Origin of the sequence: Bradyrhizobium sp. NP1 (genome assembly GCF_030378205.1) — a bacterium.
Taxonomy (GTDB): Bacteria; Pseudomonadota; Alphaproteobacteria; order Rhizobiales; family Xanthobacteraceae; genus Bradyrhizobium.
Map to the genome: position 1 here is coordinate 5,723,243 of NZ_CP127385.1, position 55,891 is coordinate 5,779,133.

Below are 55,891 nucleotides of genomic sequence, written 5' to 3' on the forward strand. Positions count from 1 at the left end.
GCAACGCAACAGATTTGCGACAGCCGAGGTCGCGACCGTCCAGGAAATTGCCGTTTCTGTCACACCCCTGTCGCGCGAACCACGCAAGGAAGCCCCATTGGCGCGTCGCTGCATGCGGCACTGCGGGAGCCCAAAGGGGAAATCGTGAGCGCATGGGTTGCACTGCTGGGAGCGGGCCTGCTCGAAATCGGCTGGGCGCTGGGCCTGAAATACTCTGACGGGCTCACCCGATTCTGGCCGACGCTTGCGACCGTGGCCGCTATTGCACTCAGCTTCGGATTGATGGCGATCGCACTACGCTCGTTACCGTTCGGCACCGCTTATGCCGTCTGGACAGGTATCGGCGCCGCCGGGTCCATTCTTGTCGGCATTATTCTCTACAGCGAGCCTGCCGATCCCGTTCGCATTTTTTGCCTGACGCTGATTGTCGCAGGGATGATCGGATTGAAACTCACGTCGCCTGTTTGACATCGCCCCGGCAGAAAATCGTCCTCGATACGAGGATGTGAACGTTGCGTTACGATCGCGCCTGTTTCCACATTTGATTGATCTCAAAAAAGCGTGCTTCGCCACCGAAATCCTGACTCATTATGGTCGCACCGTCTTCATGCGGCGTCTGTAAGAAACGCCCGAAAAGTTCACGACGGATTCGAAACTGCATGAGCGCTGAATTCGACTACGACCTCACCCCGGATCAATGGGAAGCACTGAAGGCGCTGCGCGCGCCGCAGCCTGCGGGTCGAGCCGCGATCCGGCAGCTCGTGTCCCTCAAGCTCGCCACCGTGATCGATGAGCGCCCGGTCATCACCGCGACGGGACGCAAGGTTCTCGTCCGGGGTTCCTCGAAGCTTCTTGACCTCGTGGCTTGAGCATCTTCCACGAACGCTGACCGCGCACGATATCGTCGAACGTCACCAACAAGCAGCCGTTGACGTCGCCTACCACATGGTCTGGCGGGCACGCTCCGGCCACTCGCGATCATATTCGTCGCCACCCACGCGGTTGTCGCTCATCTCCGCAAGGATCTGGCCGGGCGTCGGCAAGGTCATTGGATCTGCGCGCTTGTCGGGATTCCACAGATCGGAGCGCACGATCGCGCGGGCACATTGGAAATAGATCTCATCGATCGCGATGATGATCGCCGTCCGCGGCGCCTTGCCTTGCATGGCGAGCGACGCCAGCAATTGCGGATCGACCGATACCTGAGCCCGGCCGTTGACGCGCAGCGTATTGCCGGACCCGGGGATCAGGAACAGCAGCGCCACCCGCGGATCGCGCACGATGTTGCGCAGGGAATCGATACGGTTGTTGCCGCGGCGATCGGGCATGATCAGCGTCTTCTCATCGTGGATGCGGACGAACCCAGGCAGGTCGCCGCGCGGCGAGCAGTCGAGCCCCTCCGGCCCTGACGTGGCCAGCGCCGCAAACGGCGACTTCTCGATCATGGTGCGGTAGGAAGGCGTGATCCGGTCGGCGACCTTGACGGTCGAGCTTTCTCCCGGATGTCCGTAGATCGCCTCAAGCTGATCGATCGTCGCGATCACAGACATTGCGCTTCTCCCTGCATCCCGCCACCCATTCTCCCCTGATCGCCCGCAAGAGCTGACGCGCATGATAGTCGGCGCTGCTGATATTGAGGATGGTGACATCCGGCTCCGATGGGTGGTCGACCGAGCGCCCGAGCCGCTGCTCGATCCTTCCGTCGCTGCTGCGCCCGCGCGCGGCGAGCCGCTCCGCCAGGACGGCCGGCGGCGCGGTGATCGAAACAACCGTGACGCTGGCGTAGGCGCTCCGCATCGCCTCGATCACGGTGCGCGATACATTGGCGACAACCGTGCGGCCGGCCCGGATGTCATCGTCGATCGAACGAGGCAGGCCATAGCAGTGGCCATGCGCCTCCCAGTGAACGGCAAACTCTTCGCGGCCGGACGCCTCGCGGAACGCATCGATGCTTGCCTGATCATTATCCTCGGATGAGGACGCTTCGCGCGTGATCACGCGGCGCGGGAAGACGATGCCGGCATCGTCGGCGCAGGCGGCCTTCGCGAGGCCGAGCAGCGTATCCTTGCCGGCGCCGCTGGGACCGACCACCAGGACCAGGCGACCCGGCCCGATCGCGGTGGTGTTGGTAACTGCTACCGTCGGTGCTTCGCTCATGCCACCCGCTGCCCTTCCCGCCAGACGCTGCGAACGACCGGGATTCCGCCGGCGACATGGACGCGGATCAAGTCGGCACGCTTGCCGGGGGCGATCTCGCCGCGATCGGCAAGGCCAACGGCTTCCGCCGGCGTCTTGGTGACCGTTCGCACTGCCGACGCCAGATCGATGGCTGGAACGCGTTCCGGCAGTTGCAGCGCGCCCATCAGGAGGCTCGACGGCACATAGTCGGAGGAAAGGATGTCGAGCAGGCCCTCACGCGCGAGGTCGACGGCTGCGATGTTGCCGGAATGCGAGCCGCCGCGCACCACGTTCGGTGCGCCCATCAGGATGTCGATACCGGCCCGGTGCAGCCCGCGCGCGGCCTCCATCGTGGTCGGAAATTCGGCGACCGACACCCGATCGCGGACCGCATCGGCGACGTTTTCGTCGGTCGTGTCATCGTGGCTCGCGAGCGGGATGTCGTGCTGGTGCGCCAGCGCCACGATGGCCCGCATGTTGTCCGCGGCATAGGTCCGCTGGTAGGCGAAGCGCCGCGCGAACAGCACGTCGAGCTCGGCGTCGGTCATGCCGGCGCCCTTGCCGCGGTAATAGTCACGGAGCTTGGCTTCGTCGCGGAACTGCCGCTGGCCCGGTGTGTGATCCATCAGCGACATCAGCCGGACATCCGGACGCGCGACCAATTCGCTGGCTTCCGCGACCACATCCGGCATCGGGATTTCGCAACGCAGGTGCAGGAAGTGATCGGCGCGCAGCAGGCTTGCCTCGCGCGCGGCGGTGATCGCCGCCGCCAGGATGCCGGCGCGGCCATCGACGTCCTCGGCGCCGTCCTCGCGCCAGACCCTCAGCGAATCCAGCACGGTCGTGATGCCTGATGTCGCGAGCTGTCCGTCGTATGAGATCACCGCAGCGGTTGGATCCCAGAATACTTTCGGGCGCGGCACGTAATGCGCTTCGAGGTGATCGGTATGCAGCTCGACCAGCCCCGGCATGAAAAGATCGCCGGCCGCATCGATGTGAGCCCCCGGCGCCCGCCCCTCGGCGATCTCGGCGACGCGCCCGTCGGCAAAGGCGATCCAGCCGCACTCGATCACACGATCGGCCAGCACGATCCTGGCATTGCCGATGACGGTATCGGACGAAATCGCACTCATGGCCTCGACTTTCTTCATGCGGCGGCTGCAAACGAGGTCACGTCGACCACCCGGTCCGCGATGCGGCTTCGAATCTCGTCGTCATGGACGATCGCGACAACAGCAACGCCCGCATGCTTCTTCTCGTCGATCAGGTCGACCACCACTTCGCGATTGGCTGCATCGAGCGACGCCGTCGGCTCATCCAGCAGCAGGATCGGAAGCTCGCAGATGAAGCCGCGCGCGATGTTGACGCGCTGCTGCTCGCCGCCGGAGAACGTCGACGGCGGCAGCGACCACAGCCGCTCGTGGATGTTGAGGCGCCGCAGCAGGTTGCCTGCCTGATCGCGCGCTTCCGCACGCGCCGTGCCGGCAGCGACCAGTGGCTCGGCGACCACATCCAGCGTGGCAACGCGCGGTACGGCGCGCAGGAACTGGCTGACATAGCCGATCGTGCTGCGCCGGACGTTCAGGATCTGCCGCGGCTCGGCCGAGGCGAGGTCGACAATGTTGCCCTGGTGGCGGACACCGATGCGGCCGCGGTCGCAGCGGTAGTTTCCGAACATCATCTTGAGAATTGACGACTTGCCGGTGCCCGACGGCCCGGACAGCACGACACACTCCCCGGTCCCGACATGGAAGGAGACATTCCGCAGCACGGGCAACTGCACCCCGCCCTGCAGATGCATGGTGAAGGTCTTTTCGGCGTTCTGGATCTCGATCATCAGGGTCATCGGCATGGGCTCATGGCGGCAGGATCGACGAAACGAGGAGCTGGGTGTAGGGCTCCCTGGGATCATCCAGCACCTGGTCCGTCAGGCCGGTTTCGATCACCTCGCCGCCCTTCATCACCATCACCCGGTGCGACAAGAGCCGCGCGACCGCGAGGTCGTGCGTCACGACAACAGCCGCCAGATTCAGTTCGCCGACAAGGCCACGCATCAGGTCGAGCAGGCGCGCCTGCACCGAGACGTCGAGGCCGCCGGTCGGCTCGTCCATGAAGACAAGGCGCGGCTCGGTGACGAGATTGCGCGCGATCTGCAGGCGCTGGCGCATGCCGCCAGAATAGGTGCGCGGTGCGTCGTCGATGCGGCGGACGTCGATCTCCACCCGATCGAGCCAGGAGGATGCGGTCTGGCGAATGCGGCCGTAGTGATTCCAGCCGACCGCCATCAAGCGCTCGCCGACATTGGCGCCGGCCGACACCGCCATGCGCAGGCCCTGCGCGGGGTCCTGATGCACATAGCCCCAGTCGGTGCGGAACAGCAAACGCCGCTCGGCCTCGCCAAGGCTCGCGAGATCGCGCAGCACCCCGTCGCGCATGCGGTAGGAGACCCGCCCCGCGCTCGGCGCAAGCTGCGCCGAGAGCAATTGCAGCAGCGTCGATTTGCCCGAGCCGGATTCGCCGACGACGGCCAGCACTTCGCCTGGATAGAGCGCAAAGGACACATCGCGGCAGGCCGCCAGCCGGCCGTAATTCCTGCCGAGCTTTTCCGCGACCAGCAGCGGCTGGTCATCGTCAGTCGCACGATGCGGCTCAGCCATGCGCCCTCTCCTTGTGGGGTGCGGCGTGCTCAGTGCCACGGTGACCCGCGGCCTGCCGGCCCTCGCAGTAATCGGTATCGGAACAGACGAACATCCGCCCGCCTCTGTCGTCGATGACGATCTCGTCGAGATAGGAATCCTCCGCCCCGCACAGCGCGCAGGGCGCGTCGAACCGGTAGCGCGAGAACGGGTGATCCTCGAAGTCGAGCGACACCACCTTGGTGTGCGGCGGAATCGCATAGATGCGCTTCTCGCGGCCGGCGCCGAACAGTTGCAGCGCCGGGCAATCGTCCATCTTCGGGTTGTCGAATTTGGGCGTCGGCGAGGGGTCCATCACGTAGCGCTCGTTCACCTTCACCGGGTAGGCATAGGCGGTCGCGATATGGCCGAACCGCGCGATGTCTTCATAGAGCTTGACATGCATCAGGCCGTACTCGGCAAGCGCATGCATGCGGCGCGTCTCGGTCTCGCGCGGCTCGAGGAAGCGCAGCGGCTCGGGGATCGGCACCTGATAGACCAGCACCTGTCCCGCATGCAGCGGCGCTTCCGGGATCCGGTGACGGGTCTGGATCACGGTCGCGTCGCTCGTCGACGTCGTGGTCTCAACGCCGGCCGTCTTGGCAAAGAATTTCCTGATCGAGATCGCATTGGTGGTGTCGTCGGAGCCCTGGTCGATCACCTTGAGAACGTCGTCGGGTCCGAGGATTGCCGCGGTCACCTGCACGCCGCCGGTTCCCCAGCCATAGGGCATGGGCATTTCGCGACTCGCGAACGGCACCTGATAGCCGGGAATGGCGATCGCCTTCAGGATCGCGCGGCGGATCATCCGCTTGGTCTGCTCGTCGAGATAGGCGAAATTGTAGGCCGGCGCATTCATTCCGCGGCCTCCCGCATCGGCAGTCCGTCCGCGGCTTCGGCAAACTCCTTGCGCAATTTGCGCAGCAGGCCAAGCTCGGACTGGAAGTCGACATAATGCGGCAGCTTCAGGTGCTCCACGAAGCCGGTCGCCTGCACATTGTCGGAATGCGACATCACGAACTCTTCGTCCTGCGCCGGCGCCAGCACCTCTTCGCCGAGCTCGCGGGCGCGCAGGCTGCGATCGACCAGCGCCATCGACATCGCCTTGCGCTCGCTCTGCCCGAAGGCGAGCCCATAGCCGCGGGTGAAGCACGGGGCTTCCGTTGCCGAGCCCTTGAACTGGTTGACCATCTGGCACTCGGTCACGCTGATCGAGCCGAGCGGCACGGCGAAACCGGCATCCTCGGCGAAGAACTCCACCTCGACCTCGCCGAAGCGAATTTCGCCCGCGAAAGGATGGTTGCGGCCATAGCCGCGCTGCGTCGAATAGCCGAGCGCCAGCAGGAAGCCTTCGTCGGCGCGCGCCAGATTTTGCAGGCGCAGGTCGCGATCGGCGGGAAAGGCCAGCGGCTCGCGCGTGAGGTCGCCGACCGGGGCCCCCTCTTCCGCTTCCGGCGAGGGTTCGATCAGGCCGTCGCGACCGAGAATATCGGTGACGCGCGGCGTCGCGACCTCGGTTGTTTCGCCGGTCACCGGTTGATCCGGGACAAAGCCGTCAGCAAGCTGGGGGTCGAGCAGCCGGTGCGTATAGTCGAAGGTGGGACCGAGGATCTGGCCGCCGGGGATATCCTTGAAAGTCGAGGAAATCCGCCGTCTCACCTGCATACTGCCCGTGTCGACCGGCTCGCTGGCACCGAAACGCGGCAGGGTCGCGCGGAAAGCGCGCACCAGGAAGATCGCCTCGATCAGGTCGCCCCGCGCCTGCTTGATCGCAAGGGCCGCAAGCTCGCGGTCGTACAGCGAGCCCTCGGCCATGACGCGATCGACCCCGAGCGCGAGCTGCTCGGAAATCTGCGCCAGCGTCACCTCCGCAACGTCGCGGTCGCCGCGGCGCTCATGCGCGAGCAGCCGGTGCGCGTTCTCGATGGCGCGTTCGCCTCCCTTGACGGCGACATACATGGATCAGGCTCCGTAAGCGGCAATCCGGGTGGTACGGGGAAGCGCGACAACCAGGTCATCGCACACGAGGAGAACATCGATACCGCGCGGGAACAGCGCGGCGTTGACAGCAAGCCGCTCGAACATATCCGGCGGACGGACGGTCGCCTGCAGGATCGTCGCATCCTCGATTCCGGGACCACGCAACCGGTAGGCAGGCCCCTGAGCCAGGCTTTCGACCTGGATGACCAGCGTGGTCGAACGATCCGGATATTCGTTTGTGCCGAATGAAAATCGATCGAGACCGGGCAGCGCGCCCGCATCAGCGATCAGCGCGAAACTCGCGATCGACGAATCGACGACGACAGGCGCACTGGTGTGGAATTTGAGCCACCGCGTGATCTCCGAAGTCTGCGCCAGCATCGGATCAAGCCAGATCGGCGTATCGTGGTCGAACAGCGTCAGCGCGATGGCAGCCGTGCCCCGCGCTACACCGGTCGGCGTACCGACGCTTGCCGCGACGCGCTGCACCGTGCCCGGACGCGCCATCGCCTCCATCACCGAGCGGAAGGTCGACTGCGCCGACAGCACCTTGTCGGCAAATCCCGGAGGCAGTTCCGCAATCGTCGTCATGGCTCATCCCTCGCCGCGCACCAGCGTGTAGAAATCGACCCGCGTCGCCGCCGCCTCGGCGGCCTTGCGGTTTTGCCGCGACAGCATCATGGCGCTGAGCGGCGCAAGCACCCTGGCTTCGACGACGCCGGCAAACTCCTTCGATTGGGTCAGCGCGTCGCACAGCGCGATCATCCGCGCCTTTTCCTTGTCCCGCCCGAGCGCATAGCCAAAGCCGGTTTCGCCGGTCGCAAGCCGCACTGCCGCGCGCGATACCGTCGCCTCACCGAGATTGAACGGCGCGCCGTCGCCGCCGATCCGGCCTCGCAGCATGACAAGGCCGTTCTCGGCCTCGCGCAGGTCTTCGTGCACCGGCAATTCGATACCCTCGAGATGGCGCACGATCTCGGCGGTGGAAGCCTGCGCCAGCATCGCCATTGCCGCCTTGCGCTTCGCCTCTCCGCCGCTGTCCGTGATCGCCGCCATGGCCGGCCCTTGCCCGATTCAAGTTGTCTATGATACTAGACAACTTGATATTCAAACGCCATGACTGTTTCATGACACGCGCATGATTTTCGCGGTTCCCCGTTCGGACCATTTCATCCCATGAGCATGCAGGATCTGAGCACCGGCGTGGCGTTGTGGCGGCAGGTCGCCGACGGCATCGAGCGCGGCATCGCTGAAGGCCGGTTTCCCGCCGGCACGAAGCTGCCGGGCGAGACCGAGATTGCCGAGCTCTATCGCGTCAACCGTCACACGGTGCGCCGCGCGCTGGCGATGCTGGCCGAGCGCGGCCTGGTGCGCGCCGAACGCGGCAGCGGCACCTATGTCGAGGCGCAGCGGCTCGCCTACCCGCTGCGCTCGCGCACGCGATTTTCGGAGATCGTCGGTGCCGGCGGGCGCGAGCCGCGCGGGCAACTGATCGAGGCCGGCGAGGAGCCCGCGACGCGCGAGGTCGCCCGGCTGCTCGGCCTGAAGACCGGCGCGCCGCTGGCGCGGATCGAGGCACTGCGTTTTGCCGACCGCGTGCCGATCTGCATTTCCACGAGCTGGCTATCCGCCGAGCGCTTTCCGGGAGCGGGCCACGTCTTTGCCACCGCCCGCTCGATGACCAAGCTGCTGGAGCATTATGGCGTGCGCGATTACCGCCGCGGGTCGACCCGGATCACCGCAGCCATTGCCGAGGCATCCGACGCGGCGAGACTCGACCTTACGCTCGGCCGGCCCGTCCTGGTCGTCGACAGCACCGACCTCGATGCGGACGGCACCCCGCTGGTGACCAAGCGCTCGCGCTTTGCCGCCGAACGTGTTGCGTTCGTGGTTGATGGCGGCTAGGCGACCGCGCGCCGGCCGATGATCGCAAAGCGGAGCTTTCCGGAGATCCAGTCGATCGCGGCGACCGCGATCAGGATCATCAGGACCAGGAATGACACCTTCTGCCATTCCAGCACCCGGATCTGCTCGGCGAGCTGAAGGCCGATGCCGCCCGCACCGACGATGCCAATGATCGTCGCCGAGCGCGTGTTCGATTCGATGAAATAGAGCACCTGTCCCGCGATCACTGGCAGCACCTGCGGCATCAGTCCAAAGCGGATTTCGTGCAGCGCACTGCCGCCGGATGCCCTGACCCCCTCAACCTGCCTGCGGTCGGCGGCCTCGATCGCTTCGGAAAACAGCTTGCCGAACGCGCCGAAATCCGAAACCGCGATCGCGAGCACGCCGGCGAACGGACCGAGACCGACGACGTTGATCCACACCAGCGCCCAGATCAGCGTGTCGACGCCGCGGATCGAATCGAGAAAGCGCCGTACCGGAAATCTCACGACATTCGAGCGCACGACATTCTTCGCCGCGAACAGGCTGATCGGCAGCGCCATGAGCGCGGCAAGCGTGGTGCCCAGCAGCGCGATCGACAGCGTCTCGCCCAGCGCCTTCAGATAGAGCGGCAAGGACGAGCCGGGATCCGGCGGGATCATCATCAGCGTGATCCAGCCGAGCTGACGAAGGCCGGAAAGCAATCTGGCCGGCGAAAAGTCGAGGTCGACGAGCCCGAACACGAAAATTCCGAAGGCGCAGGCCGCCACCAGCGGCGTCGCCAGCCGCGCGGCTGCCGGCCGCGCGAAAATATCGGGATGTCGCGCGCGGAGTTGTTCGAGATCCGGGGGCTGGACTGGATTCACGGCCGCGATTCCTTACCCAACAGCCGGCCGCGCAGCCATCCGGTGGCGATGTCGATGATAAAGACGGTCACGATGATGGTCACGAGGATGGCGCTGACGTCCGAATAATAGAATTTCCGGATCGCGACCACGAGTTCCTGGCCGATGCCGCCCGCGCCGACGAAACCCATGACCGAGGCCTCACGGACATTGATTTCGAAACGCAGCAGCGTGTAACTCGCGTAACCCGCGATCACCTGGGGCAGCACCGCAAAGCGCATGCAGGCAATCCACCCGGCGCCGGTCGAACGCACGCCTTCAACCGGTCTCATGTCCGCATTCTCGACGATTTCCGAAAACAGCTTGCCGAGCGCACCGGTGGAGTGGATCGCCACCGCCAGCACGCCCGCCATCGGCCCAAGGCCAAAGGCAATGACGAAGATGAGCGCAAAGACGATGCCGGGAACGGTGCGGGCGAACTCAAGCAGCCTGCGCATCGCAAAGCGCAGCCACGGTGCCGGCGAGGTATTTTCGGCGGCGAAGAAGTTGAGCACGAAGGCGAGTATCGCGCCGATCAGCGTGCCGACATAGCTGATCAGGATGGTCTCGCCGAGCAGCCGAAGCCATTTGTGCCAGCCCCAGAACCACTCGGCAGGATCGGTCCAGACCCAGGCGCCGTTATCGAGGCTCAGGATGCGGCCGAAATAGCTGACGAAGTTGCTGAAATGGGTGAAAAACGTACGCAGGTTCACTTCCGCGCCGACAGCTGCCACGACCAGGGCAGCGAAAAACAATACCAGCGCGATCGTGAAGCGAAGGCGCCGCCGCGCCGCGGCCTTACGATAGGCCAGGTTCAAGGCCGCAAGCTGCTGGCTCGGCAGGATCGATACGGCCGTTGTCATTTTTTCATGCCGCGCTGGAGAAAAGGCCGGGTCCGTTCGACCCGGCCTTCCCGACAAATCGTCAGGATCCCTTCTTGCGCAGATTGTCGACGAACTTGATCAGTTCGATGGTCTTGTCGTAGTCCGCGTTGCTCACCGGCTGCCACGGCCGGTTCTTGCCGTCGGAGAGCTTCTTGAAAGCTTCCGCGTCCTTCTGCGGCGCGTCGAGGAACGCCTGCTTGATCGCCGCCTTCATGTCGTCGGGCAAGCTGTTGAGATAGGCGTAGGGCGAGTTGATGATGAGGTCGGACTTCACGATGATGCGGAAATCCTCCTTCTTCATCGGCGTGCCGTCGGCCGCCTTCACCATGCCCTTGGCCAGCATGCGCGTCAGGTTGGAGTCATCCTCGGCATTCCACCAGTTGGCGGCGACGTCGACCGTGCCTTGCGCCAGCGCCAGCACCGCATTCTCGTGGCTGCCCGTGAAGATGACCTTGGAGAAATAGGCGTCAGGGTCGATGCCCATCTGGTTCAGCTTGAATCGCGGCATGTTGTTGCCGGAGGTCGAATTCGGGTCGACCAGGCCGAGGTTCTTGCCCTTGAGATCCTCGACTTTCTGGTAGGGGCTCTTGGCGAGCACATAGAACACCGAATAGTAGCCCTTCGAGCCGTCGGAATTGACGTCGATGACAAAGGCATCGGTCTTCACCCCGGTCAGGCGTGCCCGGGAAAACGAGGCCGGCCCGTAATAGCCGATATGGATATTGCCTGCGCGCTGGCCTTCGATCACGGCTGCGTAGTCGTTGGCGACACGCAGGTTGACCTTGATGCCGAGTTCCTTCGACAAATAGTTCACGAACGGCGTGTAGCGCTCGAGCACGCCGGAACCGTTCTCGGCCGGGATCACGGCGAAGGTGATTTCGGGATATTTGGCTTTCCAGTCCTCGGCGGATGCCGAGCCTGCGAAGGCAAGCGCGGCCGCGCCCGCCAGAACGATTCTGCGGTTGATCATGATACGTCCCTCTCCGTGTGGGTTGATTCAGATTGACTGAAAGTGTCGTGGCGCGCCGCGGCGAAGGTCACGCCGCCGCAGCCGTGCCGAGTGCGGGAACTGGCGCGACCGCGGCTTCCTCCGCCGGAGCCGTGCCCAAGACCTCGCTCGCCTCGAGGTCATAAAGTTCGCGCGCAACGCGATCGGTGAGCGAGGCCGGCACGCCGTCGAATACAACGCGGCCCGCCGCCATCCCGATCAGCCGATCGCAATAGCTGCGCGCGAGATCGAGCGAATGCAGGTTGCAGATGACGGTGATGCCGAAATGCTTGTTGATACGGAGCAGCGCATCCATCACGATCTTGGTGTTGCGCGGATCGAGCGAGGCGATCGGCTCGTCGGCAAGGATGATGTCGGGCTGCTGCACCAGGGCGCGGGCGATCGCGACGCGCTGCTGCTGGCCGCCGGATAGCTGGTCGGCTCGCTGCGCCGCAAGCTGCCCCATGTCGAATTGCTCCAGCGCCGACATCGCAATCGCCACGTCTTCTTCCGGCCAGAACTGGGCGAGCGAGCGCCATGACGGGATTTCGGAAAGCCGCCCCATCAGGACATTGGTCAGAACATCGAGCCGGCCGACCAGATTGAATTGCTGGAAGATCATCGCAGCGCGGGCACGCCACTGCCGCAACGCTGCGCCGCTCAGCGCCGTCACATCAACCCCGTCATGAAGGATGCGACCGCTGGTCGCGGGCGTCAGGCGGTTGATTGCCCGCAGCAAGGTCGACTTGCCCGCCCCCGATCGGCCGATCACGCCGACGAAGCCGCCGGGGGCAATGGAGAATGATGCGTTATCTACAGCGGCTTTTGTGCCGAAACGGCACGTCAAACCTTCGATTGCCAGCATGCCATGCTCCAGATGCGGGGGCGCCCACCACCGCTATCGTCCGTATTCAACAGTTATGTGACAGCGCGGCTGCGCTGCGATGTTGATCCACATCGCCGTCGATCGTCACGCAACTGTCACGCTGGCGTCACGAAGCCCGTCAATGACGGGCGCGCGACAACTCGGGTCATGCGCACGGAGGTTCAGTTGGCCGGAAAGATACTTTCCCTCGAGCCCACGATCGATCCGAGCGCCAAGGTGCAGCACGCAAGGATCGGCGCCTACTGTGAGGTTGGCGCCCGCACCATCCTGCTCGAGGTCGAGATGGGCGACTATTCCTATGTCGTCAACGACGCACAGATCACTTACACAGCAATCGGAAAATTCTGCTCGATCGCCGCAATGACGCGCATCAATCCCGGCAATCATCCGATGCACCGGGCCTCACAGGCCCACTTCACCTATCGCGCCAGCGCCTATTTTCCCGGCGAGCCCGACGAAGCTGAATTCTTCGACTGGCGGCGCAGCCATTCGGTCCAGATCGGCCACGATGTCTGGGTCGGGCATGGTGCGATTGTGCTGCCCGGACGCAACGTCGGCACCGGCGCGGTGGTCGCGGCCGGCGCCATCGTCACCAGGGACGTTCCCGCATATACGATCGTCGCAGGAAATCCGGCACGAGCGATCAAGCGCCGTTTCCCGGAAGCCGTCGCAGACCGGTTGATGGATCTGGCCTGGTCGGACTGGGATCACGCGAAGTTGCGCACAGCCCTCCCCGACTTCCGCAAGCTCGCAATCGAGGACTTCCTCGCCAAGTATGAAGCGGGCGCCACGCGTTCCCTCAAACAACGAAGTGCAATATCGTGAACGACATCCTCATCGAAGGCGGCCGAACGCTGCTCGGCCAGGACATTCTCGAAACCTCGCTGCAACTGTCGGGCCTGGAGATCCACGCCGTGGGCGCAAACCGCTCCCGCGCACCGCTCGAGCTCGACGCACGTGGCTTGCTGGTGTTGCCGGGCATCGTCGATTTGCATGGCGACGCATTCGAACGGCAGATGATGCCGCGTCCCGGCGTCGACTTTCCCATCGACGTGGCGCTCGTCGACAGCGACCGTCAGGCCATCGGCAACGGGATCACTACCGTATTTCATGCGACGACCTGGTCCTGGGAACCGGGCCTGCGCAGCGCCGACAATGCCCGGGAGCTGCTCGAGGCGATCGAGAGCTTGAGGCCGCGCCTTGCAGCCGACACGCGCTTTCACCTCCGCCACGAAACCTACAATCTCGACGCCGAGGACGAGATCGGCCAATGGCTGTCGGAAGGTCGCATCGATCTGCTCGCATTCAACGACCATATGGACTCGACGGTGGCAAGTCTCGACAAGCCGGCGAAGCGCAGCCGCATGGTCGAGCGCACCGGACTGTCGAACGATGCCTTCGATCGGCTGGTCGAGCGCGTCCTCGCGCGCGCGGACGCCGTGCCGGCGTCGATCAAACGGCTGGCCGGCCGGGCGCGAGACGCCGGGGTTCGCATGTTGTCGCATGACGACGACACGCCCGCGATGCGGCAGGCATTCCGTGCCCAGGGCGTGACCATCGCCGAATTTCCGGTCAACGAGGAAACCGCCCGGGCAGCCGCGGCCGGAGGAGATTTCACCGTGTTCGGCGCGCCCAATGTTGTGCGCGGCGGCAGCCATACCGGCTGGACCAGGGCCTCCGACATGATCGAGAAGGGCCTCTGCTCGGTGCTGGCGTCCGACTATTACTACCCGGCGCCGCTTCTGGCGGCATTCCGGCTCGCCGCCGACGGCATCCTGCCGCTGGCACGGGCCTGGAATTTGATCTCGGCGGCGCCAGCACAAGCCTGCGGGCTGGCGGATCGCGGCAGCATCGCCGAGCGATGCCGCGCCGACATCATCCTGGTCGACGATCGGTTGCCGACGCGCCCGCGCGTCGTCGCCGTGGTTGCGGCCGGCCGGCTCGTGTACCTGGCTGATCCCGACCGTCTGGTCCGCCATTCGAGCGCGCAACGCGAGGCAATTGCCGCCGCGTGAGGTGCGACGCTATGCTGCCGGCAATGACCGCTTTTCCCCGCTACGCCATTTATTTCACCGCCGCCCGCGGCAGCGAGCTCGATCGCTTCGGCGCGAACCTGCTTGGCCATGACCCCTGGAGCGGCACCGAACTGCCCTTCCCCGAAGACGTGGTGCGGCGCTTTCCCGACTGGCGCGAGCTGACGCTGGAGCCGAGAAAATACGGCTTCCATGCCACGCTGAAGGCGCCGATGCCACTTGCGGACGGAAAGGCCGAAGACGGGTTGCGCGCCGCCTGCGCGTCTTTTGCCGAAACGCCGCGGACGATTCCGCTCGTCCGCCCAGTCGTCGATTCCATCAGCGGCTTTATCGCCGTCGTGCCGGCCGAGCCTTCGGCCGAGCTCGAACGGCTGGCCGCCGATTGTGTCCGCGTCTTCGATTGCTTTCGCGCACCGCTCACGCCTGGCGATCGCGCGCGACGGCGCCCGGAGCAGTTGACGCCGCGGCAGCGCGATTATCTCGACCGCTGGGGTTACCCTTACGTGATGGAGGAGTTTCGCTTTCACATGACGCTGACGGGCCGGCTTCCGGCAGAACGCCGCGAGCCAGTGATCGCGATGCTGCGACAGCGCTTTGCGGCCACAGGCCTGTCCAAGCTCGCGATCGATCGCATCGCGCTGTTCCGCCAGACCGACGCAACCGCGCCGTTCCACGTCATCGCTGACTGGGATCTTCAGCGCCGGCCCTGACCGCACTGGCCGATCGCGGCACCGTGCCCGTCAGCGGCGCCTGCATCCCCGCAGGAACAGCGCAGCACAGGCCTGTGCATGCCGTTCGAGCTCGTCGCCTGTCGGCAGCGCCTGATGACCGAACATCGCCGCGCGCTGCGGCTGGTATGCGAGCATGCCGAGCAGCATGCCGGCTGCGATCTCGGCGTCATCGACTTCGATGAGCCCGCGCATCGCTTGCGCCCGCAGCCATTCGGCGAGCACGGCGATCGTACGCCGCATCGCCTTGCTGTAGAACATCTCCGCGATCTCGGGAAAACGGTCACTCTCGGCGAGCATCGTGCGCTGAAGCGCGACGACCTCTTCGTTGAGCACAAGCTCGGCGCAGATCAGCAGCGCCTTCACCAACAAGGCCTCGATATCCTTGCCTTCACAGCTGCGCAGGCTGAAGGCAGATGCAAACCGGTCGATGCGATCTGTCACCATCGCCTCAAACAAACCGGCCTTGTCCGGAAACAGGCGATAAACCGTCTTGGTGGACACGCCGGCCTGTCGCGCCACGGCCTCCATATTGGTTGCCGCAAAGCCGCTCGCAAAAAATTCCTGCCGCGCAGCCTCGATGATGAGCGCTCGCGTCTCCTCGTCGGATCGCAACGGCGGTCTCCCCCGCGTGCGCCGCGGTTCATCCGCTTCATTGCGTTCGGTCAGGGTGGCCTTGCCGGTCGCCATTCGAGCCATGCTTTTAGATGATGCCTGTCATTCCATTGACTCTCCGAATATGAGGTCTATTTTGGAAAACGTCAAGTTTCCTAATTAGAGAACATGAGGTTTTGAAAATTACATCATGTTTTCAAAGGGATGGATGCGAGGAGACCCGTCATGAGCCGTCATTCCACAACCTTTCCGGTCGAGAGCCAGGTCCCTGCCGATGCCGCGCAGGAGCTCCTGACGGCTTCAACGAGCAACGAGGCACCGGCCGCGCCCGCGCCTGCGCTCACCGTGAAACAAGGGCGCCTCCGCCGCGTCCTGACGGCAAGCACCGCCATCGCACTTATCGCCGGCGCCGCCTGGTTCGGCTGGGACTACTGGACCGTCGGCCGCTTTCAGGTTTCGACCGACGACGCCTATATAAAGGCTGACAACACCACCATCGCGCCAAAGGTTTCCGGCTATCTGAGCGACGTGCTCGTCGGCGACAACGAACACGTCACGGCCGGCCAGGTGCTCGCGCGGATCGACGACCGCGATTTCAGGGTCGCGCTCGACCAGGCCAAGGCTGATGTGGCGGCGGCGCAGGCCGCGCTGGCGAGCAAGCAGGCGCAACTCGACGTCCAGCAGGCCGTGATCGAAGCGGCCAGGGCAACGATCGAGGTCGATACCGCGACCGAGACGTTCGCATTGCAGGAAAACAAGCGCTACACCGACCTCGCCACCAGCGGCTACGGCAGCGTGCAGAATGCGCAGCTCGCGCAATCGCGTAACGCCGGCGCCCACGCCGCGATCCTGCGCGATACCGCAAACCTCGCTTCCGCCGTCAAGCAGGTGTCGTTGCTCAAGGCCGAGATCGCGCAAGCAACCGCGTCCGCGGCGCGAGCGGCCGCCCTGCAGCGTCAGGCCGAGCTCAACCTGAGCTACACCACGATCGTCGCGCCGATCGACGGCACTGTCGGCAACCGCACGCTGCGCACCGGCCAGTTCGTCCAGGCCGGCACGCAATTGATGTCGCTGGTGCCAGCCAGTGGCGCCTATGTGATCGCGAACTACAAGGAGACCCAGCTCACCGATGTGAGCAGCGGCCAGGCTGTCGACATCAAGGTCGACATGTTCCCGGGCAAGATCGTGCACGGCCATGTGGATTCGCTGGCGCCTGCGAGCGGACAGGAATTCGCGCTGCTGCCGCCCGACAACGCCACCGGCAACTTCACCAAGGTGGTGCAGCGCATTCCGGTGAAGATCGTGCTCGACGATACCCAGATCGACCTGCGGCCGGGCATGTCGGTGATCCCCAGCATTGAGACGCGATCACGCGCAGCCCAGCGCCCCGAACGGAACGGAACCGCGAAGGTCGCGTACGCCAATTCGAACAGGTGATGCGATGTCAGCCCTCACCCTCTCCGCCACGCCATCAACGCCCCGCGCGGTCGCGCTTGCACCCATCAATCCGGAGCGGGCCAGCGCCATAACCTGGATCGCTGTATCGGCCGCCATGATCGGCGCCTTCATGGCGATCCTGAACATCCAGATCACCAACGCCTCGCTGCTCGACATCGAAGGCGGCATCGGCACCGGCGTGGACAACGGCTCCTGGATCTCGACCTCCTATCTGATTGGCGAGATCATCGTCATTCCGCTCACGGACTATCTGAGCCGGGTGTTCTCGTTCCGCAACGTCATCCTCGTTCATGCCACGCTGTTTGCGATCTTCTCGGTGGCCTGCGCCTTCACCAGCGACCTGCCATCGATGATCGCGATGCGCGGCCTGCAGGGTTTCTTCGGCGGCGTGCTGATCCCGATGGCCTTCACGCTCGTCTTCACCAAGCTGCCGAAGGCCCAGCAACCGATCGGCCTTGCCATGTTCTCGCTTGCCGTGACGTTCGCGCCGGCGATCGGACCGACCATCGGCGGCTATCTCACCGAGAACTACGGCTGGCAGACCATCTTCTTCGTCAACGTGCTGCCGACCGCTGTGATGGTGACATTGCTCTATTTCACCCTCGACCGCCAGCCGATGCAGTTGAAGCTGTTGCGCGAGGGCGACTGGCTGGGCATCGCCACCATGGCGATCGGCCTGTCGGCACTGCAATCCGTGCTCGAAGAGGGCAACAAGGACGACTGGTTCGGGTCCCCCTTCATCGTGCGGCTCGCTATCATCGCCGCGATCAGCCTGTCGCTGTTCGTCGGGATCGAGCTGACCGTCGAGAAGCCACTGCTCAAATTGCGGCTGCTCACCCAACGCAATTTCGGTATCGGCACCGTCGCCGCGGTCTTCATCGGCTTTGCGCTGTTCGGCTCGGTCTATCTGCTGCCGGCCTATCTCGGCCAGGTGCAGCGCTACAACGCCGAGCAGATCGGCGCCGTGCTGGCATGGACCGGGCTGCCGCAGCTTCTGTTGATCCCGCTCGTGCCCAAGCTGATGCAGCGGTTCGATGCCCGCCTCATCGCCGTCACCGGCGCGCTGCTCTTTGCCCTGAGCGCGTTCATGAACACGACCATGTCGCTCGACTATGCCGGTGACCAGTTCTGGGTGCCGAACATCGTCCGCGCGGTCGGCCAGGCGCTGCTGCTGGCGCCGCTGAGCTCGATCTCGCTCGGCAGCGTCGCACCGCAGGACGCCGCAGCGGCCTCAGGCATTTCCAACATGATGCGCAATCTCGGCGGCGCGATCGGCACGGCCGTGCTCGCAACCATCGTCGTCAAGCGCGAGCAATTTCATTCCAACATCATCGGCCAGTCGGTTCATCTCGGCCGGGAGGAAGTCCGCGCCCGCATCGCACAGATGACCGACTACTTCATTGCCCATGGCGTGCCCGACCCGACCAATGCACGCCAGCAGGCGATCATCGCGCTCGGCAACGCGGTCAAGCGTCAGGCCCTGGTGCTGGGCTTCAGCGACACGTTCGCGATCATCGGCATCGTGCTGGTGCTCGCCGCGATCGCGCTCATGCTGACGCGGAAAGCGGCAAGCGGCGGGGCCGGCGGCGGTGCGCACTAAAGCGACAGATTTGCGGATCACGCCGAGCGCTCAGCGCTCGGCGAACGCTTTCTCCACCACGAACTGGGCCGGCTCGCCGTGGTTGCCTTCGACAAAGCCCCGGCCGGTCAGCAGCGCGCGGGTGTCCTGGACCAGCGCCGGGCTGCCGCAGATCATGACGCGGTCATGCGCGGGCTCGATCGACGGCAGCCCGATATCCTCGAACAGCCTGCCTGATGTGATCAGATCGGTGATGCGGCCTCGGTTGCGGAAGGGATCGCGCGTCACCGTCGGATAATAGATCAGCTGGTTGCGGATATACTCGCCGATCAGCTCGTCGTTCGGCAGATCCTTCGTGATCATCTCGCCATAGGCGAGCTCGGCGACGTGGCGGCAGCCATGCAGCAGCACGACCTTCTCGAACCGCTCATAGGTTTCCGGGTCCTTGATGACGCTCAGGAACGGCGCAAGGCCCGTGCCGGTGCCGACCAGATAGAGGTTGCGGCCGTCCTCGAGATTGTCGATGACCAGTGTTCCCGTCGCCTTGCGGCTGACGATGATCTCGTCGCCCTCCTTCAGGTGCTGAAGGCGCGAGGTAAGCGGACCATCGGGCACCTTGATCGAGAAGAACTCGAGCTTGTCCTCGTAGTTCGCGCTGGCGACGCTATAGGCGCGCAGCAGCGGTCGCTCGCCGACCTTCAGCCCGATCATGGTGAACTCGCCGTTGCGGAAACGGAACGAGGGGTCGCGTGTCGTGGTGAAGCTGAACAGCGTATCGGTCCAGTGATGGACGCTCAGAACGCTCTCTAGGTTGAAATTGCTCATCGCCCGATCGCCTCGATTTTTTGCCGGCCGATTGCGCCGGAGGGTTCATTCGTATACGATCATTAGTACACAAATGAATAATCCAGCTTGATCCCGCCGTCAAGCCGGGATCAAAATCGCTGGAATTATCGGGGGATAGAAGGAAACCGATCGATGGCGCAGGACGCACCCCAGGCTACCGGCCCGAGCAAGCTGGTGATCCGCAACATCGGCCTCCTGCTGTCGGGCGCCCTGGAGAAGCCCATCCTCGATGCCGACACCATTGTTGCCGAAAACGGCAGGATCACCGGTCTCGGCCGCGCCAGGGACCTGAACACCGAAGGCGCCACCATCATCGTCGACGCCAATGGCACGACGGTCGCGCCGGGCCTGATCGACAGCCATGTTCATCCCGTCGCCGGCGACTGGACCCCGCGGCAGAACCAGATCGGCTGGATCGACTCGTTCCTGCATGGCGGCGTCACCACGATGATATCGGCGGGCGAAGTGCATATGCCCGGACGCCCGCGCGACGTGGTGGGGCTCAAGGCGATGGCGATCTTCGCGCAGCGCGCGTTCTGGACGCTGCGGCCCGGCGGCGTGAAGGTTCATGCCGGCGCGCCGGTGATTGAATGCGAGATGGTCGAGGACGACTTCAAGGAGCTCGCGGCTGCCGGTGTCAAGCTGCTCGGCGAGGTTGGCCTGGGTGGCGTCAAGGACGGCCCGACCGCGCGCAAGATGGTCGGCTGGGCGCGCAAATACGGCATCCAGAGCACGATCCATACCGGCGGCCCATCGATCCCCGGTTCCGGCCTGATCGACAAGGACGTGGTGCTGGAAGCCGATACCGACGTGGTCGGTCACATTAATGGCGGCCATACCGCCCTGCCCGATGACCAGATCCGTTGCATCTGCGAAGGCTGCAAGCGCGGACTTGAACTGGTTCACAATGGCAACGAGCGCTCGGCGCTGTTCACGCTGCGCACCGCGCGCGAAATGGGCGATCTTTCCCGCATCATCCTCGGCACCGACGCGCCAGCCGGCTCCGGCGTGCAGCCGCTCGGCATCTTGCGGATGGTTTCGATGCTGTCCTCGCTCGGCGAAGTTCCGGCGGAGATCGCGTTCTGCTTTGCCACCGGCAACACGGCCCGGATGCGCACGCTCGACTGCGGCCTGATCGAGGTGGGCCGCGCGGCCGATTTCGTCATCATGGACCGGGCGCAGCATTCGCCCGGCAAGAACATCCTGGAAAGCGTCCAGCTCGGCGACCTGCCCGGCGTGGGCATGACCATCATCGACGGCATCGTGCGCACCCAGCGCAGCCGCAACACCCCGCCCGCGACCAGGGTACCGGAGATCGTGACGAAGTAGTCCAGACGGGACAGCGCTATTGCGAGCGGCAAAAGCGACGAAGTAATCCATCCCGCCGCCCGCGGGAAAATGGTTTGCTTCGCGGCGGCCTGGAACGTTCCTTTCACCGGACACCGTTGAGGTGTATTGTAGGCGCCAAGCGATCCTGGTGGTCGGCGGCGCATGCAAGAGGCATTCGACGAATCGGGTTCTTGCTGCTGCATGCCGCCGCGCCACGTTGGTACCTGCCAAGGCAACAGGAGGCAGCACGATGACGATGAGGCCAGACCCCACGTTTCACGCCTCGCCGAAGCTTGCGATGGAGGCTCCGGCAGAGACCTTCGCCTACACTGTGCTGCTCAGCCCGGACGCTTCACAAGCCGACGCACTCGCCGTTATCGACGTCAAGCCCGGCTCTGCGACCTACAGCAAGGTCGTCCATACCGTGACGATGCCCAACAAGGGCGACGAGTTTCACCATTTCGGGTGGAACGCCTGCTCATCGGCGTTGTCGCCGCTTGCAGGACACGCCTTCCTCGAGCGCCGCTATCTCATCATCCCCGGCATGCGGTCGTCCCGAATCTACATCGTCGACACGAAGCCGGATCCCACCCAGGCGAAGATTCACAAGATCATCGAGCCCGAGGAGATCTTCAAAAAGACCGGGTACTCGCGGCCGCACACCATCCATTGCGGGCCGGAAGGCATTTACGTCTCTACGCTCGGCGGCAGCGGCAAGAATGGCACCGATGGACCGCCCGGCATCTTCATCATGGACTGCGAGACGTTCGAGGTGCTCGGACGCTGGGAGATCGATCGCGGCCCGCAGACCAAGCACTACGACTTCTGGTGGAACCTGCCGCGCGACTACATGGTGAGCAGCGAGTGGGCGTTGCCGCCGCAGTTCGAGAACGGAATCGTGCCCGAGGATCTGCTCTCGAACAAATACGGCCATCGACTCCACTTCTGGGATCTGCGGGCCCGGCGAAATGTCCAGACGATCGATCTCGGCGCCAATCATCAAATGGCGCTGGAAGTGCGTCCCGCACACGATCCCGTCCGCGAGCACGGCTTCGTGGGCGTTGTGGTCGATACGACAAACCTCGAAGGCTCGATCTGGACGTGGTGGCGCGAGGGCGACAGGTTCCACATCGAGAAGACTGCGACGATCCCACCCGAGCCCGCACCGAAAGAGCAGTTGCCGCCGCTTCTGCAAGGCTTTGGCGCCGTGCCGCCTTTGGTGACCGACATCGACCTGTCGATGGATGACAAGTTTCTCTACGTCTCCTGCTGGGGCACCGGCGAGATGCGTCAATACGACGTCAGCGAGCCCCGAAAGCCGAAGCTTGCCGGATCGGTCCGCATCGGCGGCATCGCAAACCGTACGCCGCACCCGAACGGCAAGGCATTTGCGGGCGGCCCGCAAATGGTCGAGATCAGCCGCGACGGCAAGCGGGTCTACTGGACCAATTCGCTCTACTCGACATGGGACGACCAGTTCTATCCGCAAGGCATTCCCGGCGTCGAGGTGATGGCAAATGCGGGCCCGCACGGCGGCCTCGCGCTGGCAAAGGACTACTGGGTCAGCTTCCCGGACGGGTACCGGGCGCACCAGATCCGTCTCGACGGCGGCGACTGTTCGACGGATTCGTTCTGCTACCCATCGGCTTGACGGTGACTGCGGCCGATTGGCCGGCCTGGCTATGGCTGGCTGTGATCGCAAGCGGCCTCTACCACGGGATAAACCCGGGAATGGGGTGGCCGCTCGCCGTTTCGGCCGGATTGATGCAAAGGAGCTCGCGTGCCCTGGTGACCGCGCTTGGGCCACTCGCGGCCGGTCATCTGTTGGCGATGCTGCTCGTGATCCTTCCATTCGCGCTGCTGGTTGCGCTCGCCGAATGGCAGCGCCAGATCCGGATTGGCGCCAGCCTTCTCGTCATCGGCTTCGGCATCTACCGGCTTGTCAACCGGCGCCATCCGAGGGCTCTGGCGCGAATCCGGCCGGCGCAATTGGGGCTCTGGTCCTTCGCCGTGGCAATCGCGCACGGCGCCGCCCTGATGCTCGTGCCGATCTATCTCGGGCTCTGCCGGGAAGCCGACCTCGGCAACGGCCACCAGGCAGCCGCGAGCCTCATCAATGCCAATCCCACCATGGCCGTGCTGGTCTGCGTGGTCCATGCCGGCGCGATGATCGCCGCCGGCGGATGCCTGGCGTGGCTGGTCTATCGCTACATTGGCCTGAAATTCGTGTCCCGGAGTTGGTTCAACCTGGATACGTTGTGGGCCGTCAGCCTCGTCCTGGTGGGCATCGTCGCACTGGCGTTCGGCGTTGCGGACTAGCGCGCGGCGCGGCCGTGTGATTGAAGCGCTGGCCGAACGAGGCGCGCTCCTTCGTTAGCGCAGCTTGTTGAGCAGCGCGAAAAGCGTCTCACGCTCGCGCGCGTCGAGCGGCGCCAGCGTTTCCCTGGAAACAACGAGCGCATTGGGTGCGGCCTTCTCGACCAGTTGCTGGCCTGCCCGCGTCAGGCTGACCAGCAGACGGCGGCCATCCTCGGGATCGGAGCTCGTCTCGGTGAGGCCCCGCGCCGTGAGGCGGTCGATGACGCCTTTGATGGTCGCGACGTCCATCGCGGTCAGCCGGCCGAGCTGGTTTTGCGAGCACGGCCCGGTCTCGAACAGCTTGGAGAGCGCCGCCCATTGCGTCGGCGTCAGGTTGTTGCCGATGTCGCGCGAAAAGATCGTGGCGTGGCGCTGCCAGACCTGCCGCAGGATGAAGCCGATCTGGTCGTCGAGGATATAGAGCGGCCTTGCCGGCTTGACGCTTTTCTTCAGTGAAGCGTTCCTGCCCATGACCTGCCCCCTCACAACGACAAATGCGCGTCGCGGATATCCGGACGCGCATCGAGTTCGGCCATGGTGCCGCCGAAGCAGATCCGGCCGCGCTCGATGATATAGGCGCGATCGGAGATCAACCGCGCGAAATGCAGGTTCTGCTCGGACACGACAATGCTGACGCCTTCCTTCTTCATGGTCAGGATCGCGTCGACCATCTGCTCGACGATCTTCGGCGACAAACCTTCGGAAGGCTCGTCGAGCAGGACCAGCGAGGGGTTTCCCATCAGCGTGCGCGCGATGGTCAGCATCTGCTGCTCGCCGCCGCTCATCCGGCCACCCGGACGGCCACGCATCTCCCCAAGGTTGGGAAACAGCGCGAACAGCTTTTCGCGCGTCCAGCACGGCGCGCTCGGCCGCTGCGGCTGGCGGCCGACCTCGAGGTTTTCCTCGACCGTCAGTTCGGTGAATATCCGCCGCTCCTCCGGCACATAGCCCAGCCCCCGCCGCACGATCGCGTGCGTCGGCTCTTTCGAGACGTCCGTGCCCTCGAACAGGATGCGCCCCGAGCGTTGCGCGACCAGGCCGACGATCGAGCGGAATGTCGTCGATTTACCGGCGCCGTTGCGTCCCAGCAGCGCGACGACCTCGCCCTCGCCGACCTCGAGCGTGATGTCGAACAGGATATGGGCGGGCCCGTAATGGCTGTTGAGGTCCTGGACGCTGAGCTTCATGCCGACAGCCCCTCGCGATGACGCGCGTCATAGACCAGGCCCTCGCCGAGATAGACGGCGCGCACCTGCGGGTTGGCGCGGACCTGCTCCGGCGCCCCCTCGGCGATCAGGAGCCCGCGGTTGAGCACGAGGATGCGATCGGCATGCTCGAACACGACATCCATGTCATGTTCCGTGAAGAGGACGCCGATCGACTGCTCCCGCGCGATGCGCGCCGAAAGCTTCATCAATTCGATCCGCTCGCGCGGCGCCATGCCGGCGGTCGGCTCGTCCATCAGGAGCAGCTTCGGCTGGTTGGCGAGCGCAACCGCAAGCTCGAGCCGTTTCAGGTCGCCATAGGCGAGTTCGCCACAGGGCCGCTCCGCGTAACCGCTCAAGCCGACCAGTTCCAGCAGACGGTCAGCCTCGGCGGTCTCGAAGCGCGGCGTCGACGACCAGAGATTGAAGAGCTGACGGCGATACGACACCAGCGCCACCTGCACGTTTTCGCGCACCGTCATGGTCGGGAACGTTGCCGTGATCTGGAAGGTCCGCCCCACGCCGAGCCGCCAGACCTCGCGCGGCGGCTTGCCGGTGGTGTCCTCTCCCATCAATGTGATGCGGCCGCTGTCCGGCTTGCGCTGGCCGTTGAGCATGTCGAAGCAGGTGCTCTTTCCAGCGCCGTTCGGGCCGATCAGGGCGAGAATCTCGCCGGCCCTCAGCTCGAACGACACGCCGCGCACGGCGTGAACGCCGCCATAGGATTTTGACAGCCCTTCAACTTTCAGCAATGCCGGTGCCATGCTCATTCGGCGGTCTCCACCGTTGAGCTGATCCGCGCCGAATTCGAGGAGGAACGCCGGTAGCGCAGGCGCAGCGTCTCCAGCACCCCGACGATGCCCTTGGGGAAGGCGACCACGATCAGCACGATGAACGCGCCCAGCACGAGCTTGGACCAGTCGGTCTGGCTCACCAGCCAGATGCTCAGCGCCTTGTAGACGATGGCGCCGACCACTGCGCCTGAAATCGTCTCGACGCCGCCGAGCAGGACCATGACCAGCGCATCCACCGAGATCGAGATGCCGAGGCTGTCCGGAAACACGCTGCCCTTGAGATAGGCAAAAAGCGCACCCGCAACACCGGCGACCGTGCCCGAGATCACGAAAGCGGTCCACTGGATGCGCTTGACGTTGACGCCAACAGCTTCGCTGCGCAGCGGCGAGTCGCGCGTGGCGCGCAGGGCATAGCCAAACGGCGAGAACACCGCGACCCGCAGCGCCGCCACCGTCAGCACAGCGACGCCGAGCGCGAGCCAATAGAAATGCGACGGGCTTGAGGCCCAGCGCTCCGGCCAGACGCCGAGGATGCCGTTATCGCCGCCGGTCACCGCAACCCACTGGAAGGCGATCGACCAGACGATCTGGGCAAAGGCGAGCGTCAGCATCGCGAAATAGACGCCGGCGAGCTGGACGGCGAAGAAACCGAACACGGCCGCCCCCAGGCAGCCCAGCAAGGGCCCGAGCAGAAGCGAGACGATCATCGGCAAGCCCGCCATCTTGGCGAGGAAGGCAACACCGTAGGCGCCGAGCCCGAAATAGGCGGCGTGGCCGAACGAGGCAAGCCCACCGACCGCCATCAGGAAATGCAGGCTTGCGGCGAAGATCACGAAGATCGCGATTTCGGCGCCGACCGTGAGCGCGTAATTGCCGCCAAAGAGCGGCAACGCCGCCGCGATCACGAGCACCGCGAGGGTAGCGAGCCGCTCCGTTGCGTTCAGCGGCCGCCACGGATTGACGGTGAGGCCGGGCGTGCGGCGTGCAGGCGCTTCGGCCTTGCCGAACAGTCCCCATGGCCGAACGATCAGCACGACCGCCATGACCAGGAAAATCAGGATGATGGAAATCTTAGGGAAGATCAGGATGCCGAACGCGTTGAGCTCGGACACCAGCACCGCGGCGACGAACGCGCCGGCGATGCTACCGAGGCCGCCGATCACGACGACGACGAACACGTCGACGATGACCCTGAGATCCATCGTGTGGTTGACCGCATCGCGCGGAATCTGCAGCGCGCCGCCAAGTGCCGCCAGGAACACGCCGACTGCAAACACCGACGTGAACAGCCATTTCTGATTGACGCCAAGGGCTGCGACCATGTCGCGGTCCTGCGTCGCGGCGCGGACCAGGACACCCCAGCGGGTGCGCTGGAACATCAGCCAGAGAATGCCGAGCACCGCGGGGCCGAGCACGATCAGGAACAGGTCGTAGCTCGGGATGTTCTGGCCAAAGAAATCGACAGCGCCCTTGAGGCCCGGTGCGCGCGGGCCGAGAAGATCGTTCGGCCCCCAGATCAGCACCACGAGATCCTCGACCATCAGCGTCAGGCCGAACGTCGCAAGCAACTGAAACAGTTCCGGCGCATGATAGATCCGTCGCAGCAGCAGCATCTCGACCACGACGCCGATTGCCGCGACGATGAGCGACGCCGCGACAATGCCGCCCCAGAATCCGAATGCGCCGGAGAAACGCTCGGTCAGCGTGAACGCGACATAGGCGCCGAGCATATAGAACGCGCCATGCGCGAAATTGACGATGCGCGTCACGCCGAAGATGATCGAAAGCCCTGACGCGACCAGGAACAGCGACGCCGCGCTGGCGAGACCGGTCAGGAACTGAACGACATAGAAGGCCATGAGCGGTCCGCGTTGGTATGGCCGCGTCGACTTGAATCGCCGCGTCAAAAATTGCTTCACCTCGCCCCGCTTGCAGGGAGAGGTCGAATTCAAGCGCCCGCTTGAATTCGGGTGAGGGGGACTCTCCACCTGTTCGCTGGTGAAGATAGCCCCTCACCCCTCGCCCTCACCCCGTAAGAGCGCGGAGAGGGTGAACCTTAGTCCTTCGGACGCATCTTCTCGATCTCAGCGTCAGAAGGCAGATAGTCGGAGCCCTTGCGATAAACCGAATCGACCATGACGCCCTTGCCGTCCTTCAAGGCGGTTTTGCCGACGAAGGCGCCGAGCGTCGACTGGTGGTCGATCTTTCGGAAGGTGATCTCGCCGAACGGCGATGGCACCGAGAGCCCCTCGGCCACCGCAATCATTTTCTCTGGATCGGTCGAATTGGCCTTGGTGAGGATCGCGGCCGCGGCCTTGATAGTCTCGTAGCCGACAATCGAGCCGAGCCGTGGATAGTCGTTGTACTTGGCCTGATAGGCTTTCAGGAACGCCTCATGCTCCGGCGTCTTGATCGAGTACCAGGGATAGCCCGTGACGATCCAGCCCTCCGGCGTCTCGTCCTTCAAGGGATCGAGATATTCCGGCTCGCCGGTGAGGAAGGACACCACATCCCGGTTCTTGAACAGGCCGCGGGTATTGCCTTCGCGCACGAGCTTCACGAGGTCGGCGCCAAAGGTGACGTTGAGGATCGCCTCGGGATTGGCGGCGGCAACCGCCTGCACCACCGGGCCGGCATCGATCTTGCCCTGCGGCGGCCACTGCTCGTCGACCCACTGGATATCGGGCCGCTTCTCCGACATCAGCTTCTTGAAGACGGAGACCGCCGACTGGCCATATTCGTAGTTAGGCGCAATCGTCGCCCAGCGCTTGGCCGGCAGCTTGGCGGCCGCCTCCACCAACATCGCCGCCTGCATGTAATTGGAAGGGCGCAGGCGGAACGTGTAGCGATTGCCCTTGGACCAGGTGATCGCATCGGTCAGAGGCTCGGCTGCGAGGAAAAACACCTTTTTCTGGTTGGCGAAGTCGCTGACGGCCAGCCCGATGTTGGACAGGAACGTGCCCGCCAGCATCGCCACGTTCTCGCTCGACACCAGCTCATTGGCCGCGGTCTGCGCGTCGGCCGGCTTGCCGCCGTCGTCCTTGGAGATCACGACAAGCTTCTTGCCGTTGATGCCGCCGGCGGCATTGACCTCCTCGACCGCGAGCTGCCAGCCCTTGCGGTAGGGTTCGGTGAAGGCCGGCAGCAGGGAGTAGCTGTTGATCTCGCCGATCTTGATCTCGCTCTGCGCCATGGCCGAATTGGCCACGCCCGCCGCCGCAATGGCGAGGCTCGCCGCCAGGAAATGTCTCCGTCGCATCCCTTCCTCCAGTGCTGAAAATTTTATCGCAAACCGTCTTCGCCCTTGATCTCACCTACCGTCAAGCCGCCGACCCGTGGCAGCGGACGGCCGCTGTCGGTGACGGCAAGGGCAACCATGATCTCATTGGCACGCGGCGCGTCATTGATCTGCACCTCCATACCGTCGAAATGGCTGCGCACGAAGGCCGCGTCCTTGTGCCCCAGCGGAATGTCCAGCGTGGTGCCCGGTCCGCTGCGCTTCTTCGACGACGGGATCAGCGCGGCGCCCTTGCCCAGCACCTTGCGCACCGGCGCGCCCATCTTGGGATGCAGGATCGCCGCCGCATGCTCGAGCTCGCCGTTCTCGCCGACGGCAGCCGCCTTGCCGTAGCTGTGCGCCTTCGGCCCTTCGATGCCCAGCGCCGCCACGGCCCGTTTCGCAAGCAGATCGCCGAGTTCCTCGCCAATCGCGATCAGGGGCGAGAGGTCTTCAACATAGCGGCCGGCGAACGGATTTTCGATCACAGCGATCGCGGCCGCGCGCCGCGTCGGCGGCGAGACCGTCTTTCCCATCTCGCTATGCGTCTCTTCGACCACGGTGACGATCTTGCGGATGACGGCGTTCATGTCGGCCTCGTTCTCAATCAAGCATGCATCAGGCGCGCCGCACGCTGGCGCGGCACCGGAACAGTATCCTTATAGGCGCCGACCGTGACCATTTCTCGGTTCAGGCAAAGCGCTGCGCCTTCGATCAGCCCCGCCGCAAGCACCTGTCGCGCGCGGTCGGCGCCTGCATCGAGCGCGGCGTCGGTTTCCTGCCGGGACAGCGGACCGACGTCGCGGGTGACGAGACGCGCGCCGAGATCGGTATCAGGCTGCAGTCCATTCGCCGGCACGCGCAGGACCGCCGGATGTCCCGGCAGATCGACGGCATTGGCGATCACGGTTGCCGCGGCGTCGGCTTGCGCCGCTGTCTGCGCCAGCACCGTAACGGCATCGGCAATGCCGAGCGAGAAGCTGCGGCCATGGCGGCCGCTGGTGGCAACACCTCGCGCAGGGTCGCCGGCGACGACGGCTATCATCCGCATCACGCCCTGACGATCCGGCCGATCCATCAGGCCGACCGAAAATTGCTCGCCTTCGGCAAGATGGAATGCGATGTCGCCGCCGTTGTTGACATAGGCACGCTTCAAGGGCGCCGCGTGCAACATGGCCCCGAGAATTTCCTCGGCGACGCTGCCGGCGACCGCCGCCATCGGCGTGATGAAGCAGCTGCCGGCAAATGGCGCGACCGCCACATGCATGCGGCGCGCGACCACGCCCTGCAAGGTGCAGCGCGCGGGATCGGCCGCGCGACGCAGTTCGGCAAGCTCCGCACAGAGTTCATCGAGCAGGCCAGTGAAGCGCGTCGCTGCCGCCTCATAGGCCGCGCGCACCGCCGGCGCCGTTCCGTTTGCCTCGACGACCAGATCGATGGGACCGTCCTGCAAATGCAGCCGCCTGCCGTCAGGAAGAAGCGCGATTTGCGGCGACCTTTTCATTGACGCCGTCCGGGCAGGTGCGGCATTGGCCGGATCTCAGCATTTTCCCGGATCGACGCCAGCGGGCGCACATAGTCCATATGGCCGCCGAGCGCCGCATAGTCGGACAGCCGCATCGTGAATTCGATCGGCGCGACCAGAGCCGGTGTGGGCACGTAACCGAAGGCACCGACCGGCATCTGCGTGACATCGACCATGAAGGTGATGCCGCCGCCCGGCCAGACATAGACCGGTGCGCCGCCGCTGGTGACGCGCGTCAGCGCGTCCTTCACCGATCGCGTCAGACGCACCGGATTGTCGGTGACGCCGGCGCGGAGCGATCCGCCCGCCCCGCCCATGAACAGCACCGTGCACAGCGCGGGCTCGCAATTTTCCCTGATCCGCTCGACCGAAAATTTGAGTGCGGCCGGAATCTCCTTCTCGATCGGCCGCAGCTCCGCGTCGAGCTCATAGAAGGCCGAGTGCTCGCCCGTGGTCGAGACCATCAGCATGGTCAGGCCCGGCCGCGCTTCCTTCGGATTGAATGGCCCCAGCACCGAAAGCGGATCGGAGATGTTGGTGCCGCCCCACCCCGTCCCGGGCTCGGCAACCTGGAAATAACGGCCCGGCGTCGAGCGCCGGCCTTTCATCTTGATGCCGGTGTCGGGAACATCGAGCAGCTTGCCGGCCTGGTGCTCCGAGAGCACGCCGGTGATGTGGTCGTCGACGACGACGACTTCGTCGACCTTGCCGTGCCATTGCTTGGCGAACATCCCGATGGTCGCCGAGCCGCAGCCGACCCGCATGCGCTCCTCTGCAGTACCGTTGACGATCGGCGGCCGACCGGCCTGCACCACCACGGTGGCGCCGCCGTCGATGGCGAGCTCGACCGGCTTGCAGTTGCTCAAGTCCATCAGAGTGTCGCAGGTGACGCGGCCCTCCTTCTTGGAGCCGCCGGTGAGATGATGGACGCCGCCGAGCGACAGCATCTGCGAACCATACTCGCCTGTGGTGACGTGACCGACCGCCTCGCCCTGCGCGCGCACGATCGCGGTTTCCGGCCCGAGGTGACGATCGGTGTCGATCTTCACCTTGACGCCGCAATAGCTGAAAATGCCTTCGGTCACGACGGTGACCATATCGACGCCATCGACCTCGGACGAGACGATGAAGGGCGCTGGCTTGTAGTCGGGATAGGTGGTGCCGGCGCCGATCGCGGTGACGAAAATGCTGGGCTCGTGCACGATCTTGCCGTCCCAGTCGCTTACGGCGGTGAACGGCACGAGCCGCCCGCCATGCGAGACCGTCTGCTCCAGGACGATGTGCGGATCTACGCGGACGAGCTGTCCGTCATGATTGGCGTAGCGGTCGCAGGCGCCTGCCGCGCCCGGCTTGATGTAGCACATCACCGGGCAGGCATCGCAGCGGATCTTGTCGCCGACAACGGAACCTGTCGTATCAGCCACCATGTCAGAGCCTGCTAGTGGTGGTTCGGAAGTCCGTATCCGACTTTTCATTCGTATACGAACGATCCTGCGCGCGAACCCAGAACCTGTCAAGCCGTCGCTTGCGCGATTTTGCTGGCTGCCGAACAAACGCTCAGTGTGCCTGCCCTATTGTCCACAAAGCGGGCAGCCGGTTGCAGTGCGATACGCGCGCCGCTTGCACGTTTGTATGCAAACGGTACTGTCGGCACGTCACGCGCGCAACGGAAACAGCAGGGATGACGCGATCCACGATCCGCCTGACCGTCAACGGCAGGATCCATGACATCGATGCCGCGCCGGATACCGCACTGCTTTACGTGTTGCGCAACGACCTCGAATTGAACGGACCGAAATATGGCTGCGGGCTCGGCGAATGCGGCACCTGCACGGTGCTGATCGACGGCGTCGCGGCGCGTTCCTGCGTCATCCCCGTCGAAGGCTGCATCGGCCGCGACGTCGTCACGCTCGAAGGCCTCGGCTCGCGCGATCAACCCGATCCGGTGCAGCAAGCCTTCATCACGGAGCAGGCTGCGCAATGCGGTTATTGCCTCAACGGCATGATCATGACCACCAGGGCGCTGCTGAACCGGACGCCGCATCCGTCGGAAGCGGAGATCGTCGAAGCGTTGCGCTATAATCTTTGCCGCTGCGGCGCGCATATCGAGATCATCCGTGCGGCCATGCGCGCCGCCGGACATCTGGTCGAGGCGCGCGACTGATGGCCGGTGCCGGCACGTTATCGATCGTTCGCCGAGCCGACGCAGGTGGCACCGAAACCTTCATCAAGATTTCGGCCGACGGCGTCGTCAGCGCGTTCAATGGTCACGTCGATCTGGGCACAGGCATCCGCACCGCGCTCGCGCAGATCGTCGCCGAAGAGCTCGACGTGTCCCTTGCGCGGATCGTGGTCGTGCTCGGCGATACCTCGGAAGCGCCCAACCAGGGCGCGACCATCGCGAGCGAAACCATTCAGATCTCGGCCGTGCCCCTGCGCAAGGCGGCAGCGCAGGCGCGGCAGTTCCTGCTGGCGCGCGCGGCCGAACGGCTTGAGCTGCCGGTCGAACAGCTGTCGATCGAAGACGGCCTCATCCGCGGCCACGACAACCGCAGTGTCAGCTATGGCGAGTTGATTTCGGACGACACCATCCGCCTTGAACTCGCGGACGAAATGCCCGTCAAGGCCGTCGGCGCCTACAGCATCGTCGGACAGTCGGTGCCGCGGGTCGATCTGCCGGCGAAAGCGACCGGCGAGCTCGTCTATGTTCACGACGTGCGCGTGCCCGGCATGCTGCACGGCCGCGTGGTGCGCCCGCCCTATGCCGGCGTCGATGCCGGCGCCTTTGTCGGCACCAGCCTGGTCGCGGTCGACGAAGGCTCGGTGCGCGATGTGCCGGGACTGGTCGCCGTCGTCAGGATCGGGGATTTTGTCGGCGTCATCGCCGAGCGTGAGGAGAACGCGATCAAGGCCGCGGCGCAGCTCAAGGTGACCTGGAAGCCGACGCCGACATTGCCCGACCTGAACGACCTCGCAACGACGCTGCGCGACAATCCCTCGACGCCGCGCAAGCTCGCCGACAAGGGCGACGTCGACGCCGCGATCGCTTCCGCCACGAAGGCGATGCCGCGAACCTATGTCTGGCCCTACCAGATGCACGGCTCGATCGGCCCCTCCTGCGCGGTCGCCGACTATCAGGAGGGCCGCATCAAGGTGTGGTCCGGCACCCAGAACCCGCATCTCCTGCGCGCCGATCTCGCGCTCCTGGTCGATCGGCCGGAATCCGGCATCGAGGTGACCCGGCTCGAGGCCGCCGGCTGCTATGGCCGCAACTGCGCCGACGACGTCACCGCCGATGCGCTCTTGCTGTCACGTGCGGTCGGCCGGCCGGTTCGCGTCCAGCTCACGCGCGAGCAGGAGCATGTCTGGGAGCCGAAGGGCGCCGCCCAGCTGATGGATATCAACGGCGGGCTCAACGCCGACGGCAGCGTCGCGGCCTACGATTTCTCCACACGCTATCCGTCCAACGGCGCGCCAACCCTGGCGCTGCTGCTCACGGGCCGGATCGCGCCGGAGCCCGCCATCTTCGAGATGGGCGACCGCACCGCGATCCCGCCCTATGACTACGACAATCTGCGCGTGGTCGTGAACGACATGCCGCCGATCCTGCGCGCCTCCTGGCTGCGCGGGGTCTCCGCGCTGCCCAACAGCTTCGCCCATGAATCCTATATCGACGAGCTCGCAACCGAAGCCGGCGTCGATCCGATCGAATATCGGCTGCGCTATTTGAAGGACAAGCGCGCGATCGATCTGGTCAAGGCCGTGGCCGAGCGCGCCGGCTGGCAGCCGCGGCCGGTATGGCGCGAGCAGACGCCCGAGGGCGACGTCGTGCGCGGGCGCGGCGTTGCCTACGCGCTCTACGTCCACAGCAAGTTTCCGGGCTATGGCGCGGCGTGGTCGGCCTGGATCGCCGACGTCGCTGTCAACAGGAACACCGGCGATGTCAGCGTCACGCGCGTCGTCGCGGGCCAGGATTCCGGACTGATGATCAATCCGGATGGCGTGCGCCATCAGATCGAGGGCAACGTCATCCAGTCGACCAGCCGCGCGCTGATGGAGGAGGTTTCGTTCGACCGACACGCGGTAACGGCGCGGGAATGGGGCGCCTACCCCATCATCCAGTTCCCGGAGCTTCCGAAAATCGACGTCCTGATGCTGCCGCGGCAGGATCAGCCGCCGCTTGGCGTCGGCGAATCCGCGTCCGTGCCAAGTGCGGCAGCAATTGCCAACGCGATTTTCGACGCCACCGGCGTGCGCTTCCGCGAGCTGCCGTTCACGCCCGAGCGTATCCTCAAGGGTTTGCGCGGTGAGGCGCCGGCGATGCCGGAGCGGCTCTCGGCACCGCCAGCGGCCGCGCCCGCGTTGGACAAATGGCGCAACCCATTCGCAGGCCGACGAGGCGTGTTCGCCGGTCTCGCTGCGGCCTGCGCTGCCGCGATCGGCATCGGCGCCGCCATGCTGCCCTGGCGCGCGATCGCGCCGATCGCCAGGCCAGACGCATCGGTCTATTCCGCCGCAACGATTGCCCGCGGCAAGGAGCTGGCCGCGCTCGGCGACTGCGCGGTCTGCCATACTGCAGCACGCGGCATCCTCAACGCCGGCGGCCGGCCGCTCGCAACCCCGTTCGGGGTGATCCACAGCACCAATATCACGCCCGACGTCGAGACCGGCATCGGCGCGTGGTCGTATCCGGCCTTCGAGCGCGCGATGCGTGAAGGCATCCATCGCGACGGGCGGCATCTCTATCCGGCCTTTCCCTACACGCATTTTGCCAAGGCCAATGATGCCGACCTGCAGGCGCTCTACGCCTATCTGATGGCGCAGGCGCCGGTGCGCGCCGAGACGCCAAAGAACGAGCTGGCGTTTCCGTTCAACCTGCGACCGCTGATGGCTGGCTGGAATGCGTTGTTCCACCAGCCCGGCACGTTCCAGCCTGATCCCGACCGATCGGACATCTGGAATCGCGGCGCCTATCTGGTCGAAGGCCTCGGCCATTGCGGAGCGTGCCACACGCCGCGCAACGCGCTCGGCGCGGAGAAACAAAACGGCTATCTCGCCGGCGGATTTGCCGAAGGCTGGGAGGCGCCGGCGCTGACCTCGCTGTCGCGCGCCCCGATCCCGTGGAATGAGGACGAGCTGTTCGCCTATTTGCGCACCGGCTATGCGCACCTCCATGGCGTGGCCGCGGGTCCCATGGCGCCCGTCGTGAAAGAACTCGCGGCCCTGCCCGATCAGGATATCCGCGCCATGGCGGTCTATCTTGCATCGTTCGATGACCGCGCGCCCGGCGGGCAAGCGCAGACGCAGCTTGCAACGCAACTGGAGACCGCAACGAAGCTTGACGTGCTCTCCTCCGCCGGCGCACGGCTCTATCGCGGCGCCTGTGCGGTGTGCCACGAAGTCGGCGGGCCGCCGCTGTTCGGCAGTCGCCCCTCGCTCGCGCTCAACAGCAATCTGCACAGCGATAATCCCGACAACCTGATCCAGGTCATCCTGCACGGGGTCATGGAGCCGGCGTCGAGCAACCTCGGCTATATGCCAGCCTTCAGGGACCACCTGAACGACGACCAGGTCGCGGAGCTCGTGAGCTTCCTTCGGCAGCAGTTCGCGCCCGACAAGCAGGCCTGGACCGAGACCCGTGCGGCGGTCGCGCGCGTCAGGGCGGCCGCGAATTGAACTCCATGTCGTTGATGAAGCCATCCAACTGCCTCCCGTCTGGACGGACCTTCAGACCACCGCCTTGGGCCACCCCTGGCGCTTCCTCAAGGTCCGCCGAATGTCTATTCTATCCCCGAGCGGGACCAGGTTCCCCGGTCCGGCTCATGATTGAGGCGCCCTGTATCAGCGAGACGACAAATGGCTCCCAAAGATCCGCTCAACTGGATGCTGTCCGACGCCATCGACACGCTGGTGCGCGCCGAACGGATGCGCCAGCAGTTCTTCAGCCTGCACTCCACGTCCCAGGAGCCGACCTGGGAACCACCGATCGACGTGCTGGAAACCGACAGCGAATTCCTCATCCTCGTCGCGCTGCCTGGCGTCGATCCGGAGCAGGTGGAAGCCGTGGTCAAAGATGGAATCCTTGTCATCAGCGGCCGAAGGACCCTGCCCGACGAGCTGCGCAACGCCCGCATCCACCGGCTTGAGCTTCCGCAGGGTCGCTTCGAGCGCCGCATCGCCCTTCCCCTCGGCCGCTATGCCGTCAGCCGCTTCGACGTCAACGGCTGCATCGCATTGCGCCTCCTCAAGTCAGTGTGAGGTCGTCCATGGCTGTCAACGACGAAACCAACGCCTCTCCGCGCACGCCGGATGTCGATACCGTCCGCATCCCCGACGATGCCCTGATCATCGTTCCGGTCCGCAACATGGTGCTGTTTCCGGGCGTGGTTGCGCCAGTGACGGTCGCGCGGGCGAAGTCGGTTGCCGCCGCGCAGCAGGCCTTGCGCGACCAGCGGCAGATCGGAATCCTCCTGCAGCGCAATCCCGAGGTCGACGACCCCTCGCCTGACGATCTCTATCGTGTCTGCACCATCGCCAATATCGTGCGCTACATCACCGCGCCGGATGAGACCCATCACATCATCTGCCAGGGCGTCCAGCGCGCCCGCGTGCTCGACTTTCTCCCGGGCACGCCGTTCCTCGCCGCGCGCGTCCTTCACATCCCGGAGCCGACGACGACCTCTCCGGAGATCGAGGCGCGCTTTCTCAACCTGCAGCGGCAGGCGATCGAGGCGATCCAGCTCCTGCCGCAGTCCCCGCCCGAGCTCGTGGCGGCGTTTCAGGGCATGACCGCGCCGGGCGCGCTCGCCGATCTCGCCACGTCCTACATGGACATCAAGCCGGCCGAAAAGCAGGAGATCCTCGAGACCATCGACCTCTCGGCGCGCATGGACAAGGTCTCCCGCTTCCTCGCGGAACGGCTCGAGGTGCTGCGGATCAGCAACGAGATCGGGCAGAAGACCAAGGCTGCGTTCGACGAGCGTCAGCGCGAGGCGATCCTGCGCGAGCAGATGGCGACCATCCAGCGCCAGCTTGGTGAAGGCGACGGCAAGGCGCAGGAAGTCGCCGAGCTGAACGAAGCCATCACCAAGGCCAAGATGCCGCCCGAGGCGGAGGGCCAGGCCCGCAAGGAGCTGCGCCGCTACGAGCGGATGCCGGAAGCGGCTGCCGAATCCGGCATGGTGCGCAGCTATCTCGACTGGCTGATCGACCTGCCCTGGAGCCTGCCCGAGGAGAAGCCGATCGACATCGCGGAAGCCCGGCGGATTCTCGATGCCGACCATTTCGGCCTCGAGAAAATCAAGGCGCGCATCATCGAATACCTGGCGGTGCGCAAGCTGGCGCCGCAAGGCAAGGCGCCGATCCTCTGCTTCGTCGGCCCGCCCGGGGTCGGCAAGACCTCGCTCGGACAATCGATCGCACGCGCGATGGAGCGCCCGTTCGTGCGCGTCAGCCTCGGCGGCGTGCATGACGAGGCCGAGATCCGCGGCCACCGGCGCACCTATATCGGCGCGCTGCCTGGCAACATCATCCAGGCGATCAAGAAGGCGGGCGCGCGCAACTGCGTGATGATGCTCGACGAGATCGACAAGATGGGCCGCGGCATCCAGGGCGATCCGTCGGCGGCGATGCTGGAGGTGCTCGATCCCGAGCAGAACGGCACGTTCCGTGACAATTATCTCGGCGTCCCCTTCGACCTGTCGCGCGTCGTCTTCATCGCGACCGCCAACATGCTGGACGGCATTCCCGGTCCGCTGCAGGACCGCATGGAGATCATCAGCCTGCCCGGCTACACCGAGGACGAGAAGTTCGAGATCGCGCGGCGCTACCTCGTGCGCCGGCAGCTCGAAGCCAACGGGCTGAAACCTGAACAGGCCAGCATCGAGCCTGAGGCATTGCGGCAGATCATCAAGGGCTATACCCGCGAGGCCGGCGTCCGCTCGCTGGAGCGGGAGATCGGCAAGGCGTTGCGCTACGCCGCGGTGCAGATCGCCGAAGGCAGCTCGACCCACGTCATGATCGCGGCCAAGGATCTGACCGCGATTCTCGGGCAGCCGCGCTTCGAGGGCGAGATTGCGCTTCGCACCAGCGTGCCCGGCGTCGCGACCGGGCTCGCCTGGACGCCGGTCGGCGGCGACATCCTGTTCATCGAGGCGACCCGCGTTCCCGGCCGAGGCAACCTGATCCTCACCGGCCAGCTCGGCGACGTCATGCGCGAGAGCGTGCAGGCAGCGCTGACGCTGGTGAAAAGCCGCGCCAGCCAACTCGGCATCGACGGTTCCGTCTTCGAAAAGAGCGATATTCACGTCCACGTGCCGGCCGGCGCCACGCCAAAGGATGGGCCAAGCGCAGGCGTTGCGATGTTCACGGCGCTGACCTCGCTCTTGACCAACCGCACCGTGCGGCACGACACGGCGATGACCGGCGAGATTTCGCTGCGCGGCCTGGTGTTGCCGGTCGGCGGCATCAAGGAGAAGGTCGTTGCGGCCGCAGCCGCCGGCCTGAAGCGCGTGATGCTGCCGGCGCGCAATCGCCGGGATTTTGACGACATTCCGCAAGGCGCGCGCGAGAAGCTCGAATTCATCTGGCTCGAACGGGTCGATGACGCGATCGCGGCGGCGCTTGAGGACGTTCGCCAACCCAGCGCTGCGGCGGAGTGATCGCGCGCCGACAGCGGCGTAACGGGTCCTGGCCTTCGCTAGGACAACGTCCGAGGACCCCGTTTTCCGGATTCAAATGTCAAAGAGCTATTGAGCTGTCATCGCCCGGCTTGACCGGGCGATCCAGTATTCCAGCGACGATCGTGCTCATTTGAGACGCCTCTGGGATACTGGATGCCCCGCTTGCGCGGGGCATGACGGCGGCGGCGTACGACCTCGCCTTCCCGCGGCGCCGTTGCGTCCGGGTTGTTCGCATCAAGACCCTCCGATGAGGGCGCAGGGAAAGCCGGATGCTGGTCGCACCCGCAGCCTCGCGTGCAACAAAAAAGCACACGAGTTAGTCACCACAGGTTTGACCGAAACAGTCCGGCCTTCCCCGCGCGATTGGTTTTAACGGTTTCCTGCGTGCTCTTCCCGGAGACCGGGCTTTCTTGTCTCCGTCGTCAGCGGATCGCCCGCGAACTTGATGCCAGCGTCGGGGCATCAGAACCACACGCCTTCGCCGTCCGCAATGATTGTCGCTCGCCTGGCGATATCATCGCGTCCATCGCATCCCGCGCTCAACGTCCGTGACGATGCGCAACGCCCCTCTTGGCGAGTGCGGGACGCGCCGAGTGAAGCCACTGATTTGCCCGACGCAACAAGCGAAATATTTTTCACGCGAGGGCTGGACCAGCCAAATCAGCCTGAATCCGCTCGTGAATTTCGATCTTTCGCGCACGCGGTTTCAAGCGCGTCAGGTGCCGCCTTGCGCCTTCCAGGGGATCACCCGCTTCTGGATCTGCTGCAGCAGAAGCTGGAAGCAGTAGCCGAGCCCGGCGACCACGATCAGCCCGACATACATGTCGCGGACCTCGAAGACCTGCCACGATCGCCAGATCATATAGCCGACGCCGACCTGCGTGCCGAAATTCTCGGCGATGACAACGACAATCAGCGCCATGCCGACGCCGAGCTGAAGCCCGGTGAAGATGAACGGCAGCGCGCCCGGCACCGCGATGGTACGGTAGGTCTGCCAGCGGCTCGCCTTGAAGTTGGAGGCGACATCGAGATAGATCTTCTCGATGTTGATGACGCCGGCAAGCGTAGAGAAGAACATCTGGAAGAACACGGCGATGGCGACGATGATCCATTTCGAGGCTTCGCCGATGCCGAAGATCATCATCACGAGCGGAAACATCGCGATCTTCGGAATCGGATAGAGCGCGTTGATCGCGGGCTGCACGAACGCGCGGACAACGGGCGACAGCCCGAGCAGCACACCGAGCACCAGTCCGGGAATCGTGCCGAGCAGCGTTCCGATCAGGACGCGCAGCACGGTCCAGCCGATGTCGACGAAGAGCTGGCCGGACTGCACCAGCTCAAACAATTCCAGGATGACCGAGCTCGGGCTCGGGAAAAACCTGAAATCGAGCAGGTGCGCTCGCACCATGAGCTCCCACACCACGAGGATCAACGCCGGCGAGGCGACCGCGGCGAACGCTTCCGACCGCACCAGGCGGACCAGCGGCGAAGGCGGCTTTCGATCGTCGGCGACGATGCGGATCGCATCGCGCGAAAGGATGGTCGTCATGGGGCGGAGACCTCCTCGCGAAGCAGGGTCCATATCCTGCGGCTCATCTGCCCGAACGCCGGGTCGGCCTTCAGGTCGTAGACACGCCGCGGTCTTGGAAATTCGACCTTGAATTCCGCCCTCAGTGTTCCCGGCCGGCGCGACATCACCAGGACGCGGTCGCCGAGCACCAGCGCCTCGTCGATCGAATGGGTGATGAAGACGACGGTCTTTCGCGTCTCGCTCCAGATCCGCAGCAGCTCTTCCTGGAGCAGAGCCTTGTTCTGCTCGTCGAGCGCCGCGAACGGCTCGTCCATCAGCAGGATTTCCGGGTCGTTGGAGAACGCCCGCGCCACGCTGGCGCGCTGCTTCATGCCGCCGGAGAGCTGGTGCGGATAGGCGTCGGCGAAGCGCGCCAGTCCCGCAAGCCCGATGAAATGATCGACCGTCCGCGCGATCTGCTCGGGTGGAACGTGCCGCAGCTTCAGGCCATAGGCGACATTGTCGCGGATGGTCATCCAGGGAAAGATCGAGGCTTCCTGGAAGATCATCGAGCTCAGGGGAGCAGCCGGATCGTCGCGCATGATGAGCACTTCGCCACGGCTTGGCGTCTCCAATTCGGCCAGAATGCGCAGCAAGGTCGTCTTGCCGCATCCGGACGGACCGACGATGCAGACGAACTCGCCTTTTCGCACCTCGAGATTGATGTCGCTGATCGCATCGACGGTGGAATGGCCGAGCGCAAAGCTCTTGCCGAGATTCCTGATGCGGATCTTGACCGCATCGCCGCTCACTCGCGGAGCGGATTTGACGTTCGCTACCATTTGCCCAGATTCCCTCATGCGAACGTCAAATCGAAAGCTCTACGAACATCAATAACTTGCTGGTGTCCTTTCGGACCCGAAGTTCGCAAAAGAGCTTGGCCCGCAAAATGATGCGAAGGGTCCGGGACACTAGCCTTGCCTTTCGTAAACGATGCGGCCATCCACCATGGTCTTCAGGACGGTGATGGATTTCAGCGCCTCGACATCCGCGGTTATCGGATCATCGGAGAGGATGGCGAGGTCGGCGAGCTTGCCGACTTCGATCGAGCCGAGCTTGTGCTCGGCGAACGCGTAGCGCGACGCCGCGCTGGTGTAGAGCCGCAGCGCCTCCTCGCGCGAGACCGCCTGCTCGTGCCCATAGACCGTTCCGCCCGCATCCTTGCGCGTCACCGCGACATACATGTTGATGAAGGGGTTGAGCGGATTGATCGGATAGTCGGTGCCTTGCCCGACCGCGTCGAGGCCGAGATGGTCGATCATCCAGCGCAGCGGAATGGCGCGGTCGGCATTTTCCTTGCCGATATAGCGGGCGATGGTCGCCGCCTTGTCCCACAGGAAGGCGCTCTGGGTGTCGACCCGGACGCCCAGCGCCCTGGCGCGCGTCATCTGGTCGGGCTGCATCAGGCTGCCGTGAATGACGACGAACCGCCGGTCGCGGATCGAGCGCTCGCGGTCGGCACTTTCATAGGCATCGAGCACCTTGTCGACCGCGGCGTCACCGACGGCATGAATGCCGACGCGCCAGCCGTAACGATTGGCGATCGACACGAACCGCGTCAGACGCTCGGGGCTCACGACAACGGTGCCGTGATAGCCGGGCTCATCGGGATAGCTTTCCCGCATGTCGGCAGTCCGCAGCGTCATCCCGCCGTCGACCTGCATCTTGACGCCGGAGAGGCTCAGCCAGTCGTCGCCGAAATCCGAGCTGATGCCCATCCGCGACAGCAAAGCCTCGAATTCCGACTCCGGCATCGTCGGGTTGAGCCCGCCGGTCGGGGCGTACATCGCACTGATGCGCAAGCTCGCCTCATGCCGCCGCGCGATGATCTGATGCACCTGCAGGTCGAACGGATCGACGCGGGCGCTGATCGCGCTGGTGACGCCAAAGCTGTTGAAATAGGCCATGGCATCCCGGATCTGGCGGATGCGGGTGTCCTGCGACCACGGCGGCAGCAGGTCCTGCACCAGATCCTCGGCATTTTCCTCGAGCACGCCGCTGGGTTCGCCGGTCGCGTCGCGGTGAATCTCGCCGCCTTCGGGATTGGGCGTGTTGCGGTCGATCCCGGCCATTTTCAGGGCGAGGCTGTTGGCAAGGGTGAAATGCCCGACCGGGAGGCAGACCGGATGATCGGGCGCGGCGGCATCAAGCTCGAAGCGGTTGATGAAGCGCCGCTCCTTCAACTGCGCGATCGGATGCCAGATCCGGCCGCGGATCCACTCGCCGCGCGGCGTCTTTTCGGCCATCGCACGCACGCGCGCCTGCGCCTGCGCGATCGTGGAGACGCCGTCGAAGGAGACAGTGTAGTTGAAGAGACCGGCCGCCTCGACATGGGCATGGGTATCGATCAGGCCGGGCACGACCGTCCTGCCGCCGGCATCGATGATCGCGGTCCGCACGTCTGCATATTGCCTGATATCCGCTTCGCGGCCGACCGCGACGAACCTGCCGTCGCGGATGGCGACGGCATCAGTGGTCGAGGACGTCGCATCCATGGTGCGGATCGCGGCGTTGACGACGATGCTGTCGGCAAAGAGACCATGCCCGGCACTGGTGGCCGCCTTCACGTCGCTTGCCCGCATGTTTGGTATCTCTTCAAGGCTTGCGGTGCAGAAACGTCATCGTGTCCTAGTGCACGAGCGGACAATCGCCCTTGTCGATCGGGCGAAATGCCTCTTCCGCCGGGATCGTGCGCACCAGCTTGTAATAGTCGTAGCGCTGCCTGGATTCCTCCGGCTTCTTGACCTCGAACACGAACATGGTGTGGATCGCGCGCCCGTCCTTGCGCACCCTCACCGGCCCGAACAGCGGATCGTTGATCTCCGCCGACTGCATCTGCGCAACCACCTTGTCGCCGTCGATGGCCTGCGCCGCCTGCACCGCGCGCAGGTAAGCGATCGTCGCCGAATAGGTGGCGGCGTGGTTGATGGTGGGCACACGGCCGTTCATGCGCTCGGCGAAGCGCGCGCTCCAGGCCCGCGTGCTGTCGTTCAAGTCCCAGTAAAAGGGCTCGCTCAGCAAGAGCCCCTGCGCCGCCTTCAGCCCCAGCGAATCGATATCGACGATCTGCATGAACAGGGCGGCAAGCTTCTTGTCGCCGCTCAGGATCTTGAACTCGGAGATCTGCTTGATCGCGTTGATGGCGTCGGCGCCGGTGTCGCCGAGCGCGATCACGTCCGCGCCGGAGGCCTGCGCCTGCAGCAGATACGAGCTGAAGTCGCTCGTCCCCAGCGGGTGCGACACCGAGCCGAGCACCTTGCCGCCCTGCTTCTCGACCGCCTCGGCGGTGTCGCGCTGCAAGGCCTTGCCGAGCGCATAGTCGAAGCTGACGAAATACCAGGACTTGCCGCCGCGCTCGGTGATCGCGCGCCCCATGGCGTTGCCGAGCGCCCAGGTGTCCAGCGCCCATTGCACCGTGGTCGGCTGGCAGAATTTTCCGGTGAGGTCCGACGTTGCCGAACCCGAGGCCAGCATGGTGCGGTTCTTCTCCTTCATGATGGTGTTGACGGCGAGCGCCACGCCGGAATTCGGCAGATCGACGATCGCCGTGACGTTCTCCTGGTCGACCCAGCGGCGCGCGATGGCCGAACCGACGTCGGGCTTGTTCTGGTGGTCGGCGAAGATGATCTCGGCCTTCAGCCCCTTCGATTCCTTGGCAAAGTCCTCGGCCGCCATTTGCGCCGCGATGAACGAGCCCTTGCCGGCCTGGTCCGAGAACGGCCCCGAAAAGTCGCTCAGCACGCCGATCTTGACCGTGTTGTTCGGAACCTCGGCCGAGGCCGCGCCCATGGCGGCCAGCACCACGCCCATGGAAGCCGCAAGGATAGGATGTCGCATCGCATTTCCCCTGTTTGCGGACGGGTTCGCCGCCTCACAAATTTCTAAATATCTCGTTTTTTATGTTACAGGCGACATTGTATGATATTTCTATTCGTGTCAAACCAGCGCGAGGAAGAGTCGGACGCGCCGGCCTCTGTCTGCGACCCGTCACGCGGCAGCGCGAGGTGCAGCAGACGAGCTTGCGGCAAGTGAAGTCCGGACCGACAATTCCGTTCCCGCCCATGTGAGGCTGTCGGCGACCGATGTTCTGCCTGTGCTGCCGCCCTGCTCCGGGTTTCTTCGCCGAAAGCGTGGTCGGCGCCGCCGGCGACGTCGCAAGCGCCCTGAAGCGTCGTGCCGCCTATGAGCGCCGGCGCGGCTACTCGCGCGCGCCGGCCACCCATCCCGCACCGTCCGAGTTCGTCATCCGCAACAGCCGCGCGATCACGATGGACCCGCATATCGGCGATATCGCCCATGCCGATATCCATGTTCGCGACGGGAACATTGTCAATGTCGGGCGCGCGCTTGCGACACCGGCGCTCGAAATCGACGGCAGCGGGCTGATCGCCCTGCCGGGCTTCGTCGCCGACCACCGCCATCTCCTCGACGAGGCGGCGGGCGCCGACGAGCCCGGCCATCCCGGCCTTCGCGAGGCCGCCCCGGAAGACATCTATCGCGTGCTGCGCCTCGCCCTGCTCGATCTGGTTTCCGCCGGCTTCACCAGCATTCACTGCTGCGCCGCCGATATCGGCGAAGGCCATGCGGAAACCGCCCTGCTCGCGCTGATCGACGCCGGCCTGCGCGGCCGTTTCAGCTATCCGCTCGGCGCGGAGCCGTCGACGGCCACGGCCAGCGCCGTGACCTTAATCCGCGAACTCCATGACACCTGGTTCGCCACGCCGTCAGGTCACCTGCTCGATCTCGGCATCGTCGGCAGTTCCACCGAGGCCGCTGAACAGATCCTCTCGTTGCACCGGTTGCCGGTGGCGACACACGACATCGTCCAGCCCGCCGGGCCGGATTGCGCCAACCGCACCATCGGCGCGGCGCGCCGGCTCGGGCTCGATCCATGGATCGGATCGCTGTCGCCGGGCAAATGCGCCGACCTCATTCTGGTTGCCGGCAGCCTTGGCCCGCCGACGACCGCTGCCGACGTCGCGCTGGTCTGCATCGACGGACGCATCAGGAAGCGCAACGGCATCCTGACCGAGCCGAACGAAGGCCTGATCCGCCGCGAGGGCGGCGACGCGCTCGCGCGCCTGCAATCCAGTCTTTTTCGAGGGAATGTCATCCGATGGCCAGGGTCGGCGACGCGGTAATCGCAGCGGTCGAAGAGAGCGTGCAGGCGAGCTTCATCCCGCAGCAGCTGCTGCCGGAATGCGACGAGGATGCGCTCGCCAGGCACATGCACTGGATGGCGCCGCTTCACTACGACCCGGGCGCGGGCCGGTTTCGCACCTCCGTCCGCTCCTATCTGGTCAGGACCGGCCGCCACACCGTGCTGATCGACTGCTGCGGCGGCAACCACAAGAACCGCCCGTATTTCCCGCGCTTCCACCAGCGCGAGCATGACTGGCTCGACCGCCTCGCGGCGGCCGGCGCTGCACCCGAGCAGGTCGACTACGTCATGTGCACCCATCTGCACGCCGACCATGTCGGCTGGAACACGGTGCTGAAGGACGGAAGCTGGGTGCCGACGTTTCCGAACGCGAAGTACATCGCCCACCGCGACGAGCTTAACCGCTGGAATCCCGCGCACGCTTCGCACCGCTTCTCTGCGCATAACGAATTCACCTGGGAGGATTCGATCCTGCCTGTGGTCGAAGCCGGTCAATGCGTGGCGGTCGACGACGGCTACGAGCTCGACGAGATGCTGACGGTGGAACCGACGCCGGGGCATACGCTTGCGCATGTCGCGATCCGCCTGCGCTCCGGCGCACGGCAGGCGATTTTTTCCGGCGACGTCATGCACGTGCCGCTGCAGGTCCACTATCCGCATTGGGGCACCAGCCTCGACGATGATCCGGCGCTCGGCGTGCGCTCGCGCCTGCGGTTGCTGGAGTCCTGCGCCGAGACGGGTACGCTGGTGCTGCCGACGCACTTTGTTCCCGGCAATGGCTGCTTCATCCGGCGCACGGCGGAAGGTTTTGCATTCGAATGGAACAGGGATCACAGCTAGCTCGAAGCCGCGCGGGCGCGGGCGTGTTGCACACGCGGCGCCTGCTGCGCGAGAGCAACGCTTCCGTCATCAGCTATGACGCGACCGTGCGGTTCGAGGACGGCGTGATCCGCGACGTCGCGTTCGGCGCCTCGACCAGCAAGGACGAGGCATTTCCCGACACGCTGGTCGTCCCGGCGCTGGCAAATGCGCATGACCATGGCCGCGGGCTGAAGACGACCGCCTATGGCGCCTTCGATACCGCGGTCGAGGGCTGGGTGCCGGCGACCTACACCATCCCGCGCCTCGACCCCTATTTGATCGCGGCGCTGGCCTTTGCGCGGATGGCGCGCGGCGGCATCACCTCGATCGTGCATTGCCATCTCTCCGCCGAGCCCGCGGCGCTGACGGCGGCCGCCGAAGCGGTGTCCCGTGCCGCGCGCGACGTCGGGGTGCGCGTCGCCTTTGTCGTCCCTTTGCGCGACCGCCATCGGCTCGGCTACGGCGCGGACGAGGCGATCCTGGCCCACATGGAGCCTGGCGACATCGACGCGATCAGGGCGCGCTGGCTCAAGCCGATTCCGCCGATCGAAGCACAGCTCGATGCGGTCGAGGCGATCGCGGCGCGCTGCGAGCGCGATGGATTTACGGTGCAGTACGGCCCGGTCGGCATGGAATGGTGCAGCGACGCGCTGCTTGGCGAGGTCGCAAGGCGCGCCGCGGCATCAGACCGCCGCATCCACATGCACCTGCTGGAAAGCCGCTATCAGCGGGCGTGGACAGACCGGCACTATCCGGAAGGTCCGGTCGCACGGCTGGCGAAGCTCGGATTGCTCTCGCCGCACCTCACGCTCGCGCACGGGACCTGGCTGCGCCCTGACGAAAATCAAATGCTCGCCGGCCACGGCGTCACCGTCTCGGTCAACACCAGCTCCAACCTGCGCCTGAAATCCGGCGTGGCGCCGGTGCCAGCGATGAAGGCCGCAGGCGTGAGGTTCGCGATCGGGCTCGACGCGCTGGCGCTCGACGACGACGACGACATGCTGCGCGAGCTTTGCCTGACGCAGCTCCTGCATGCGGGCCACGGCTTCGACGTCAAGCTGACCTGCGAGGAGATCCTCCACGCCGGCAGCACAACGGGCGCCTGCGCGGTCTGTGGCGACCGCGGCCATGGCCAAATCGCCCCGGGCTCGCCGGCCGATTTCATCGTGCTCGACTATCACGCGCTGGCCTCCGACATTCCGCCCGGACTGGACGATCCGTTCCGCACCTTCTTTGCGCGGGCAAGGAGCAGGCACATCGCAAGCGTCCATGCCGCGGGACAGCAGATCGTTCGCGGCGGCCGCGTGCTCGGCATCGACGAGCCGGCGCTTGAGGCCGCGCTGTTCAAGGAGCTTGAAAAGGCGTCGTCCGAGATCGCGGCCCTCAAACCCCTGCTCGCGCGTTTCCAGCGGGGCCTTGCGCGCTTCTATGCGGCAAGCGACCATTCGTCACAGACCTGAAGCCCGCGCGCCTGCGCACACTATGCGGCGGGCTGGAATTGCACATTCCGTCCGCGGGGCGCGCGGTCATGCCGGCGAACAAAGCCAGCCGTCCAGCGCACAACAATAATTTTGGACGAGTTTGACAACCAGAGCGCATCTCAATAAAAACAAGAAATATTTATGAAACGAGTTGGAGCGCGCGAGTCCGCGAATACGCGTCATGGGGGTGAAGACCGCCGACACCATTCTGACGGGAAACGTGCTGGTGCTGGACCGCGCCGGCAGCGTCGCCGAGGGGATCGCGATCGCCGACGGCCGCATCCTTGGCTGTGGGCGCCGCGCCGATGTCATGGCGCTGCGCGGGCCGACGACGCAGCTGCACGATTTCGGCGCGCGCACGCTGATCCCCGGCTTCAACGACACCCACGCCCATTCCGACAGCCTGGGCTTGAAGACCATCCGCCCGTCGCTGGAAGGCGCGCGATCGATCGCCGACGTGCTTGAGCGCATCGGCAAGCTCGCCGCGCAGAAAAAACCCGGCGAGTGGATCGTCACCATGCCGATCGGCGAGCCGCCCTTCTACTGGGAGGCCGACAAGTTCCTCGCCGAGCGTCGCCTGCCAAACCGGCACGAGCTCGACCGCGTCGCGCCCGACAATCCCGTCTATATTTCCGGCCCGAGCGGCTATTGGGGCGAGCCGCCCTGTTTCATGATCCTCAACAGCCTCGCGCTGAAGCTCAACGGCATCGACCGCAACACGCGCCCGCGCGTCGACGGAGTCGAGATCGTCCATGACGATGCCGGCGAGCCGACCGGCGTGATCATCGAGCACAACTACACGCGAATGGCGGAGCCGGACCTGTTGAAGGCTGTGCCGCGCTTCTCGCTCGACGACCGCATCGAGGGCCTGCGCCGCTCGCTGCCGATCTATCATGAGAAAGGCACGACCAGCGTCTATGAGGGGCACGGCTGCGCGCCCGACGTGGTCGCGAGCTTTCGCCAGCTCTGGGAGCGCAATGAGCTCTCGCTGCGCAGCTCGCTGGTGATGAGCCCGGCCTGGCTCGGCACCGCGGAAGCCGAATACGCCATGCGGCACTGGCTCCCCTTCGCGCGCGGCCGCGGCTTCGGCGACGACACGCTGAAGATATCGGGCGTCTTCGTCGGCTATGGCGGCAATCCGCAATTCAACGACCTCCTGCGCAAGGACATGGGCGACGTCGGCTGGGGCGGCGGCCTGCCGAGCGTCAACACGCCTTCGGATTTCGAAGCGCTGTGCATGCTGGCGGGCCGATACAATCTGCGCCTGCACACGCTCGCTTCCGACAGACTGCACGAGGTGGTCCCGATCCTCGAGCGCGTCGCAAAACACTATCCGATCGGCGCGCGGCGCTGGGTGGTCGAGCACATCAGCAAGGCCAATGAGCGCGACCTGCAGGCGATCAAGACAATGGGGATCGCGGTCACGCTGATCCCCGCGCATTATCTCTGGAAGGTCGGCCACGTCTTCGCCGGCCTCGACGGGCAAGAGCTCGACCTGCTGTCGCCGGCGCGGCGGCTGATCGAGCTCGGCGTGCCGGTGTCGGCGGCGACCGACGCCGTGCCGAACGATCCCCTGTTCTGCATGTGGGTGATGCTGACGCGGCAGGACCGCCGCTCCGGCCGTACCATGGGCGCGCGCGGGGTGCTCTCCAACGAGGCCGCGCTGCGCCTTCTGACCGTGAACGGCGCGTGGCTGACCTTCGAGGAAGATCGCAAGGGCCCCCTCCTGCCGGGATACTTTGCCGACATCGCTGTGCTGTCGGGCAATCCGCTGACCGCGAGCGCGGAAGCCTTGCTCGACATGAGCTGCGAGGCCACCATGGTCGGCGGCCGCTGGCTGCACGGCCCCGTGACTTGATGCATTACACCGCTGGAATTCGGAGGGACCGGATGTCGGGAATGAAGACCGCAAGCCTTGCCATGGCCACCGCCGCTTTCTTGCTGAGCGGCGCCGATCACGCCGCCCATGCCGCGGACAAGATCCTCAAGATCGGCGCGCCGCTGCCGCTGACCGGCGGGCTCGCGCCCGAAGGCCTGCGCATGAAGGCAGGCTATGATCTCTGGGCCAAGACCCAGAACGAGGCCGGCGGCATCAAGGCCGGCAGCGACACCTACAAGGTCGAGATCGACTATTCCGACTACCAGTCCAACACGCCGCGCGCGGTACAGTCCGCCGAGCTGATGATCACCGAGGGCAAGGTCGATGCGATCTTCGCTCCGTTCGGCTCCGGCGCCACCAAGGCGGTGAGCGCGATCACCGAGAAATACGGCGTGCCGATGATCGCGGCGCAAGCCGCCTCCGCCCAGGTCTACGACCAGGGCTTCAAATACCTGTTCGGCATGTACACGCCGAACGACACGGTGACGCGGCCTCTGATCGACCTGCTGATCGCGAAGAACCCGAGCATCAAGCGCGTCGCCGTGCTGGCGCGCAACGACCTGTTCCCGCTCGCGATCGCGGAGGAGCTGATCAAATACGCCAAGGAGAAAGGGCTCGAGATCGTCTCCGACCAGAAATTCCCGATCGGCACCGTCGATTTCAGCTCTGCGCTGACGCAAGTTCGCTCCAGCAATCCGGACCTGATCTATGCGACCGGCTACGTCAACGACAACATCCTGATCCGCAAGCAGATGGAGGAGCTTGGCGTCCGCGCCCAGCTCACCGCGATGCTGGTCGGCCCGACCACGCCGGAATTCATCGCCGGCACCGGCAAGCTTTCGGAGAACGTCGTGACGGCGTCCTGGTGGGACGTCGCGGCCAAGTTCAAGGGCGAAGACGTGTTCGGCTCGGCGGAGAATTTCGAGCAGCTGTTCCGCAAGAACTACAACAACACCTATCCCGACTATTCAGTGGCCGCAGGCGCCGCCTGTGGCGTCGTGCTGGCGATCGCCGTCAACAAGGCCGGCACCGTCGACAAGGCCAGGGTACGCGACCAGCTGGCGACCATGGACGTGCAGACGTTCTTCGGCCGCGTCAAGTTCGGGCCGACCGGCCAGATCAACTCGCTGAAGCCGCCGACGATGCAGGTCCAGGACGGCAAACCCGTGGTCGTCGATCCGCCCGAGATCGCGCAGGCCCCGATCCGTTTCGACAAGAAGTAGCAGGCTTCGCCAAGCGGGGATTGGCGACTTCCATCAACCAGGCACGGGGCGAGGACGGCGGTCGGTCGGCCTCGTCCAGGCGAAACCGAACGTCAGGCATCACAGGCGGATGATCTTCTTCCAATACCTTGCCAACGGGCTGATCCTCGGCGGCCTCTATGCCTGCATAGCCGCCGGCTTTTCGCTGGTCTGGGGCGTGCTCAGCATCATCAACCTGCTGCACGGCTCGTTCATCGTGTTCGGCTTCTATATCGCCTACTTTTCCTACACGGTGCTCGGCATCCACCCGTTCCTGTCCATCATCACCTCCGGCCTCGTGCTCGGCGCGATCGGCTATGTGGTCCAGTTCTTCGTCATCAACCGCGTGGTGGCCCGCTCCGTGCTGGTGACGCTGATCCTGACCTTCGGCCTCGAGCTGATGATGAACAATGCCATGCTGGTTTCGTTCTCGGCCGACTACCGCAAGGTCATCCTGCAGAATTCGCTCGGCATCGCGCAGTTCGGCAACGTGTTCATCCCGCTCGACCGCGCGCTGTCGACACTGATCGCCTTCCTGCTCATCCTGCTGCTCTGGCTCGTGCTGCGGCTGACCTCGATCGGCCGCGCCATCGTCGCGGTGCGTTTCGATCGCGAGGCGGCGCTGTTGATGGGCATCGACGTGACCAGGACCTATGCGGTGACCTTTGCGCTGGGCGCGGCGCTGGCGGGCGCCGCCGGCAGCCTGCTCAGCGTGTCCTTTCCGATCGCCCCGCTCTCGGGCCCGCTGTTTCTCAGCAAGGCCTTCGTCATCTGCGTGCTCGGCGGCGTCGGCAGCGTGCCGGGGGCCGCGGTCGGCGGCCTCGCGTTCGGACTGTTGGAAAGTTTTGGCGCGGTGCTGTTCGGATCCGAATACGCGCTGACGCTGGCCTTCGTGGTGCTGATCATCCTCCTCCTGGTCCGCCCGCACGGCCTTCTGGGCGTCAAGGGGTTTTGATGACAACACCGCAACGCATCTCGCTGTTGATCGCCGTCGTGGCCCTGCTGGCGCTGCCGCTGCTCGGCAACAATTATATCCTCCGGCTCGCGACCATCGCATCGATGTATGCGGTGCTGACGATGGCCTGGAACGTGGTCGGCGGCTTCGCCGGCTACCCGCTGTTCGGCATCGCCGCCTTCTTCGGCCTTGGCGCCTATTCGGGCGCGGTGGTGCAGGCGAACGGCGTTCCGGTTGCGCTGGCCTGGATATTCGCGGTCGCCGTCGGCACGCTGTTTGCGCTCGTGCTCGGATTCGTGCTGCTGCGCCTGCGCGGTCACGCCTTTGCGATCGCAACGCTCGTCATCGCCGAGGTGCTGCGCGAGCTCACCAACGGCTGGACCAGCCTGACCGGCGGCGGCATGGGGCTGAACCTGCCGTTCTTCGGCTGGTCGCCGACCGCGCTTGCCGTGTTCTTCTTCTATGTGATGCTCGCCCTCGCGATGCTGACCCTGGCCACGACCTACGTGATCGCGCATAACCGGCTCGGCTTCGCGCTGAACTGCATCCGCCAGAACGAAGACGCCGCCAACATCGTCGGGATCGACACCACCCGCTACAAGATCATCGCGTTCACGCTGTCGGGCGCCTTTGCCTCCGCGGCCGGCGCGATCTACGCGTCATGGACCGGCTATATCGAGCCGTCCGACGTCTACGACGTGCTGTTCTCGATCAAGCCGATCATCATGGCTCTGCTCGGCGGCATGGGAACGGTATTCGGACCCGTCATCGGGGCGGTCGCCTTCCTCGTGCTCGACGAGATCGTCTGGCGCAACTTCCTCCAGCTCCACACCGGCGTGCTCGGCTTCCTGATCGTGGTGCTGATCCTGTTCCTGCCATCCGGCCTGTCGTCGTTCGGCATCCGCGACCTCTGGCGCAAGGCGGCTGCGGCATGACGGCCTTGCTCGAACTCAGGAACGTCTGCCGCTCCTTCGGCGGCGTGCGCGCCATCCATAATGTCTCGCTCAAGCTCGAGCCCGGCCAGATCGTCGGGCTGATCGGCCCGAACGGCGCCGGAAAGAGCACGCTGGTCAACATCATCACCGGCGTGCATCCGGCAAGCTCCGGCGAAATCCTGCACAAGGGCGAGCCCATTCAGCATCTGAAGCCGTTCCAGATCTCGGCGCGCGGCATCGCCCGCACCTTCCAGGTGGTGCAGCCTTTCCCCGCGATGACTGTGGTCGAAAACGTGATGGCGGGCGCGATGTTTGCCGCCGGCATCAAGTCCATGGAGGAAGCGCGCAAGGTAGCGATGGAGCATCTCGCCTTCACCGGCCTTGCGGTGCTCGCCGACCGCCCCGCCGAGCAACTGACGCTCGCCTTTCGCAAGCGGCTCGAGCTCGCCAAGGGCCTCGCCATGAACCCGCATATCCTGCTGCTCGACGAGGTCAACGCCGGGCTGAACTCGGCCGAGATCGAGCAGGCGCTCGGCCTGATCCGTGCGATTGCCGCGCGCGGCATCTCGATCGTCATCATCGAGCACCTCCTGAAAGTCGTGACCGGCCTGTGCAGCCGCATCATCGTCCTGCATCATGGCGAGCTGATCGCCGACGATCCCGCCGCCGACGTGATCCGCGATCCCCGCGTGATCGAGGCCTATCTCGGCTCCCGCTTCGCCGAACGGCAGATGGTGCGTCAATGACCGCGCCACTGCTCAGCGTCAGCAATCTCACGTCCGGCTACGGCGATGTCCAGGTTCTGTGGGGGATCGACCTTCACGTCGGCGAAGGCGAAGCGGTCTGCCTGGTCGGCTCGAACGGCGCGGGAAAGAGCACGCTGCTGCGCACGCTCTCCGGCCTCCTGCGCGCCCGCGCCGGGCGGATCGAATTCCAGGGCGAGGACATCACCAACCGGACTCCGCGGCAGATCCTGGGCCACGGCATCGTGCATGTGCCGGAGGGACGCCGCCTGTTCGGGCCGATGAACGTGGTCGACAACCTCCTGACCGGCGCCTATCTGCGCAGCGACCGCGCCGCGATCCGGCACGACCTCGACCGCATGCTGACGCTGTTTCCGATCCTGGCCGAGCGCCGCTATCAGGCCGCGGGCACGCTGTCGGGCGGCGAGCAGCAGATGTGCGCGATCGCGCGCGGCATCATGAGCGCTCCCAAACTTCTGATGATCGACGAGCTGTCGCTGGGGCTGGCGCCGAAGATCGTCGATCACCTCGGCGCGGCGTTACGCCAGATCATGGCGGAAGGCCTGTCGCTGCTGCTGGTGGAGCAGGATGTCGCGACCGCCTTCGAGCTGACCAGCCGCGGCGTCGTCGTCGATTCCGGCCGCGTCAGGATCTCTGGGCCGACCGAGGAGCTGTCGGTCAACCCGATGGTCCAGCAGACCTATATGGGGATTGCGTGAGTGCGACTCGGAACCGGCCGCGTTTCGTCATGGCCGGGCTCGTCCCGGCCATCCACGTCTTTTCTGCCGAAAACAACGCGAGGACGTGGATGCCCGGCACAAGGCCGGGCATGACGAGCTCGAAAAATCACTGATCTTATTGGAGGCTTGGCCTTTGGGTGCGGCCGTCGCGTTCCGCCCTCAATCGAACATCGCGATGCAGTCGATCTCGACGTTGACACCCTTGCGGTGCGGGGTGCCGCCGACGCAGGTCCGCGTCACGCGGTCGTTCTCGAAATAGCTGCGGAACACCTCGTTGAAGCGCGGGAAGTCGGCGACGTCGCGCAGGATCACGCGCATGTTGACCACGTTGGCGAGCGTGGCGCCGCCGGCCTCCAGCACGCTGAGCAGATTGTCCAGCGTGCGGCGCGTCTGAACCTCGATGTCGCCTTCCACCACCGTCTTGGTCGCGGGATCGAGCGGCCCCTGCCCCGAGACGAACAGCATGTTGCCGAAGCGGATCGCCTGCGCGATCGGCGGCGGCTTCTGCAGATCGGTAAAGCCCGTGGTCGGTGCGTTGGCCGAGGTGACGAATTTCTTGGGCATTGCCGTTCCTTCTCCTCTCAGGACGCCTTCGGTGCCGGCGCTAGTACCGCCGATTTGAAGTCCGCGCACGGGCTCCCAGACATTAGCAATGCGGACTTCAAATCGAAAGCGGTACTAGAATTATGAATTTGCTAGTACCCTTTGCTTCCCGAAGTTCGTTTGCGAGCAAGCCGAGACGATTTCACGAACTTCGGGAAGCGGGTACTAGCGCATTCGGCATCACCGTGCCGCATTTCTTGCAGGTGCGCGCGTCCTCGTTGTCGAAGAAGCGCTTGTAGGCCTGCGACACCGGGTCGGCGCGATAGTCGCTGACCACGAAGGTTTCCTCGTGCAGGAAGTTGCCGCAGCTCTGGCAGTACCAGTGGAACTTGTCGATTTCGTCGGCGTGGCGCTGGCGCTCGATGATCAGCGCAAAGGCGTCGGGCGGAAAGCGCGGCGAATGCGGCACGCCGGGCGGCATCCAATTGGTCGAGCCTTCCGGGATCACGCAGATCTCTTCCTTCCCCTCCGGGGTGCGGTAATGCAGGTTCATCGTCCCCTTGATCATGTAGGTGACTTCGTCGCTGCCGTTGATGTGGAATTCGCTGCGGTATTCGCGGCCGCGGGCGACGAAGGCGAGCGAACCCGGCTCCTGCCAAAGCACCTTCACGCGCTTGCCGCTCTCGGCGAGTTCTTTGGCGATCTCCTGGAGTTTCACGACCGGAAGCTGCTGCATTGTCATCTCCTCATTTCAAGAACCGGTTCACCCGCAGGCTGCCGCCTGCATCGGGTCAAAGCCGGTTCGTTGCGATATTCAACCTGTTGTCCGCGTCCGATGCCATGCCCTTCACTTCTTCCTGAAAGCGGCGGCAAGCGCGTCCGTGCTTTTCGCGAGCAGCCCGATGTCGGTGCCGACGGCGGCGAAGCGATAGCCCCACTCGATATAGCGCCGCGCATCCGCTTCGACCGGCGTCAGGATGCCGGAAACCTTG

The 55,891-nt window shown here is 65.0% G+C and carries 54 protein-coding genes (1 of these 54 only partly in view); 24 read left to right on the top strand and 30 right to left on the bottom strand.

Translation table 11 applies throughout. The annotated features are described in order from the left end of the window. Positions 1–141 precede the first annotated feature (141 nt). Together QOU61_RS27820 and QOU61_RS27825 are read left to right on the top strand one after the other, a co-directional pair. Positions 142–468 carry a DMT family transporter gene (locus QOU61_RS27820; RefSeq protein ID WP_289661802.1) on the top strand — a complete coding sequence of 109 codons (327 nt, stop codon included), beginning with the start codon at positions 142–144 and terminating at the stop codon, positions 466–468. Between the two features lie 191 nt (positions 469–659). After that, positions 660–869: a hypothetical protein gene (locus QOU61_RS27825; protein ID WP_289654412.1), complete on the top strand. Its 210-nt coding sequence runs from the start codon at positions 660–662 to the stop codon at positions 867–869. Positions 870–938: 69 nt separating this feature from the next. Here the strand turns inward: QOU61_RS27825 and QOU61_RS27830 are convergent, their stop codons facing one another. Genes QOU61_RS27830 through phnG form a run of 9 tightly spaced genes read right to left on the bottom strand, consistent with a single transcriptional unit; the run spans position 939 to position 7,889 of the window. Beyond that, positions 939–1,550, bottom strand: a complete 612-nt coding sequence (locus QOU61_RS27830) for a pyridoxamine 5'-phosphate oxidase family protein (protein ID WP_289654413.1) — start codon at positions 1,548–1,550, stop codon at positions 939–941. Then, entirely contained in the window at positions 1,519–2,157 is a 639-nt protein-coding gene (gene phnN, locus QOU61_RS27835) for a phosphonate metabolism protein/1,5-bisphosphokinase (PRPP-forming) PhnN (RefSeq protein ID WP_289654414.1), read from the bottom strand. Before phnN ends, QOU61_RS27830 begins: the two co-directional genes overlap by 32 nt. Then, complete coding sequence (locus QOU61_RS27840) at positions 2,154–3,311, bottom strand: alpha-D-ribose 1-methylphosphonate 5-triphosphate diphosphatase (protein ID WP_289661804.1); 1,158 nt, start codon at positions 3,309–3,311, stop codon at positions 2,154–2,156. The genes phnN and QOU61_RS27840 overlap by 4 nt, the downstream gene beginning before the upstream one ends. 14 nt (positions 3,312–3,325) lie before the next feature. Then, positions 3,326–4,024: a phosphonate C-P lyase system protein PhnL gene (gene phnL / locus QOU61_RS27845; protein WP_289654415.1), complete on the bottom strand. Its 699-nt coding sequence runs from the start codon at positions 4,022–4,024 to the stop codon at positions 3,326–3,328. Between the two features lie 10 nt (positions 4,025–4,034). Beyond that, positions 4,035–4,835 carry a phosphonate C-P lyase system protein PhnK gene (gene phnK / locus QOU61_RS27850; RefSeq protein WP_289654416.1) on the bottom strand — a complete coding sequence of 267 codons (801 nt, stop codon included), beginning with the start codon at positions 4,833–4,835 and terminating at the stop codon, positions 4,035–4,037. Beyond that, on the bottom strand, positions 4,828–5,712 hold the full coding sequence (locus QOU61_RS27855; protein ID WP_289654417.1) for an alpha-D-ribose 1-methylphosphonate 5-phosphate C-P-lyase PhnJ: 885 nt from the start codon (positions 5,710–5,712) through the stop codon (positions 4,828–4,830). Before QOU61_RS27855 ends, phnK begins: the two co-directional genes overlap by 8 nt. Then, positions 5,709–6,812: a carbon-phosphorus lyase complex subunit gene (locus QOU61_RS27860; RefSeq protein WP_289654418.1), complete on the bottom strand. Its 1,104-nt coding sequence runs from the start codon at positions 6,810–6,812 to the stop codon at positions 5,709–5,711. The genes QOU61_RS27855 and QOU61_RS27860 overlap by 4 nt, the downstream gene beginning before the upstream one ends. Before the next feature lie 3 nt (positions 6,813–6,815). Next, positions 6,816–7,424: a phosphonate C-P lyase system protein PhnH gene (phnH, locus tag QOU61_RS27865; RefSeq protein WP_289654419.1), complete on the bottom strand. Its 609-nt coding sequence runs from the start codon at positions 7,422–7,424 to the stop codon at positions 6,816–6,818. 3 nt (positions 7,425–7,427) lie between these two features. Then, on the bottom strand, positions 7,428–7,889 hold the full coding sequence (phnG, locus tag QOU61_RS27870) for a phosphonate C-P lyase system protein PhnG (protein WP_289654420.1): 462 nt from the start codon (positions 7,887–7,889) through the stop codon (positions 7,428–7,430). A 120-nt stretch (positions 7,890–8,009) separates the two neighbouring features. Here phnG and phnF point away from each other — a divergent pair, with 120 nt between their 5' ends. Beyond that, positions 8,010–8,738, top strand: coding sequence for a phosphonate metabolism transcriptional regulator PhnF (gene phnF, locus QOU61_RS27875; protein ID WP_289654421.1), 729 nt, complete (start codon positions 8,010–8,012; stop codon positions 8,736–8,738). Here the strand turns inward: phnF and phnE (QOU61_RS27880) are convergent. The 4 genes from phnE (QOU61_RS27880) to phnC form a co-directional block, all read right to left on the bottom strand. Then, complete coding sequence (gene phnE / locus QOU61_RS27880) at positions 8,735–9,583, bottom strand: phosphonate ABC transporter, permease protein PhnE (RefSeq protein ID WP_289654422.1); 849 nt, start codon at positions 9,581–9,583, stop codon at positions 8,735–8,737. The two genes, phnF and phnE (QOU61_RS27880), sit on opposite strands and share 4 nt — an antisense overlap. Next, positions 9,580–10,464 (bottom strand): phosphonate ABC transporter, permease protein PhnE, encoded by an 885-nt coding sequence (gene phnE / locus QOU61_RS27885; RefSeq protein WP_289654423.1) that lies wholly within the window; start codon positions 10,462–10,464, stop codon positions 9,580–9,582. Before phnE (QOU61_RS27885) ends, phnE (QOU61_RS27880) begins: the two co-directional genes overlap by 4 nt. Positions 10,465–10,525: 61 nt before the next feature. After that, entirely contained in the window at positions 10,526–11,455 is a 930-nt protein-coding gene (gene phnD, locus QOU61_RS27890) for a phosphonate ABC transporter substrate-binding protein (RefSeq protein ID WP_289654424.1), read from the bottom strand. Between the two features lie 67 nt (positions 11,456–11,522). Next, entirely contained in the window at positions 11,523–12,338 is an 816-nt protein-coding gene (gene phnC / locus QOU61_RS27895) for a phosphonate ABC transporter ATP-binding protein (RefSeq protein WP_289654425.1), read from the bottom strand. 186 nt (positions 12,339–12,524) lie between these two features. Here phnC and QOU61_RS27900 point away from each other — a divergent pair, with 186 nt between their 5' ends. The 3 genes from QOU61_RS27900 to QOU61_RS27910 are packed head-to-tail and all read left to right on the top strand — an operon-like array spanning position 12,525 to position 15,102. After that, on the top strand, positions 12,525–13,184 hold the full coding sequence (locus QOU61_RS27900) for an LbetaH domain-containing protein (RefSeq protein WP_289661807.1): 660 nt from the start codon (positions 12,525–12,527) through the stop codon (positions 13,182–13,184). After that, positions 13,181–14,374 carry an alpha-D-ribose 1-methylphosphonate 5-triphosphate diphosphatase gene (locus QOU61_RS27905; RefSeq protein WP_289654426.1) on the top strand — a complete coding sequence of 398 codons (1,194 nt, stop codon included), beginning with the start codon at positions 13,181–13,183 and terminating at the stop codon, positions 14,372–14,374. Before QOU61_RS27900 ends, QOU61_RS27905 begins: the two co-directional genes overlap by 4 nt. 23 nt (positions 14,375–14,397) lie before the next feature. Continuing rightward, positions 14,398–15,102 (top strand): DUF1045 domain-containing protein, encoded by a 705-nt coding sequence (locus QOU61_RS27910; RefSeq protein ID WP_289654427.1) that lies wholly within the window; start codon positions 14,398–14,400, stop codon positions 15,100–15,102. Between the two features lie 30 nt (positions 15,103–15,132). Here QOU61_RS27910 and QOU61_RS27915 read toward each other — a convergent pair whose 3' ends face one another. Beyond that, on the bottom strand, positions 15,133–15,651 hold the full coding sequence (locus tag QOU61_RS27915; protein WP_354142479.1) for a TetR/AcrR family transcriptional regulator: 519 nt from the start codon (positions 15,649–15,651) through the stop codon (positions 15,133–15,135). A 309-nt stretch (positions 15,652–15,960) separates the two neighbouring features. Between QOU61_RS27915 and QOU61_RS27920 the strand changes: the two genes are divergently transcribed. Beyond that, entirely contained in the window at positions 15,961–17,172 is a 1,212-nt protein-coding gene (locus tag QOU61_RS27920) for an HlyD family secretion protein (RefSeq protein ID WP_289654429.1), read from the top strand. 4 nt (positions 17,173–17,176) lie between these two features. Then, entirely contained in the window at positions 17,177–18,793 is a 1,617-nt protein-coding gene (locus tag QOU61_RS27925) for a DHA2 family efflux MFS transporter permease subunit (RefSeq protein WP_502876830.1), read from the top strand. A 30-nt stretch (positions 18,794–18,823) separates the two neighbouring features. Here QOU61_RS27925 and QOU61_RS27930 read toward each other — a convergent pair whose 3' ends face one another. Further along, the gene (locus QOU61_RS27930; protein ID WP_289654430.1) at positions 18,824–19,597 is read right to left on the bottom strand and encodes a ferredoxin--NADP reductase; all 774 of its coding nucleotides are present in this window, start codon (positions 19,595–19,597) and stop codon (positions 18,824–18,826) included. A 153-nt stretch (positions 19,598–19,750) separates the two neighbouring features. Here QOU61_RS27930 and QOU61_RS27935 point away from each other — a divergent pair, with 153 nt between their 5' ends. The 3 genes from QOU61_RS27935 to QOU61_RS27945 all read left to right on the top strand — a co-directional run bounded on the left by QOU61_RS27935 (position 19,751) and on the right by QOU61_RS27945 (position 23,266). Continuing rightward, positions 19,751–20,947, top strand: a complete 1,197-nt coding sequence (locus QOU61_RS27935) for an amidohydrolase family protein (protein WP_289654431.1) — start codon at positions 19,751–19,753, stop codon at positions 20,945–20,947. Between the two features lie 250 nt (positions 20,948–21,197). After that, positions 21,198–22,598, top strand: coding sequence for a selenium-binding protein SBP56-related protein (locus QOU61_RS27940; protein ID WP_289654432.1), 1,401 nt, complete (start codon positions 21,198–21,200; stop codon positions 22,596–22,598). Positions 22,599–22,678: 80 nt separating this feature from the next. Then, entirely contained in the window at positions 22,679–23,266 is a 588-nt protein-coding gene (locus tag QOU61_RS27945) for a hypothetical protein (protein WP_289654433.1), read from the top strand. Positions 23,267–23,320: 54 nt separating this feature from the next. Here QOU61_RS27945 and QOU61_RS27950 read toward each other — a convergent pair whose 3' ends face one another. The 8 genes from QOU61_RS27950 to QOU61_RS27985 form a co-directional block, all read right to left on the bottom strand. Continuing rightward, positions 23,321–23,776 carry a MarR family winged helix-turn-helix transcriptional regulator gene (locus QOU61_RS27950; RefSeq protein ID WP_289654434.1) on the bottom strand — a complete coding sequence of 152 codons (456 nt, stop codon included), beginning with the start codon at positions 23,774–23,776 and terminating at the stop codon, positions 23,321–23,323. Positions 23,777–23,787: 11 nt separating this feature from the next. Beyond that, a complete protein-coding gene (locus QOU61_RS27955) occupies positions 23,788–24,492 on the bottom strand; it encodes an ABC transporter ATP-binding protein (protein ID WP_289654435.1) in 705 nt (234 codons plus the stop codon). Beyond that, positions 24,489–25,280 carry an ABC transporter ATP-binding protein gene (locus QOU61_RS27960; RefSeq protein ID WP_289654436.1) on the bottom strand — a complete coding sequence of 264 codons (792 nt, stop codon included), beginning with the start codon at positions 25,278–25,280 and terminating at the stop codon, positions 24,489–24,491. The genes QOU61_RS27955 and QOU61_RS27960 overlap by 4 nt, the downstream gene beginning before the upstream one ends. Beyond that, positions 25,277–27,163 (bottom strand): ABC transporter permease, encoded by a 1,887-nt coding sequence (locus tag QOU61_RS27965; RefSeq protein WP_289654437.1) that lies wholly within the window; start codon positions 27,161–27,163, stop codon positions 25,277–25,279. Before QOU61_RS27965 ends, QOU61_RS27960 begins: the two co-directional genes overlap by 4 nt. 197 nt (positions 27,164–27,360) lie before the next feature. Next, entirely contained in the window at positions 27,361–28,563 is a 1,203-nt protein-coding gene (locus QOU61_RS27970; RefSeq protein WP_289654438.1) for an ABC transporter substrate-binding protein, read from the bottom strand. Positions 28,564–28,586: 23 nt separating this feature from the next. Then, positions 28,587–29,171 carry an amino acid synthesis family protein gene (locus QOU61_RS27975; RefSeq protein ID WP_289654439.1) on the bottom strand — a complete coding sequence of 195 codons (585 nt, stop codon included), beginning with the start codon at positions 29,169–29,171 and terminating at the stop codon, positions 28,587–28,589. Positions 29,172–29,188: 17 nt separating this feature from the next. Then, the gene (locus QOU61_RS27980) at positions 29,189–30,085 is read right to left on the bottom strand and encodes a UPF0280 family protein (RefSeq protein WP_289654440.1); all 897 of its coding nucleotides are present in this window, start codon (positions 30,083–30,085) and stop codon (positions 29,189–29,191) included. Further along, positions 30,082–31,533 carry a 6-hydroxynicotinate reductase gene (locus QOU61_RS27985; protein WP_289654441.1) on the bottom strand — a complete coding sequence of 484 codons (1,452 nt, stop codon included), beginning with the start codon at positions 31,531–31,533 and terminating at the stop codon, positions 30,082–30,084. Before QOU61_RS27985 ends, QOU61_RS27980 begins: the two co-directional genes overlap by 4 nt. 254 nt (positions 31,534–31,787) lie before the next feature. On the opposite strand from QOU61_RS27985, the gene QOU61_RS27990 reads away from it, so the two are divergent. The 4 genes from QOU61_RS27990 to lon all read left to right on the top strand — a co-directional run bounded on the left by QOU61_RS27990 (position 31,788) and on the right by lon (position 38,766). Next, the gene (locus QOU61_RS27990) at positions 31,788–32,270 is read left to right on the top strand and encodes a (2Fe-2S)-binding protein (protein WP_289654442.1); all 483 of its coding nucleotides are present in this window, start codon (positions 31,788–31,790) and stop codon (positions 32,268–32,270) included. Further along, positions 32,270–35,782 (top strand): molybdopterin cofactor-binding domain-containing protein, encoded by a 3,513-nt coding sequence (locus QOU61_RS27995; protein ID WP_289654443.1) that lies wholly within the window; start codon positions 32,270–32,272, stop codon positions 35,780–35,782. Before QOU61_RS27990 ends, QOU61_RS27995 begins: the two co-directional genes overlap by 1 nt. A 180-nt stretch (positions 35,783–35,962) precedes the next feature. Beyond that, the gene (locus tag QOU61_RS28000; protein ID WP_289654444.1) at positions 35,963–36,364 is read left to right on the top strand and encodes an Hsp20/alpha crystallin family protein; all 402 of its coding nucleotides are present in this window, start codon (positions 35,963–35,965) and stop codon (positions 36,362–36,364) included. Positions 36,365–36,372: 8 nt separating this feature from the next. After that, positions 36,373–38,766 (top strand): endopeptidase La, encoded by a 2,394-nt coding sequence (gene lon, locus QOU61_RS28005; RefSeq protein WP_289654445.1) that lies wholly within the window; start codon positions 36,373–36,375, stop codon positions 38,764–38,766. Between the two features lie 736 nt (positions 38,767–39,502). On the opposite strand, the gene QOU61_RS28010 is transcribed toward lon, so the two are convergent. The 4 genes from QOU61_RS28010 to QOU61_RS28025 form a co-directional block, all read right to left on the bottom strand. Next, on the bottom strand, positions 39,503–40,339 hold the full coding sequence (locus tag QOU61_RS28010; protein WP_289654446.1) for an ABC transporter permease: 837 nt from the start codon (positions 40,337–40,339) through the stop codon (positions 39,503–39,505). Next, on the bottom strand, positions 40,336–41,142 hold the full coding sequence (locus tag QOU61_RS28015) for an ABC transporter ATP-binding protein (RefSeq protein ID WP_289654447.1): 807 nt from the start codon (positions 41,140–41,142) through the stop codon (positions 40,336–40,338). Before QOU61_RS28015 ends, QOU61_RS28010 begins: the two co-directional genes overlap by 4 nt. Positions 41,143–41,271: 129 nt before the next feature. Beyond that, positions 41,272–42,942, bottom strand: a complete 1,671-nt coding sequence (locus tag QOU61_RS28020; RefSeq protein WP_289654448.1) for an amidohydrolase — start codon at positions 42,940–42,942, stop codon at positions 41,272–41,274. Between the two features lie 46 nt (positions 42,943–42,988). Then, complete coding sequence (locus tag QOU61_RS28025) at positions 42,989–44,197, bottom strand: ABC transporter substrate-binding protein (protein ID WP_289654449.1); 1,209 nt, start codon at positions 44,195–44,197, stop codon at positions 42,989–42,991. A gap of 245 nt (positions 44,198–44,442) precedes the next feature. Between QOU61_RS28025 and QOU61_RS28030 the strand changes: the two genes are divergently transcribed. The 9 genes from QOU61_RS28030 to QOU61_RS28070 all read left to right on the top strand — a co-directional run bounded on the left by QOU61_RS28030 (position 44,443) and on the right by QOU61_RS28070 (position 54,335). Next, entirely contained in the window at positions 44,443–45,501 is a 1,059-nt protein-coding gene (locus tag QOU61_RS28030) for an amidohydrolase family protein (protein ID WP_289654450.1), read from the top strand. Further along, positions 45,477–46,361, top strand: coding sequence for an MBL fold metallo-hydrolase (locus QOU61_RS28035; protein ID WP_289654451.1), 885 nt, complete (start codon positions 45,477–45,479; stop codon positions 46,359–46,361). Before QOU61_RS28030 ends, QOU61_RS28035 begins: the two co-directional genes overlap by 25 nt. Before the next feature lie 23 nt (positions 46,362–46,384). Next, the gene (locus tag QOU61_RS28040) at positions 46,385–47,842 is read left to right on the top strand and encodes an amidohydrolase family protein (protein WP_289654452.1); all 1,458 of its coding nucleotides are present in this window, start codon (positions 46,385–46,387) and stop codon (positions 47,840–47,842) included. Positions 47,843–48,044: 202 nt separating this feature from the next. Continuing rightward, the gene (locus QOU61_RS28045; RefSeq protein WP_289654453.1) at positions 48,045–49,721 is read left to right on the top strand and encodes an amidohydrolase; all 1,677 of its coding nucleotides are present in this window, start codon (positions 48,045–48,047) and stop codon (positions 49,719–49,721) included. A 32-nt stretch (positions 49,722–49,753) separates the two neighbouring features. Next, positions 49,754–50,965, top strand: coding sequence for an amino acid ABC transporter substrate-binding protein (locus QOU61_RS28050; protein WP_289654454.1), 1,212 nt, complete (start codon positions 49,754–49,756; stop codon positions 50,963–50,965). 109 nt (positions 50,966–51,074) lie between these two features. After that, entirely contained in the window at positions 51,075–51,938 is an 864-nt protein-coding gene (locus QOU61_RS28055; protein WP_289654455.1) for a branched-chain amino acid ABC transporter permease, read from the top strand. Beyond that, entirely contained in the window at positions 51,938–52,873 is a 936-nt protein-coding gene (locus QOU61_RS28060; RefSeq protein ID WP_289654456.1) for a branched-chain amino acid ABC transporter permease, read from the top strand. Before QOU61_RS28055 ends, QOU61_RS28060 begins: the two co-directional genes overlap by 1 nt. After that, on the top strand, positions 52,870–53,619 hold the full coding sequence (locus QOU61_RS28065; RefSeq protein ID WP_289654457.1) for an ABC transporter ATP-binding protein: 750 nt from the start codon (positions 52,870–52,872) through the stop codon (positions 53,617–53,619). The genes QOU61_RS28060 and QOU61_RS28065 overlap by 4 nt, the downstream gene beginning before the upstream one ends. Further along, a complete protein-coding gene (locus tag QOU61_RS28070) occupies positions 53,616–54,335 on the top strand; it encodes an ABC transporter ATP-binding protein (RefSeq protein WP_289654458.1) in 720 nt (239 codons plus the stop codon). The genes QOU61_RS28065 and QOU61_RS28070 overlap by 4 nt, the downstream gene beginning before the upstream one ends. Before the next feature lie 180 nt (positions 54,336–54,515). Here the strand turns inward: QOU61_RS28070 and QOU61_RS28075 are convergent, their stop codons facing one another. The 3 genes from QOU61_RS28075 to QOU61_RS28085 all read right to left on the bottom strand — a co-directional run. Continuing rightward, positions 54,516–54,920: a RidA family protein gene (locus QOU61_RS28075; RefSeq protein WP_289654459.1), complete on the bottom strand. Its 405-nt coding sequence runs from the start codon at positions 54,918–54,920 to the stop codon at positions 54,516–54,518. Positions 54,921–55,101: 181 nt separating this feature from the next. Beyond that, a complete protein-coding gene (locus QOU61_RS28080) occupies positions 55,102–55,635 on the bottom strand; it encodes a 3-hydroxyanthranilate 3,4-dioxygenase (protein WP_289654460.1) in 534 nt (177 codons plus the stop codon). Between the two features lie 111 nt (positions 55,636–55,746). After that, positions 55,747–55,891 carry the end of an HpcH/HpaI aldolase family protein gene (locus QOU61_RS28085; protein ID WP_289654461.1) on the bottom strand. The gene runs 623 nt beyond the window's last position, so only the last 145 of its 768 coding nucleotides appear in the window; its start codon lies off the right edge, out of view; it ends in the stop codon at positions 55,747–55,749.

What these genes read in the sequence shown, in the direction of transcription:
- QOU61_RS27825 (WP_289654412.1), top strand. Translation starts at nt 660, where the DNA reads ATGAGCGCTGAATTCGACTACGACCTCACCCCGGATCAATGGGAAGCA.
- QOU61_RS27830 (WP_289654413.1), bottom strand. Translation starts at nt 1,550, where the DNA reads ATGTCTGTGATCGCGACGATCGATCAGCTTGAGGCGATCTACGGACAT.
- phnN (WP_289654414.1), bottom strand. Translation starts at nt 2,157, where the DNA reads ATGAGCGAAGCACCGACGGTAGCAGTTACCAACACCACCGCGATCGGG.
- QOU61_RS27840 (WP_289661804.1), bottom strand. Translation starts at nt 3,311, where the DNA reads ATGAGTGCGATTTCGTCCGATACCGTCATCGGCAATGCCAGGATCGTG.
- phnL (WP_289654415.1), bottom strand. Translation starts at nt 4,024, where the DNA reads ATGACCCTGATGATCGAGATCCAGAACGCCGAAAAGACCTTCACCATG.
- phnK (WP_289654416.1), bottom strand. Translation starts at nt 4,835, where the DNA reads ATGGCTGAGCCGCATCGTGCGACTGACGATGACCAGCCGCTGCTGGTC.
- QOU61_RS27855 (WP_289654417.1), bottom strand. Translation starts at nt 5,712, where the DNA reads ATGAATGCGCCGGCCTACAATTTCGCCTATCTCGACGAGCAGACCAAG.
- QOU61_RS27860 (WP_289654418.1), bottom strand. Translation starts at nt 6,812, where the DNA reads ATGTATGTCGCCGTCAAGGGAGGCGAACGCGCCATCGAGAACGCGCAC.
- phnH (WP_289654419.1), bottom strand. Translation starts at nt 7,424, where the DNA reads ATGACGACGATTGCGGAACTGCCTCCGGGATTTGCCGACAAGGTGCTG.
- phnG (WP_289654420.1), bottom strand. Translation starts at nt 7,889, where the DNA reads ATGGCGGCGATCACGGACAGCGGCGGAGAGGCGAAGCGCAAGGCGGCA.
- phnF (WP_289654421.1), top strand. Translation starts at nt 8,010, where the DNA reads ATGAGCATGCAGGATCTGAGCACCGGCGTGGCGTTGTGGCGGCAGGTC.
- phnE (WP_289654423.1), bottom strand. Translation starts at nt 10,464, where the DNA reads ATGACAACGGCCGTATCGATCCTGCCGAGCCAGCAGCTTGCGGCCTTG.
- phnD (WP_289654424.1), bottom strand. Translation starts at nt 11,455, where the DNA reads ATGATCAACCGCAGAATCGTTCTGGCGGGCGCGGCCGCGCTTGCCTTC.
- phnC (WP_289654425.1), bottom strand. Translation starts at nt 12,338, where the DNA reads ATGCTGGCAATCGAAGGTTTGACGTGCCGTTTCGGCACAAAAGCCGCT.
- QOU61_RS27910 (WP_289654427.1), top strand. Translation starts at nt 14,398, where the DNA reads ATGACCGCTTTTCCCCGCTACGCCATTTATTTCACCGCCGCCCGCGGC.
- QOU61_RS27915 (WP_354142479.1), bottom strand. Translation starts at nt 15,651, where the DNA reads ATGGAGGCCGTGGCGCGACAGGCCGGCGTGTCCACCAAGACGGTTTAT.
- QOU61_RS27920 (WP_289654429.1), top strand. Translation starts at nt 15,961, where the DNA reads ATGAGCCGTCATTCCACAACCTTTCCGGTCGAGAGCCAGGTCCCTGCC.
- QOU61_RS27925 (WP_502876830.1), top strand. Translation starts at nt 17,177, where the DNA reads ATGTCAGCCCTCACCCTCTCCGCCACGCCATCAACGCCCCGCGCGGTC.
- QOU61_RS27930 (WP_289654430.1), bottom strand. Translation starts at nt 19,597, where the DNA reads ATGAGCAATTTCAACCTAGAGAGCGTTCTGAGCGTCCATCACTGGACC.
- QOU61_RS27935 (WP_289654431.1), top strand. Translation starts at nt 19,751, where the DNA reads ATGGCGCAGGACGCACCCCAGGCTACCGGCCCGAGCAAGCTGGTGATC.
- QOU61_RS27940 (WP_289654432.1), top strand. Translation starts at nt 21,198, where the DNA reads ATGACGATGAGGCCAGACCCCACGTTTCACGCCTCGCCGAAGCTTGCG.
- QOU61_RS27945 (WP_289654433.1), top strand. Translation starts at nt 22,679, where the DNA reads ATGGGGTGGCCGCTCGCCGTTTCGGCCGGATTGATGCAAAGGAGCTCG.
- QOU61_RS27950 (WP_289654434.1), bottom strand. Translation starts at nt 23,776, where the DNA reads ATGGGCAGGAACGCTTCACTGAAGAAAAGCGTCAAGCCGGCAAGGCCG.
- QOU61_RS27955 (WP_289654435.1), bottom strand. Translation starts at nt 24,492, where the DNA reads ATGAAGCTCAGCGTCCAGGACCTCAACAGCCATTACGGGCCCGCCCAT.
- QOU61_RS27960 (WP_289654436.1), bottom strand. Translation starts at nt 25,280, where the DNA reads ATGAGCATGGCACCGGCATTGCTGAAAGTTGAAGGGCTGTCAAAATCC.
- QOU61_RS27965 (WP_289654437.1), bottom strand. Translation starts at nt 27,163, where the DNA reads ATGGCCTTCTATGTCGTTCAGTTCCTGACCGGTCTCGCCAGCGCGGCG.
- QOU61_RS27970 (WP_289654438.1), bottom strand. Translation starts at nt 28,563, where the DNA reads ATGCGACGGAGACATTTCCTGGCGGCGAGCCTCGCCATTGCGGCGGCG.
- QOU61_RS27975 (WP_289654439.1), bottom strand. Translation starts at nt 29,171, where the DNA reads ATGAACGCCGTCATCCGCAAGATCGTCACCGTGGTCGAAGAGACGCAT.
- QOU61_RS27980 (WP_289654440.1), bottom strand. Translation starts at nt 30,085, where the DNA reads ATGAAAAGGTCGCCGCAAATCGCGCTTCTTCCTGACGGCAGGCGGCTG.
- QOU61_RS27985 (WP_289654441.1), bottom strand. Translation starts at nt 31,533, where the DNA reads ATGGTGGCTGATACGACAGGTTCCGTTGTCGGCGACAAGATCCGCTGC.
- QOU61_RS27990 (WP_289654442.1), top strand. Translation starts at nt 31,788, where the DNA reads ATGACGCGATCCACGATCCGCCTGACCGTCAACGGCAGGATCCATGAC.
- QOU61_RS27995 (WP_289654443.1), top strand. Translation starts at nt 32,270, where the DNA reads ATGGCCGGTGCCGGCACGTTATCGATCGTTCGCCGAGCCGACGCAGGT.
- QOU61_RS28000 (WP_289654444.1), top strand. Translation starts at nt 35,963, where the DNA reads ATGGCTCCCAAAGATCCGCTCAACTGGATGCTGTCCGACGCCATCGAC.
- lon (WP_289654445.1), top strand. Translation starts at nt 36,373, where the DNA reads ATGGCTGTCAACGACGAAACCAACGCCTCTCCGCGCACGCCGGATGTC.
- QOU61_RS28010 (WP_289654446.1), bottom strand. Translation starts at nt 40,339, where the DNA reads ATGACGACCATCCTTTCGCGCGATGCGATCCGCATCGTCGCCGACGAT.
- QOU61_RS28015 (WP_289654447.1), bottom strand. Translation starts at nt 41,142, where the DNA reads ATGGTAGCGAACGTCAAATCCGCTCCGCGAGTGAGCGGCGATGCGGTC.
- QOU61_RS28020 (WP_289654448.1), bottom strand. Translation starts at nt 42,942, where the DNA reads ATGCGGGCAAGCGACGTGAAGGCGGCCACCAGTGCCGGGCATGGTCTC.
- QOU61_RS28025 (WP_289654449.1), bottom strand. Translation starts at nt 44,197, where the DNA reads ATGCGACATCCTATCCTTGCGGCTTCCATGGGCGTGGTGCTGGCCGCC.
- QOU61_RS28030 (WP_289654450.1), top strand. Translation starts at nt 44,443, where the DNA reads ATGTTCTGCCTGTGCTGCCGCCCTGCTCCGGGTTTCTTCGCCGAAAGC.
- QOU61_RS28035 (WP_289654451.1), top strand. Translation starts at nt 45,477, where the DNA reads ATGGCCAGGGTCGGCGACGCGGTAATCGCAGCGGTCGAAGAGAGCGTG.
- QOU61_RS28045 (WP_289654453.1), top strand. Translation starts at nt 48,045, where the DNA reads ATGGGGGTGAAGACCGCCGACACCATTCTGACGGGAAACGTGCTGGTG.
- QOU61_RS28050 (WP_289654454.1), top strand. Translation starts at nt 49,754, where the DNA reads ATGTCGGGAATGAAGACCGCAAGCCTTGCCATGGCCACCGCCGCTTTC.
- QOU61_RS28055 (WP_289654455.1), top strand. Translation starts at nt 51,075, where the DNA reads ATGATCTTCTTCCAATACCTTGCCAACGGGCTGATCCTCGGCGGCCTC.
- QOU61_RS28060 (WP_289654456.1), top strand. Translation starts at nt 51,938, where the DNA reads ATGACAACACCGCAACGCATCTCGCTGTTGATCGCCGTCGTGGCCCTG.
- QOU61_RS28065 (WP_289654457.1), top strand. Translation starts at nt 52,870, where the DNA reads ATGACGGCCTTGCTCGAACTCAGGAACGTCTGCCGCTCCTTCGGCGGC.
- QOU61_RS28070 (WP_289654458.1), top strand. Translation starts at nt 53,616, where the DNA reads ATGACCGCGCCACTGCTCAGCGTCAGCAATCTCACGTCCGGCTACGGC.
- QOU61_RS28075 (WP_289654459.1), bottom strand. Translation starts at nt 54,920, where the DNA reads ATGCCCAAGAAATTCGTCACCTCGGCCAACGCACCGACCACGGGCTTT.
- QOU61_RS28080 (WP_289654460.1), bottom strand. Translation starts at nt 55,635, where the DNA reads ATGCAGCAGCTTCCGGTCGTGAAACTCCAGGAGATCGCCAAAGAACTC.